We start from the raw sequence: 57,671 nt of genomic DNA on the forward strand, positions 1-57,671 counted from the left end.
CCTCTGGCCAGGCGACATTTCAGGGCAAACAGCAGAACTATGTCATGCTGACTGGCCTCTCCATTAATTTCCATCTCCATTACCTCGATGCGCTGAAAAAAAATCTGATTGCGATTGCCGTCGTGATAAGCCTGCTGATTGTTCTGATCATTCGCATTGCTGTCCGTCAGGGGCACCTGCCCCTTCGTAATGTCAGCAATGCCATTAAAAACATCACCTCCGAGAATCTTGATGCGCGGCTGGAACCGACACGCGTTCCCATTGAGCTGGAGCAGCTGGTTATCTCGTTCAATCATATGATTGGAAAGATTGAGGATGTTTTTACCCGCCAGGCCAATTTCTCTGCCGATATCGCGCACGAGATCAGAACACCCATCACCAATCTGGTGACGCAGACTGAAATCGCTCTGAGTCAGGATCGAACGCAGAAGGAACTTGAGGATGTCCTCTATTCCAGCCTTGAAGAGTATAACCGGATGACCAAAATGGTCAGCGACATGCTGTTCCTGGCACAGGCGGACAATAATCAGCTGATACCTGACAGGGTTCGGTTTGACCTCAGAGCAGAAGTCATGAAAGTCTTCGAGTTTTTCGAAGCCTGGGCCGAAGAACGCAATATTATGCTCAAATTTAACGGGATGCCCTGCCTGGTTGAGGGAGATCCACAAATGTTCAGAAGAGCGATCAATAATCTGTTATCCAACGCCCTGCGTTATACCCCAGAGGGACAGGCAATCACCGTCTCAATAAGAGAGCAGGAGAGCTTTTTTGACCTTGTGATTGAAAATCCGGGGAAACCAATCCCTGAAGAGCATTTATCAAGGTTGTTTGACCGTTTTTATCGGGTGGATCCGTCCAGACAACGAAAAGGAGAAGGCAGCGGCATCGGCCTTGCGATTGTGAAGTCAATCGTGGAAGCACATCACGGAAGAGTGCAGGTGGAATCGGACGTACACTCAACGCGTTTTATCTTATCCGTGCCCAGACTGGAGAAAATGATTCCGGACACCCAGTGCTGGGAATAAAGATTTAAATGACAAAGATGTCATTAGCCTGTCATGCAGCAAACAGAAGCCATTCGATATAATTAGTGCAACTTATCAGGAAGGCTGGATTGCTTTATCAATATCCGGCGTCAGTGGACGCCAGGAAATGAATATCCAGTCCCCTCCCGGAGAAATAAACACTTCCGAACCTGTTTCAGTTATGGAACTGAAAACACCGGTTGTACTCCCCCGGACATCACTAATTAAGAAATGGAGAGTTATCATGAAAAATATCGTATTAGCATCCTTGCTGGGCTTTGGCTTAATTTCTTCGGCCTGGGCCACTGAAACCGTGAATATCCATGAGCGGGTCAACAATGCACAGGCACCTGCTCACCAGATGCAGTCTGCTGCGGCTCCTGTCGGGATCCAGGGGACTGCACCTCGTATGGCCGGTATGGACCAGCATGAACAGGCCATTATTGCTCATGAAACCATGACGAACGGGTCGGCGGATGCGCACCAGAAAATGGTGGAAAGTCATCAGAGGATGATGGGAAGTCAGACCGTTTCCCCTACCGGGCCGTCGAAGTCATTAGCGGCAATGAATGAGCATGAAAGAGCTGCAGTTGCCCATGAATTTATGAATAACGGTCAGTCTGGCCCACATCAGGCCATGGCCGAAGCGCATCGTCGCATGCTCAGTGCAGGCTGACGGCGAGGGAAGTATCTGTGCTGTCCTTATTTCCTTGATAGATTTTTCCGTAACCGGATATATGGCAACATCTTTGCCCCCTACAGGGGGCATTTTTATCAGATTCTGCTACAGTTAACGGGCATCAACGCTAAAAGGATATTTTTTATGAAAGCCAGAAACACTTTATTTGCAGTATTAATGTTATCCCTGCCAGCGATTTCAGCAGAACATTCAGAAATGAAAATGACTGATATGTCTACCTCGGCTTCGTCACAGGAATATATGGCTGGCATGAAAGACATGCATGACAAAATGATGGCTGCCGTAAATGAGTCCGATCCCGACAAGGCTTTTGCGAAAGGCATGGTAGCGCACCATGAAGGGGCAATAGCAATGGCTGAGACCGAGCTCAAATACGGAAAAGATCCGAAAATGAGAAAGCTCGCGCAGGACATCATTAAAGCTCAAAAAGGTGAAATTGAGCAGATGAATAAATGGCTTGATAGTCAAAAGTAAACATTGTAGAAATGTCACGACAAGCGTGATTTTACATCGTTCCTGGGCGCGGGAGTCGGTTAATCTTTATATAATTCAAACCCGATTAATTGCGGGTTTTTACTACTCTGTACTCCGGTCCTTTGTTGAGGACCGGAATATATGCACCTGAGATGCTTATTTAATACATTATCTCGTCATGGATACAATGTCGCTCAGGATCTCAACCAGCTCGCTTCTCTCCTGCGTTCCGTCATGATAGGTTGATCTTGAGATGATTCTTTCTGATGTCATCTGAGGCCAGAATTTATCTAGTACATTATCGGGTTTCATTCCCACAGCCCGGCCGATTATTTTTTTAGCGTCACAGGTGTCCGTAAACGTGACGGCTACACCAGTAATTTCCTCGATAAGATCCGGGCACAGATAGTTTTCTATCTCACGTTTGCGCGTAGCGAAAAATACCTTACCGGCCTCCTCTACTTCTTTTTTACGCTTCTGGATGGACAGAACCTGTGCAGGGTCTCCCCCAATATCGGAGTCCAGAAATACGCACCAGGGAAGCCCCAGATCTTTGGCCAGATTCAATGTAACCCAGTGTTTGACGCTACCACACCCTCCTATGAGGACTGGCACTATTTTCACGTCCTCCAGAGAGGCTGGCAGCGCACCTGACTGTTTTAATGAACTGGCCGCATGCCTCAGGAAAGTAACATCCGACTTTCCCTCTACCAGAACAATCCCCTGCGCCCTTTCCATACCGGTCTCTGGCAGCACCCCCAGGCTTTCAGTGGCTTCCTTCAGCACTGCGTCATCCGGCATTTTTACTACGGGTTCACCCGCCTCATTTCGGGTAACATAACGTACGCCTTCGACAGGGATTAATCCGGCCAGCGCCGGGACATGGGTGGTGACGATAATCTGACGGTGCGGCTGGCCTGCCAGTGCCAGTAACGCTTTCATCAGCATCATCTGATAGTTCGGATGCTGTGACGTTTCAGGCTCCTCTATGGCATAAATCACATTTCTGGGCGTCCCCGCGACATTCTTTTCAGCCTCAGCCCGAAAAAAATTCAACAGGATAAGCCTCCTTATCCCGCTGCCGCGCTTATTGATGGGGATGCCATTTTCCCCGTCCAGGGTGAAATTGAAGGTCCACTTGGGTTTCTCCTTAAATCGTGGAGTCAGTTCACTGGCGAGTTCGGGGGCCATTTCACGTAATTTATCCAGCGTTCTCTGTGCGACATCCAGGACGCTGTCCTGAATCTCATTTTCCAGCGCTGTAATTTTGTCCTGCAGCGCAGCCTGAGCGTCTTTTACGGCCTGCTGTAAGGGGTTTTTAGCTTCGGAATCCCCGTCGCTGCTTTCCCTGTCGGCTTTGAAAATCGCATACGTGGGCAGCAAATCGAGGATCTTACCCCATAATGATTTTGTGTCGGTTCCGAACTCTTTATCGACATCCAGCATAATTTCCGAACAGGTATAGGGGGCTGCGGCTTCCCTGATGGCCTGACGCCATAACGATGCAGTGCGTTTATCCGCCACATTTTTTTCAACTTCTTTTCCCACCGCCTTGAGCTCAGAAATTTTCATGCCCAGTAAATTTCTCAGGGGCTCCTCATCCGGGTGGATGCAGCGGATGCAGGTCTGCTCCGGTTTTCCTGAGGTCGTTGCTTTAAACGTTTTGACGATTTCAAAATTGCCGTCCTCATTCAGCAGATGTTCTGAGGCGAGCGTGGTCTGCACCCTGTCGTCGATCATGATAAAATCGGGCAGGTCATCAAATTCACAGGCTATTTCAAAACGGCCGTCCCCTTCTCTTAGGCTGAAACAGTTCATGTCATTCTTGTCAGCCTTCATTCCTTCTGTTTCAAAAAAAATAGCCAGCGCTTCCAGAAGCGTTGATTTCCCAAAGTCATTACGACCGACAATACCCGTCATGCTTTCATCAATAATGATTTCAGTAGAGTTTCTGTAGCCTCTGAAGTTTTTCAGTTTTAATTTTCTGAGCCGCATATGAAGTCCTGTGTGTAAGAAAGCGTTTTGCTGCAACCTGAATACAAAATATATTTTCAAATGCCTGCCAACAAGCAGGGATAACCGTTATTCAGAATATCTTAACGACATTTCGGGATTATGATCTGGTCGCGCTTTCAGAACTTTACTGCCCCTCAAAACACCGGAAACTAACTTGTGGTTGGTTACATGGCAAAGTTAAAACTCCAGAATCACGGGTAATGATTTCAATGCTTATTGTATTTTTTGGAATTGACTCATGAGCTTTATAATTTAAATGATAATAATAACCATTCTTTTATGCGTAATATTTGCTACTGACACTGATGAATTTAAAAGAAGATAGATTTTCATTTACGGATTATTTCCTAAATTCATCGATAATGTGATCGACATAAAATTTTCACTGAAGAATGAAGAGATAATTTAAGGCCGAGCGAAATAGCTCAAAATGGTGTATTTAACATAACAGAAGAAATGAAAGGCTCTATCGCAACCTGATACTTCAGGCCGCTAAGGGGTTAATCTTGTTGAAGAAAAATTAGACCGGGAAGCGCCAGGCGTCACCATTTCTCCCGCCTGGCTGGAAGTGAAGAATAATTGTGCATAGCTCCGTATTCGGGCTTTGCATCTGACAATGGTTCCCTGGATGAAAGTACGATCTCCACTCCAAGGACGCTGAACACCCTAAACAAACGCTCAAAACCCGCACTTGCAGGGTTGGCCTCTAGTCGGGCATAAGTTTGCTGTGTTATACCCAAACGTTTAGAAACATCTTTTTGCGTCAGTCCATTGGCTTTGCGAAAGCCGATTAAAACAGGACGTAACTGATTCAAAGTCTTCAAAGCGTATTGAGTGTTCATAAGTGACCTTCCGTATCGACGGGTTAACAAGCATAACGCAGGGATTTACAGCATATAGGCTGTAATGCTCATTAACAGACTATAGGCTGTAATACGAATCTTGCCAAGATGCGGCATCTTTCAAATACAAGGCCGTATTGGGTAAGCAGTACACCGTTATATAGCACCCCTTGCCCCTTTGCTGGAGAGGGACCCACGTGATCGCAGGTCTTTTAGACGTTGTTGCTAACCGGCATCATACACAGGTGGTAACCCCCAGGGAAACTCTATGAGTGATAATTTATTCCTGCCCCAGTCAAAATATAAAACCTTATCTAACTAGCTTTCTTAGTATTTTATAAATGAAGTGAAATTAGCTAAGAAGTTTTACATTGTAAAGTGAGCAAAAATATTTACCATTCAACTGGCAAAATTTACAATCTGCAGCCCTTAGCCTGAGAAAATGCACATTAACAGAATAATCATCAAGTCCGATAGAGGCATAACTTACGTCCTCAAAAATATCAGAAATAAATGAGTTGAAATTACAAAAATTAACTTCACCTAACATCTTGAACACCGCAGAAATATATCTATCATGCATTATCTTGACTTCGATAACCTTAGATAAACTTGAATGCGACTTACATTTGAAGAGATCAAAGAGAAAGTAAATCAGCATATTTTTATTGTCCGAAATCCATTTTAAAATTTTATTACGTGCACATGGTAATATATACACTGGATTTTTGAAAGGGTTTGAAACGTCAACCACAAGGGAACAATAACCATGAGGATTTATTCCACTTATAATTAAGTCACTAAGTCCTTTCACTGCATTCAAATAGTTATCAAAACAAACCTCATATAAACTGGTACTATGAACTGCACATTTAGATTCAAACAACCATCTATGACGCAGATAACCAATGCCTTTAGAGTGTATATCTTCAACAATACATTTGTGACAGTAACGAATGTTTGAGATGTTTACCAATGGATATGAATTAGTTATGTGAAAATTTTTCCGACAGGCATCTTCAACAGCGTTAAAATACCCGTAAACACCAGAAGATAACGACACTATATTGGAAGTTAGTATATAACCATTTCTAGTGGCAAGAATGTCATATATATCCTGCAAGCTATGCAATTTGTACATATCAATCAGTTCGAAACGAGGAAAGGCATCGTACCTTAGTGCGCCATGCTTTGATATTATGTTCCTGCAATTGGATAAGTTATACATTATCTGTGAACGCAGAAGAAAACTGTGCCACAATTCATTTTCGTAAACCATATAACTCCCTCTTATTTAATTAGTTCCATTTTTCTGAGAAGTATCATTGTCATTGGTAGTTTATCTCTGTATTTCAAAAGCCAGCCATGCCCTCCCAGTAAAGCATCTAGACTTGTAAGTGACATCGAGTACTGCCCCTGAGATAAAACATCATTTATTAATGATGATGAGATAATATCTCTCTCGCTCCAGTCTACTCTTTTATTTTTATAGCATCGTATTGTTTTAGGAAGACAGGAATTAAGCCAGTCACATTCATGTTTATTTAGCCAATAGAAACTTGCATAACAACTTTCTTTGACTAACTTTCGTGTTATAGAAACGGATTGATTATGTATAAATCTTAATATTTTCTGCTTATGACGCCGTCTTAAAGAATCTTTTTTACATTTTTTACGCCATGAGCATAAACCGTAACAAGATGAAATTACAGAGGATACAGCTCCTTCCGATAATGAGTTTTTCTCAGCTATGGATGCCAGACTAAACCCCCTTACAGCCATAGACTTGATAAGCAATTCAGTGAATATATTAATTTTTGTGTTTCGCTTAAACGCCCTCAGGTATTTTTTATAAATAAGTGTTTTAATGTAACATCTGCTGCGACTAAATTCCTTCCCAAGGTTGCTAACACTAGTATTATTTTCAACTATATGAAAACTGTATTTCTTATGACTTTTAAAGATTTCTTTCTTTTTATTAGTACGACTTCCTGCATACGTTGGCCAGCAAGTATTTAACAAACAATAACAAAGCAAAAGATGCTTTGTGGGATGCTGACAACATTTGTCTTTGAGTATAGGCTCCCAGTAATGATAATCAGTTAGGGATGTTGGTATAAGTCCCGATGAACCCTCCCCAAATAACTGGCACTTAGCATAAACATGTGCGTAGAATACATTTTTCTTTAAATTTCCATCCAATGATAATAAATTCAACTTTTTAAGTACATCCATGTAATTGGGGTGTGTAATATCTTTTCTTCTGATTATATTTAGGGACTCATAACAAAACTTAGCAAAATCGAAGTCTATCTCATTGCTAAGTTGTTCTGTATACGAAACAGGAGGCATCAGTCCAATACGTATGTGCGGTGAAGAAGGGACATGGATGCTTTCAAGCGCTACCGGATGCCGATGGCAGGTTGTAACCCCATGAAGCTGATGCGCCAGATGCCAATAAGTAACACCATAATGAAAAGTATCTTCACGAGCGCAAACCGGGCAAAACTTCAATAGTGTGCGCTGCCCTAGTGAAAAATTACTAAGGCGGCACAATCGATTAAGCCTGGCAGGGGTCGTGTTGAAATCCATAATTTCATTACGACTGATTGGTAGTGCCCAGGCAAAAAGAGGGAGTAAAGTCTGTTCATGCCAGAGCTGATCTGCACTTTCGGATGTATGAAGAGAAATAGCCTTTAATCCTGAATTGAGAATTGGATGGACGTTCATATCAGGTTTGTTGAAAATGATCGTTAACAGAGAAGATGGGGACATACCGTACACGGTAGTTGTCCGACAAAACCGGCTGAACAAGGATTCATCAGGCAAAACAGGCAACATTCTCATTTCCCACACCTCTCTTTGACCGTTACGAACTGTTACCTCATTACAATTTATTAAGTGGATCTATATTTATAAGCCCGCAACGCTGAAGAGCATCGTAGGTATTTTTCTTTTCAGCTGTTCTGTTGATAACAAGATCGTGGTCAAGAGACAGTATTTTCTCGTCGAAATTGCGCAAAACCTCGTCTATTTTTCCTACGAATTCCTTGTGCTGTGGCCTGTCTATATCCCCAGGGATCAAAGACTTTAGGGACTTCTCTGCCATGATTTTAGCCGAAGCATCACCCTCATTAGATGCAGAGAGCCATTTAGCTTCCTCATCTTCAGTCGCGGCCCCCGGGAGTGGAGTATCCTTATATTCCTCCGTATGACTCACGAGTACCGGTACAGAGGCCGACAAGACTGCGCCAGTGATGATTTCATTGCCGCTACCGATAACCTTTAATTGTGCCCCCCGATAAATCATCTGAGCCAATCCAATATTGCCTTTAGATAAAATGAATAATTTTTCGTTTAACTCATCATTTAATGGAGTTTCAACATTTGTCCATTGTAATGGCCATAAATAATGAATAAACGATTGCCAGTCTTGTGAATCGTATCTAACATTCTTAATTTTCATGTAACCACCAGACTCTGCCCGCCTGGCAATTCTCATTTTCTTTGTCAGCGTCTCGTCAAAAGGATGATTTCCACAAAAAACCATAGATACCCCCATGGAATCTACAATTTCATGTAAAAAATCAATCAACTTACTCTCACCCCCGGTTCTTGAAAATTTAAGCCTCTGCATTTCATCAATAACAAGGATACCCAAAAATGATGATTTAATTCTTTGTGCAATCTGGCGAGCCAGAGCACCATTTCTAATCTCAGGTGTAGTTCGTTCAATACCAATTGCATCATCTAATTTTTGTAAAATCTCTTCACAAAGGTCTCTCACACTTGAATTGTATGGACAATTAATCTTTACCCATACAATTTGCTTACTGAAGCCGGGAAAAACTCCTTTATAGCTGCTGTGTTCTATAATCTGAGGGAAATGATCCATGACTTGCTCAATCATGGTAGTTTTTCCAGAACCACTCATTCCAACTATCGTAATAGTTTCAGCCTGGGATTTAAAATATCCACTTTCTGGCTCAATATCAGGACGCTCATTTCCATAGTAATGAAGATATTGAATTGTTCCGCTTTTTAAAGGATTACGAGCTGCATAGCTTTCCCTAAGTGCCCGTAAGATCATCTTATAAGCCTGGATAAGATTGGTTTGAGGGCAACGGAATTTCTTTATACGTTCGACATACTGCTCTCTAACATTCGCCGGGGCAGTCCAGCGGATTTTTTCGTCAATTTCGGGGAAATAACTCATTTCCAGAAGTACTTCATCTTCCGTAAGCGCTTCAGGAAGTGCTTCAATTAAGGGATTGCCACGATACTCAGGTAACTCCTGTTCTTTATATATCGCTGAAACGCGCCGTATAAGGTTCATTATTCTGCGTCCTCAGTCTTCTTCTTACCTTTTAACCATCTTTGTTTCTCCTCCCGGCCAGGCAAAAGCAGAACATTACTGGATGAAGGAAGTAGGGGTTCAGATCTTCCATTAGCAACATGAGTTCGCCCTAATGAATCAAGTTCATTTTTCCTGTTCTTTTTAATATCTTTACCATGTACCCGGCGAGATTCGTATATTTCATTTAATCTTTCGTTACCTTTCCTGTTAAATTCATCTTTATTATTGATATTGCTGAGCGAATCCAGAGTAAATAAATTAATTTCTTTTTGAGTATCTACCCAATCAGCCATTACATCTGTATCAAGATGAGCTTTCCCTTTAAATACATCTCTTTTCTTAAGTAGGTAATGTTTTTTGAAAATGCTATTTTTGTCAAATCTTACATATATATAATCTACGCAATTGTCATCTATTCTTGCTTCACAAGTGGTTCTTCCAAATACTCTGACACCTGATGCAATTTCAGGATCACATTCATAAAAAAGATTATTGTACTGAATCCCACCGGCGGTAATGTTAGCGTTCACAGGGATTAACAATCGTGCGATCACTTCGTCGGCCCCAACGGCTCTTGCGCTGAATCTCCCGTGCTTTAAGCTTATCATCCAACTATTTTTTGGTGATATTACGAGATCATTTTCAATCAGTAAGGGATTGATATAAGCCAGTTCCTCATACGTTCTCTGATTATGTGCAAGTATCTCCCGAATCAGTAAAGACGTGACCTCCTGAATCGTTAAACAAGCCCTGGATTGCGGTGTTGGCTCTCCTTTAACAATCTTTCCCCTTCGTGTTGTTCCAATAAGCCTATGAATAACCTCATCATTCAGAATGCCGAAACAGCGTTCAACAATGCTTTTTCTGTCGCCTCTACCGACTGGCGCAAACTCAAGTTTTGTCAGGGGGGTCATCTCTTCCTGAGGTTTAAGACCAATCATCTCCCCGTTGTCACACATCAATGTTAATGGAATGTGAGAACAAGGCCAATCATCATCAGTAATAGAGATTCCAAATAATCTACAATATTCTTTTTTTGGCATAAAGCAATTTGCTAACGCTTGTCGGGCGGCTCGCCATGAAGCATGGTATAAAGAAACATGAAGGCCAACAATCATTCTTGTTGCACGATCCACCACTGTATAAATAGTAGGACGCCCAATGACTTTTCGTCTGTTTAAACTCGAAATAAGATGTACATCAGCGACAGTTGAGTCTATTTCGAAAACATCACCCGGCAAAACAGTTGTATTAGCCACACTACCTAAAAGCGCCCGCATTTTGAGGTCTATTTCTTTTTTCGTGTTCTTCTTATTTATCGAGAAATCTTTAGTGAAGAGTTTTTTATTCCAGTATGAAAATTGTTTTAAAGAAGGAACATATGGAGCTCTATTTTCTAGGTTTGCTGTTTTAATTTCATCCCTAAAATACAAATCAATATGTCTCTCTAATGTTTTCTTTATCGTATCTCCGTTAACTTTATAATGATACGTAATGAGAGATTTTCTAATATTATTTATATCTCTTTCATTAAGAATGAAAACACGTGATCGTTCATTAGGTAATGCTCTGTTTTTTTTGGAATTCCCAAGTTTAATTTCATGTTTGATTCTACTTTTCCCAGCGGCGCCACAGTTCGAGAATGCGGGTAGCAATGCATAAATATCCTGCCCATGTCGCCAATACAACGCCAGAAGCGTTCTGATAGTATATTGTGATATTTTTTTATTTCTGGAGTAATCCATTAAAAGGTGCGACTTTTTATGTAATGCATAGTCGAACAGAAACATTCTGTCATCTACAAGATCTTTAATGATATTGTAATTTTCATCTCGCCTTCCTCTGTCTTTATCTGTTATTTCTTTCTCATCTACTAACATATATGAAGGATATATATAATCTTTACAAGTTATGCTATTTGATTCAATATAATATTTAAACATTGAAAATGAGAAAGGGATTGGCTTACCCGTTCTTTCTGATTTTATTTTAAACAAAATTAACAAATCGACCTTTCTGTCAAAATCCAAAACACGGTAAAGTCCCTCTGCAAGCAAATCAGTGCCTTGAGAGAGCCAGACTGAATTCCTAATAATATCCATTTGCGTTCAGTCCTATATAGTGGTCATTGGAAATTATCTTTATCAGACCGGTTTCGAGTATTGGATATGATAAATCAACATTTATCATTTTTAATCCAATCATTGCCTGCAATAACATCATCGCTTCTTGTGCATCTACCCCAAAGATTGATGAAATCATTGCACGTAGTCCTACTATGGGATAAACATCTGGTTTAAGCTTCCATAGGATTTTATCAAGAGGATATTTATCATAAAATTCAGAACCATCTCTTAATACAGAAGTAGCCCAGCAAATGTTTTTACCGACGACGTTATTGAGTTCCGAGCCAACATAAATTTGAAACTCAACATCAATCAACTGCCAAAACATCCTCTCTATTTCAAGTTTTTGGGCTTCGCGTTCAGGTATGCTCTCGTTATGTTTTACTGCTATAGCTTTGTATCGAAGTCCGCCTTCAGGAGTTCTCAAGGTCAGTAAAAAATCGGTTGTCATAACATTCAGAACTTCGACAGGTACTCCTCTTACTCCCCTCACCATAGGATGTTGAAAATGTAGATGATTTGCTATTTGTTGGGTAAGCCGGAGAGGAAAGAGTGGGAATTGTTCCCGGATATCAATCACCGAGTCATTAAACTCAGCCAGATAGAAAAAGTTACTTTCGACAGAAGAAAGGAGATGATGGTTTCGAAACGTCTTAAGGCCAAAGACTATCGAACGGTTTCCACGGGATTTAACGTCCTTAGCTCTAAGCCAGGGCTGATAACTTTGGCCATAGCCCACTCCTATGCCGTCACCTAGCGCATTTTCATAATCCAAATAGGATTTGAGACGCCTACCCCTAGCCATGATCGTACCCTAAAAACGACATTGATACGTACCTATATGTGCATTTTATAGTCTCCAACCCTATAACCACACATTCAGTAAGTATACAACATTAGCGTCGTTTTTTGAGAATGGTTACAACTTTAGTGCTTTGTGTACAACTTTATTGTCCTCGGACAATACCAAATCCTGTGCGCATGCCCAGGCACTCGACCACGCCCACTGGAAGTTATAGCCTCCCAACCAGCCGGTGACGTCCATCACTTCGCCGATAAAGTAGAGCCCTGGCACTTTGCGGGCTTCCATCGTGCGCGATGACAGCTCGTTAGTATCGACACCACCCAACGTGACTTCAGCGGTACGATACCCTTCCGTACCGTTCGGCTGCACCCGCCACTCGGTCAGCGTTTCAACCAGCGTCTGTTGATCGCGCACGTTAAGCTGCTTCAGAGACACGTCAGGAATTTGCCCTAACTGCTGCAAGCATTCCACCAGACGCTTTGGCAACTGCATTGCTAAGGTGTTCTTTAAGCTCTGGTTAGGATGTGCGCTACGTTGTTCGTCGAGGAAGCTTGCGAGGTCAACATCCGGCAACAAATTAATGCTGACAAATTCGCCTGGCTGCCAAAAACTGGAAATCTGCAAAACAGCTGGGCCCGAAAGTCCTCGGTGTGTAAAGAGCAGATTTTCACGAAATACGGTGCCGTCTTCGGCGGTGATAACGGAGGAGACCGACACGCCAGAGAGCACCTGAAGCTGCTCCAGCAGTGGCTTATGCAACGTAAAGGGCACCAGTCCCGCGCGCGTTGGCAACACCTTCAGACCAAACTGTTCGGCAATTTTATAACCAAACGGCGTTGCCCCCAGACCCGGCATGGAAAGCCCACCTGAAGCGATAACCAGTTTTTTCGTGCCGACCGTCATGCCATTCAGTTCGAGGGTGAAACCTTCATCATCCTGCACCACGCTCAGGACTTCGCTCCGTAACCGCATAGTTACGTTACCTTTTTCACACTCGTCTACCAGCATATCGACAATTTGCTGAGCGGAATCATCGCAGAACAGCTGACCCAGCGTTTTTTCATGCCAGGCAATACCGTGTTTGCCCACCAGGTCGATAAAATCCCACTGCGTGTAACGCGCAAGTGCCGATTTGCAAAAATGGGGGTTTTGGCTCAAATAGGCGGCCGGTTCGACATAAAGATTGGTAAAGTTGCAGCGTCCCCCGCCAGACATGAGAATCTTGCGCCCTGGCTTTTTACCATTATCAATCAGCAGTACTCGACTACCTGCTTGTCCTGCCTGCGCGGCACAAAACATACCCGCTGCGCCAGCGCCTATAATAACGGTATCAAACCTTTCCACGTTGCGATCCTCTCTAAAAAGCGGGTGTGAATTGTAAAGATTCCTCAGTGGTCGCACCAGCACCAAACTACCGATAAAGTGTATTTAACTGAAATATATAGGATAATTCTTTAGTGGTGTAAAACAAAGCAGGAGACAAATCAAAAAAACTCTATATTTCACTTTGCCCGCGCCGCCAAAGTCACTGATAATGCGCCGCGTTCATGTCCTCAAAATGGCGTAACGTCCTATGCTACATTTGTTTGCTGGCCTGGATTTACATACCGGGCTTTTACTATTGCTTGCTCTGGCTTTTGTGCTGTTCTACGAAGCAATTAACGGCTTCCATGACACAGCCAATGCTGTCGCAACCGTGATCTATACCCGTGCAATGCGTTCGCAATTGGCGGTGGTCATGGCTGCGTTGTTCAACTTCTTTGGTGTTTTGCTGGGTGGTCTCAGCGTGGCATATGCCATCGTGCATATGCTACCAACGGATCTGCTGCTTAATATGGGATCGTCACATGGCCTTGCCATGGTGTTCTCCATGCTGCTGGCGGCAATTATCTGGAACCTGGGTACCTGGTACTTTGGTTTACCTGCATCCAGCTCCCACACGCTGATTGGCGCCATTATCGGTATTGGTTTAACCAATGCACTGATGACCGGCACCTCGGTGGTGGACGCACTTAACATTCCGAAAGTTATCGGTATTTTTGCTTCGCTTATCATCTCGCCAATTGTTGGTCTGGTGGTTGCAGGCGGTCTTATTTTCATTCTGCGTCGTTACTGGAGCGGTACAAAAAAACGTGCCCGTATCCACCTGACGCCAGCAGAACGTGAAAAGAAAGATGGCAAGAAAAAGCCGCCGTTCTGGACCCGTATTGCACTGATCCTCTCCGCTATCGGCGTAGCGTTCTCTCATGGCGCTAACGACGGGCAGAAAGGCATTGGTCTGGTGATGCTGGTGCTGATTGGCGTAGCGCCTGCAGGCTTCGTGGTGAATATGAATGCTTCCGGTTACGAGATTACCCGTACCCGTGATGCAATCAATAACGTCGAAGTCTTCTTCCAGCAGCGCCCTGACCTGCTTAAACAGGCCACAGGCGTAGACCAGCTGATTCCGTCCCCGACGGACGCGGCCCCCGCGACGACGACAGAGTTCCATTGCCACCCGGCGAATACAATCAACGCGCTGGAACGTGCGAAAGGTATGCTGGCGAACCTGGAAACCTATGACAAGTTAAGCGTCGAACAGCGTGGTCAGCTGCGCCGTATTATGCTGTGCATCTCTGATACCACCGATAAAGTGGTTAAGCTGCCTGGCGTAAGCGCTGACGATCAGCGTCTGCTGAAAAAACTGAAAGCTGACATGCTGAGCACCATTGAGTACGCGCCTATCTGGATCATTATGGCCGTCGCACTGGCGCTGGGTATTGGTACGATGATTGGCTGGCGTCGCGTTGCCACCACCATCGGCGAGAAAATCGGTAAGAAAGGCATGACTTATGCCCAGGGGATGTCGGCGCAGATGACCGCCGCAGTCTCTATCGGCCTCGCCAGCTACACCGGTATGCCCGTTTCCACCACCCACGTTCTCTCTTCTTCCGTTGCGGGGACGATGGTTGTTGATGGCGGCGGATTGCAGCGTAAAACGGTAACCAGCATTCTGATGGCCTGGGTCTTCACCCTGCCGGCTGCGATTATTCTTTCCGGGGTGCTGTACTGGCTGTCCCTGAAGCTTATCTAAGCGAATGCACGGTAAAAAAGCGGGTCAGGAAGCTGACCCGCTTTTTTTGTATCTGTTGTTGGAATCAGTGCCAGATAATCAGCGCAACCATGCTGATTAGCACCAGGCCACATAGCGCGCTGGTGAGAATGAACTGACCGCGAACCCGCTCACAACGGCGAATAAATTCATCATCATGATGATCGCGGTAACGCTGAGCGTAGATATACCACACCAGACGCATCTGCTTGTTCGGTTGCCCATGCGAGGTAAAAAAGCCCCCTCCATCTACATACTGGTAAAGTAATGGATCGCAACCACGAAGTACCACTAACAGTGCGCGTAGCGAAGAAAAATAGCGCGCCATATTAACAATGCAAACGACACATAAAGCCCAGAATAATGCAATGGTGCTTATCATACCTCCTCCCCGGCGACCCGCCCACGGAACTCCTTTCCGGGACTACCGCTCCCCGATACCCTGCCAAACCATTCAATGAAGAGTGCAGCCGAAACCGTTCGTGTTAGTATCACGCATCCGAACGCCTCTTTAGATAGTGTAGGAGATTAGTTAATTTTTTTGCCATAAGGTTAATCGCTATCAATGCAATTAACTTAAAAATTTGTTTAACTATTTGGCAAGCAAGGCGGATTGACGGATTATCCTGGTCGCTATAATGTAAGGATAGTCCTTATATGGTACGTTTTTACGACTGGGCTAGCCCCGCGCACAAGGTTCGCAGGACGCGGATGACGCGGCGGCATATAACGCCAGCAGGCTAGTCATCGACAACTTATGGAAGGAGTAACACTATGGCTTATAAACACATTCTTATCGCGGTTGATCTTTCTCCGGAAAGCAAAGTTCTGGTTGAAAAAGCGGTTTCTATGGCGCGACCTTACAATGCTAAAGTCTCCCTTATCCACGTTGACGTAAACTATTCTGACCTGTACACCGGGCTTATCGACGTGAATCTGGGCGACATGCAGAAACGCATTTCTGAAGAAACCCACCACGCGTTAACCGAGCTGTCCACCAATGCAGGCTACCCTATCACCGAAACCCTGAGCGGTAGCGGCGACCTGGGTCAGGTTCTGGTTGATGCCATCAAAAAATACGACATGGATCTGGTCGTCTGTGGTCACCACCAGGATTTCTGGAGCAAACTGATGTCCTCCGCGCGCCAACTGATCAACACCGTCCACGTCGACATGTTGATTGTTCCGCTGCGTGACGACGAAGAAGCATAAAATGCTTGCCGCCGGAAGTTAACCCGGCCCACTGCAAGTCGTTAAGCCTGTAAACGCCCGCCTTTGCGGGCGTTTTTGTTTTTATCATTCGGTCACAATTAGTACATCCATCCAGCTAATAAATCATAATTAGTGTGATCAACTAATTGGATCGAAAACCATCTCTATAATACTCTACCCTTGCGGCCAATAACCGCAGTCTATAACAAAATAAGACTTTTTCGGCGCGTTTAAGCATACGCGTTCATACTTTTCGGGATGGCTTTGAAAGGCGATGGAATATGAATAAAACTGCACCTACGGGCTTGCTGCAGCAACCTCGTCCGTTCTTCATGATCTTCTTTGTGGAATTATGGGAACGATTTGGCTATTACGGCGTACAGGGCATCCTGGCGGTATTTTTTGTTAAGCAGCTCGGATTTTCACAAGAACAGGCATTTGTCACCTTTGGTGCCTTTGCCGCACTAGTTTACGGCCTGATCTCGATCGGCGGCTACGTCGGCGACCACCTGTTAGGCACCAAGCGCACGCTGGTACTCGGTGCCATTGTGCTGGCAATCGGCTACTTCATGACCGGGATGTCGCTGCTTAAGCCGGATCTAATCTTTATTGCTTTGGGTACCATTGCCGTTGGTAACGGGCTATTTAAAGCCAACCCGGCAAGCCTGCTGTCAAAATGCTATCCCCCGAAAGACGCCCGTCTGGACGGTGCTTTCACCCTGTTTTATATGTCGATTAACATCGGTTCGTTGCTGTCACTGTCGCTGGCGCCGGTGATTGCCGATAAGTTTGGCTACGCTGTGACTTACAACCTGTGCGGAGCCGGACTAATCGTCGCGCTGCTGGTCTACTTTGCCTGCCGCGGAATGGTGAAAAATATCGGCTCTGAGCCAGACCATAAGCCACTGAACTTCCGTAACCTGCTGTACGTGCTGGCCGGTACGGTAGTGATGGTATTTATCTGCGCCTGGCTGATGCACAACGTGCAGATTGCCAACCTGGTGCTGATCGTCCTGTCGATTGTCGTGACCCTCATCTTCTTCCGTCAGGCATTCAAACTGGATAAAACCGGGCGCAACAAGATGTTCGTGGCCTTTATCCTGATGCTGGAAGCGGTGGTGTTCTACGTGCTGTACGCGCAGATGCCGACATCGCTGAACTTCTTTGCGATCAATAACGTACACCATGAAATTCTTGGTTTCGCCATCAACCCGGTGAGCTTCCAGGCGCTGAACCCGTTCTGGGTGGTACTGGCGAGTCCGGTACTGGCCGCAATCTATACCCGTCTGGGCAACAAAGGCAAAGACCTGACCATGCCGATGAAATTTACGCTCGGTATGTTCCTGTGCTCATTGGGCTTCCTGACGGCCGCCGCTGCCGGGATGTGGTTTGCCGATGCACAAGGGCTGACGTCGCCGTGGTTTATCGTGCTGGTGTATCTGTTCCAGAGCCTGGGTGAACTGCTGATTAGCGCCCTGGGACTGGCTATGGTCGCTGCTCTCGTGCCACAACATCTGATGGGCTTCATTCTTGGGATGTGGTTCCTGACGCAGGCCGCGGCCTTCCTGATGGGGGGTTATGTCGCTACGTTCACCGCCGTACCAGAGAACATCACCGACCCGCTGCAAACGCTGCCTATCTATACCAACGTCTTCAGCAAGATTGGCCTTGTCACCCTGGCCGTAACGGTCGTGATGGCGATTATGGTGCCATGGCTGAACCGCATGATTAATACGCCGAGCACCGAGCAATAACCTTCAGTGCCGGATGGCGGCTATTGCCCCTGTCCGGCCTACATTCAACATGCCCGGTCGCCTTGCGCTATCGGGTATTTTCACTCACTACCCTTTACGCGCGTCTATCCACTCCTGCACTTCCACCACAAAAGTGTCCGGCGCTTTGCGGTACATTTTGCGCGCCAAGTCCAGAATCGTATGCTGGCCGAGCGCTTCTTCCATTCGCTGCTGGGCCATGTCCATTACCGAACGCACGCCACAAATGCCTTCACAGGCCCACTCCGGTGGATGTTCCTCAAATATCGCCAGCCGCTGGCGAATTTCACGACACTCAAAGATGCGCTTATCGCCATCAATAGCATTCACCACATCCAGCACCGTGATGTGTTCAGCGGGTTTAGCTAACTGGAAACCGCCACCTTTGCCTTCAATGCTGCGCACCAGACCCGCTTTGGACAGACGGGTGAAAATTTTTGCCAGATAGTCATACGGTACGCTTTGCAGTTCGGCTATTTCCCGCACGCTCATATCCCGCGCGTCGCCCTTACTGTCGACCATACACATCAGGCTATGAATGCCGTACTCAACTCCCGAACTGTAGAATGCCATTCTCTTATCTCAGCCAAAATGAATCTGAGTTTATTGTAGCTTTTTCATCTCATTCATTCCAGACAGCAAAGTAATCCCTTTTCACAAAAGAACTTTAAATACATACTTATCAAACAGATAATCAAAAAACACTACCCTTTGTGGCAAAAAGGATCTCGATCGCATTGCAATTCTTAACTACGACAAATAAAATCCGAGTAAATAATTCGTAGTCACCAGTGAGAAAACCCCAATGCGTAAACAAATTCTGATCGTGGGCGCCGGCTTTGCCGGTATGTGGGCAGCATTAAGCGCCGCACGACTAGCGGATAAACATCAGCAGGCAATTGATATTACAGTAATTGCGCCACAGCCGGAGCTGCGTGTCCGCCCACGCTTTTATGAAAGCGCCGTTCATACGCTGGTCGCACCACTGCAACCGTTGTTTGACGTTACCGGCGTCAACTTCCTGCAAGGTCACGTCGAGCAAATCCTCCCGGACTCTAAAGAGGTGAGCTGGAAAGATGCCAACGGTGACACTCATCTGCGTCGCTATGACCGCCTGGTGCTCGCCAGCGGAAGTCATGTAAACCGCGACGCCGTCGCCGGTGCCGCCGAGCACGCGTTTGACCTCGACCAACTCGAAAGCGCCGCCGTACTGGAGCAGCACATTAAAGATCTGGCATTACAACCGGAAAGTGAGGCTCGCAATACCGTGGTGGTCTGTGGTGGTGGTTTCACCGGGATAGAGATGGCGCTGGAATTACCGGGTCGTTTGCGCGAAATATTGGGTGCTGATGCTAAGACCAGAGTTGTCGTAGTTGAACGCGGTGCTCAGCCAGGCGGACGCTGGAGCCAGGAATTACGTGACGTGATTATCGAAGCCTCTGCTGAACTGGGCGTCGAGTGGCTGGTCAATGCGGAAGTAGAGTGCGTAGATGCCTCCGGCGTCACGCTGAAAGATGGGCAGGTGATTGCCTCTCAGACGGTTATCTGGACCGTCGGCGTACAGGCTAATAACCTGACAGCACAGATTAACGCCCCGCGCGATCGCCAGGGCCGTCTGCATGTGAATACCAATCTGCAGGTTGTGGGTCACGATGATATCTACGCCACTGGCGATGTGGCCTATGCCGCCACCGACGACAAAGGCAACCATGCGTTAATGACCTGTCAGCACGCGATTTTGTTGGGTAAATTTGCCGGTAATAACGCTGCGGCGGACCTGTTAAACGTAACACCACTGCCATATCGTCAGGAAAACTACGTCACCTGCCTGGATCTTGGTGCCTGGGGTGCAGTGTATAGCGAAGGATGGGATCAGCAGGTGAAACTGACGCGCACAGAAGCGAAGAAGCTGAAGGTGTCGATTGTCAGCGAGCTGATTTACCCACCGAAAGCAGACCGAGCAGTAGCATTTGAGATTGCCGACCCGCTGGCACCGTTTGTTTAATGGATAATGCCAGATGCGGCTAACGCCTTATCCGGCCTACAAAGACACGCTGTCGTAGGCCTGATAAGCGCGGCGCATCAGGCAGCACAGCGCACCAAGCCGGGATGTGACCTACAAAGACACGCTGTCGTAGGCCTGATAAGCGCAGCGCATCAGGCAATTCAGCGCACCAAGCCAGGATGTGGCCTACAAAGACACGCTGTCGTAGGCCTGATAAGCGCAGCGCATCAGGCAGCACAGTGCACAGACCTACAAACTATGCTGTCCCAGCGTAGATATCAAACCGATGCCCTTTCGTCACAACCGCGTTCGGCGTGGCGACATCCGCCAGCGGCGGCGCGTAGTCTGGGCGCTTCACCACCACACGTTTGGTGGCCAACTGACGCGCAGGCTCCAGCAGCCCATCCGCATCTAAATCCGGCCCCACCAATGACTGAAACACCCGCATTTCTTTTTTCACCAGCGCGCTTTTCTGCTTATGTGGAAACATCGGATCGAGGTACACCACCTGCGGGCGCGGCGTGATATCGGTTAACGCCGTCAGACTCGACGCATGGATCAGCTGTAAACGTTCCTGCAGCCACGGACCGATTTCCGGGTCGGCATAGCCGCGCGCCAGGCCATCATCAAGCAGTGCCGCAACCACCGGATTACGTTCCAGCATTCGTACGCGGCAGCCTACCGAGGCCAGTACAAACGCATCGCGCCCCAGCCCAGCTGTCGCATCGACCACATCCGGCAGGTAATCGCCTTTAATGCCAACCGCCTTCGCCACCGCTTCACCGCGTCCACCGCCAAATTTGCGCCGATGGGCCATCGCACCGCCCACGAAATCCACGAAGATACCGCCGAGTTTGGGTTCATCACGTTTGCGCAGTTCCAGATGTTCCGGCGTCATCACCAGCGCCATCAGGTTATCTTCATCGTGTTCCAGTCCCCAGCGGGCGGCAAGAACAGATAAGGCGCCGTCTCCGGCGCCTGTTTCATCTACTAAGCAGATTTTCACGTGAATAATCAGCCTTTGATCCCGTAATGCTCCAGCATTGCATCCAGCTGCGGCTCGCGGCCACGGAAGCGCTTGAACAGTTCCATCGGCTCTTCAGAACCGCCACGGGTAAGGATATTATCGAGGAACGATTGTCCGGTCTGACGGTTGAAAATCCCTTCATCTTCGAAGCGAGAGAAGGCATCTGCCGCCAGTACGTCTGCCCACAGATAGCTGTAGTAACCCGCTGCGTAGCCACCAGCAAAAATATGGCTGAAGGCATGCGGGAAGCGGCCCCACGTTGGGCCCGGCACCACGGCGACCTGTTTTTTAATTTCCGCCAGCGTCTCGAGGATTTTAGCCCCTTGCTGCGGGTTAAACTCCGCGTGCAGACGGAAATCAAACAGACCGAACTCCAGTTGACGCAGAATAAACAGCGCTGCCTGGTAGTTTTTCGCCGCCAGCATTTTATCCAGCAGTTCCTTCGGCAGCGGTTCACCGGTCTCAAAGTGACCAGAGATAAACGCCAACGCTTCCGGCTCCCAACACCAGTTTTCCATAAACTGGCTCGGCAGTTCGACCGCATCCCATGGCACGCCGTTGATACCGGAAACGCCCGCGGTTTCGACACGGGTCAGCATATGGTGCAGACCGTGGCCGAACTCGTGGAACAGGGTGATCACTTCATCGTGGGTAAACAGCGCAGGTTTACCGTTCACCGGACGGTTAAAGTTACAGGTCAGGTAAGCGACCGGCTTTTGCAATGTGCCGTCTGTCTTACGCATCTGGCCGACACAGTCGTCCATCCACGCCCCACCGCGTTTGTGTTCACGGGCATACAGATCAAGATAGAAGCTGCCGCGCAGCTCGTTGTTTTCGTCGTACAGCTCGAAGAAACGAACTTCCGGATGCCAGACGTCAACATCGGTGCGCTCTTTGGCGGAGATGCCATAAATACGTTTAACCACTTCAAACAGACCGTTAACGGCTTTGTTTTCCGGGAAGTAAGGACGCAGCTGCTCGTCGCTGATGCTGTAGAGGTGCTGTTTTTGTTTCTCGCTGTAGTAAGCGATATCCCACGGCTGCAGCTCATCAACACCAAATTCCGCTTTCGCGAAGGCGTGCAGCTGAGCCAGTTCTTTCTCACCCTGCGGACGGGCACGTTTCGCCAGGTCGGTCAGGAAGTCGAGTACCTGCTGCGGGTTCTCCGCCATTTTGGTAGCCAGAGATTTAAAGGCGTAGCTCTCAAAGCCCAGCAGTTGTGCCAGTTCGTGGCGCAGCGCGAGGATCTCTTCCATTATCGGACTGTTGTCCCATTTGCCCGCGTTTGGCCCCTGGTCAGATGCGCGCGTGGAGTATGCACGATACATCTCTTCACGCAGCCCCTGGTTATCACAGTAGGTCATCACCGGCAGGTAGCTTGGGATATCCAGGGTTAACAGATAGCCTTCCTGCTCTTTGGCTTCAGCCTGCGCTTTTGCGGCGGCCAGCGCGCTTTCCGGCATCCCGGCAAGTTCCGCTTCGTCGGTCACCAGCTTGGTCCAGCCCATCGTAGCATCGAGGACGTTATTGCTGTACAGGTTGCCGAGCTCAGACAGGCGGGTGGCAATCTCACCATAGCGCTGCTGTTTTTCCTTCGGCAGACCAATACCAGAAAGCTCAAAATCGCGCAGCGCGTTATCAACCGCTTTTTTCTGTGCGGTATTCAGGGTGGCGTAATGATCGCCATCACGCAGGTCGCGGTACGCTTTGTACAGGCCTTCATGTTGTCCAACCCAGGTGCTGTATTCAGACAGCAGCGGCAGCGTTTGTTCGTAGGCTTCACGCAGTTCCGGGCTGTTTTTCACCGAGTTCAGGTGGCTAATCGGAGAGAAAATACGCCCCAACACATCGTCAACTTCCGCCAACGGCTGGCAGAGGTTTTCCCAGGTGTACGGCGCGCCCTGCGCAACCACTCGCTCAACATTTTCACGGCAATCGTTCAGCGCCTGAGTGACGGCAGGCACAACGTGCTCAGGCTGAATTTTAGAAAACGGCGGCAGTTCGAAGGGAGTCAGCAATGGATTGGTCATTAGCGCGGTCCTGTTGAAAAGAGTGAATGAAGCGCGTATCCGGCGCTGTGCATATTAATTTGTACAATGGGGTTAAGTGTAGAGGATTTCAATGCTAACCGTGACGGAAAGACGCCCGGTGGCGCTGCGCTTACCGGGCCTACGGGTAATCTGTGCCGATCTGCTGTAAACTGTGGCAAATCGTCATTTCAGCGGAATTTCATTACCCATGCTCAGTTATCGCCACAGTTATCACGCAGGCAACCACGCCGACGTCCTTAAACATACCGTTCAGAGCCTGATCATCGAGTCGCTCAAAGAGAAAGAAAAACCGTTTCTCTATCTGGACACCCATGCTGGCGCTGGCCGTTATCAGCTGAGCAGTGAGCATGCCGAACGTACCGGTGAATATCTGGAAGGGATCGCCCGCATCTGGCAGCAGGACGATTTGCCTGCAGAACTGGAACCCTACATTGGCGTGGTGCAACACTTCAACCGTAGCGGTCAGTTGCGCTACTACCCGGGCTCTCCGTTAATTGCTCGCCAGCTGCTGCGCGAACAGGACAGCCTGCAATTAACTGAACTGCACCCGAGCGACTTCCCTCTGCTGCGCAGCGAATTCCAGAAAGATGAGCGCACTCGCGTGGCCAAAGCCGATGGTTATCAGCAGCTGAAAGCAAAATTACCGCCGGTTTCCCGTCGAGGGTTGATCCTTATCGATCCACCCTACGAAATCAAAAGCGACTACCAGGCAGTAGTGACCGGTATTAACGAAGGCTACAAACGTTTCGCGACCGGCACCTATGCGTTGTGGTATCCAGTGGTTCTGCGCCAACAAATCAAGCGCATGATCCACGATCTCGAAGACACCGGCATCCGCAAAATTCTGCAAATTGAGTTGGCGGTGCGCCCGGACAGCGATCAGCGCGGCATGACGGCATCCGGCATGATTGTGATTAACCCACCGTGGAAGCTGGAGCAGCAGATGAACAACGTCCTGCCGTGGTTGCACAGCAAACTGGTTCCGACAGGAACCGGGCATACTTCCGTAAGCTGGATAGTGCCGGAGTAATCGCAGCCATCGGTGGAACCTTTTAATATCAGGTATACAATCGCGAATATTTTGGCGGATGGCGTAACGCTTCTCCGCCCTACAATGAACATAAAGGAGCGGTCATGACCAAGCACTATGATTACATCGCTATTGGCGGCGGCAGCGGCGGTATTGCCTCCATTAACCGTGCAGCAATGTACGGTCAAAAATGCGCACTGATTGAAGCCAAAGAGTTAGGCGGCACCTGCGTTAACGTTGGCTGCGTACCGAAGAAAGTGATGTGGCATGCCGCACAGGTCCGCGAAGCGATCCACATGTACGGTCCGGATTACGGTTTCGACACCACTATCAATAAGTTCGACTGGGATAAACTGATCGCCACGCGTACCGCTTATATCGATCGTATTCATACCTCGTACGACAACGTGCTGGGCAAAAATAATGTCGATGTGATCAAAGGCTTTGCGCGCTTTGTGGATGCCAAAACCATTGAAGTAAACGGTGAAACCATTACTGCCGATCATATTTTGATTGCCACCGGTGGTCGCCCGAGCCATCCGAACATTCCTGGCGTGGAATATGGTATTGATTCTAATGGTTTCTTTGAGCTGCCAGCGTTACCAGAACGCGTGGCTGTTGTTGGTGCAGGCTACATTGCCGTTGAGCTGGCTGGTGTGATTAACGGCCTGGGTGCCCAAACGCACCTGTTCGTACGCAAACACGCGCCGCTGCGTAGCTTTGATCCGATGATCGTCGAGACGTTGGTTGAGGTGATGAACGCCGAAGGCCCGACTCTGCATACTCACGCGATTCCAAAAGCGGTTGTTAAAAACGCTGACGGCAGCCTGACCCTGCAACTGGAAGATGGTCGTAGCGAAACGGTAGACTGCCTGATTTGGGCGATTGGTCGTGAGCCAGAAACGGACAACTTCAATCTGGCTGTTACCGGCGTGAAAACCAATGAAAAAGGCTACATCGTCGTTGATAAATTCCAGAACACCAGCGTGCCGGGTATTTATGCCGTCGGCGACAACACCGGTGCCGTTGAACTGACGCCGGTTGCCGTTGCCGCGGGCCGTCGCCTGTCCGAGCGTCTGTTTAACAACAAACCGGACGAACATCTGGACTACAGCAACATCCCGACCGTGGTCTTCAGCCACCCGCCAATTGGCACCGTGGGCCTGACCGAGCAGCAGGCTCGCGAACAGCACGGCGATGACCAGGTGAAAGTGTATAAATCATCATTTACCGCGATGTATACCGCTGTCACCTCACATCGTCAGCCGTGCCGCATGAAGCTGGTTTGCGTCGGTCCGGAAGAGAAAATTGTCGGTATTCACGGTATTGGTTTTGGAATGGATGAAATGCTGCAAGGCTTCGCGGTCGCGCTGAAAATGGGCGCAACCAAGAAAGACTTTGATAACACCGTTGCGATTCACCCAACGGCGGCAGAAGAATTCGTTACCATGCGTTAAGCAATAAATAAACCGGATGGTGCTTTGCCATCCGGTTTTCTCTTATTTACCCTGCATATATGGCGTATACACGCCGTTTAAGCTTTCGAGGAACGCCACGATATCGTCGATATCTTCCTGCGGCAGTTCTTTACCCACCTGATAACGCAGCATCAGTTTTACCGCACCATCGAGCGTAGGCACATCACCGCGATGGAAATAAGGCGCGGTCAGCGCAACGTTACGCAAGCCCGGGACTTTTTGACGCAGCTTGTCACGTAATTCATTAGTGACGTTCATGCGGCCAATATCTGCGGCAGTGACCTCACCGAAATTAAAGTCCTTTTTCAAACCCAATGGCTCAAATGAGCGCCCGCCTAAAATAATACCGCCATGACAGGTCGCACACTTATTATCTTTAAACAATTGATAGCCATGTTTCTGCTGAGCAGTTAACGCCGCTTCATCGCCGCGTAGCCATTTATCAAACGGCGAATTTGGCGTAATTAGCGTTTTCTCAAACTCAGCAATCGCATCGGTAATATTATCCCCGCTGAATCCCTGCGGATAAACCGCGATAAACTCTTGCTTCAATTGCGGATCTTTATCCAGTTTCTGGATAATTTCATCCCAGGATTTAGACGCCATTTCGATAGGGTTCAACGGCGGGCCGCCTGCCTGCGCCTGCAATGTTGGCGCACGACCATCCCAGAATTGTTCAACGTTGAAGACCGAGTTAAACACCGTCGGCGCATTAATCGGGCCAACGGCGCCGCCTACGCCGATCGACGTTTTCCGGCCATCCACGCCGCCTGCATTCAGGGCGTGGCAATGCGCGCAAGAAATCGTGCTGTCACCTGAAATACGCGGGTCGTGGTAAAGCGTAAAGCCAAGCGCTACTTTGCGGGCATCGGTTGGGATGCTTTCCGGTATCGGTTGTACCGGTTCATTACGATGCTGCGCGGCGGTATCGTTACTGGCGTAATACTGCTCACGCTGTTTCGCAATCCAGCCCAGGATCTCGGCTCGCTCCGTATCGCTGACCTTCCCGGCCCAGTGCAGCGCGGTATATCGCGTTGGCGGCATGGTGTCGTACTGCATCACCCACTCAATTTTATTCAGGTCGCTTTGCGAAACGGGTTTATCTGCGACCAGCGCCGCACGAACGGCTTCGAGATTGAATGATTTGTATCCCAGTTGAATATCATAATTCATCAACTGCTTAGCGACAGGAAAAGAAGAATAGAAAGGTAATTCAGCTGAAGGCGTGTGACAATAATCGCATCCTTTTTCGCGTAAAAATCCTAATACCTTATTATTTTCTTCCAGCGTAGAGGCCTGAACATCAGCCTGTTTGCTACGTTGATTATCGTGATACCACACATAACCGGATAATCCAAAATAACAAATCACGATGCCAGCTATGGCAATCGCGGTAAGACGGGTAATGATTTTCATTATTTTACCCTCACCGTTGTGAGTTATTGTAACCCAGAAAATTAGAATAATTAATGCACTGTCTTTGTCAGACCTGACCATCATAGGAAATGAGGGAATTACTATTTTGATAAGTATCAAGCAATTACATGGGGGAGAACTATCAATAGAATAGCCTGCGCCTATTATAGAGATAAGGCGTTACCTGTCTCTGTTCACACCTCGTTGCAATCGAATGCTCTGAAAATGGAATATATTCAGATTATGCAGAACTTTGAATTATCCATTATTTTCATTGGGATAGTCTGATTCTTTAAATTTTGCTCAGCATTAAAACGTGATCAACCGCACGCTTTACTCACCCGACACCGAAGCGAATGTCTACGCTTAACTGACGACCGGGCAATAGCCTTAATCTTTCAACGTCCATCGGAGGTCTTTCTCATTATGCTCAACCAGAAACTACCCCACGCCCCTTCTGAAGAAATGACGATCGACATCGATCTGCTTTATGAAATGGATCCGTGCGAGTTAAAGCTGGATGAAATGATTGAGGCGGAGCCTGAGCCGGAGATGATTGAAGGGCTCCCCGCTTCAGATGCGTTAACCCCTGCCGATCGTTATCTCGAACTGTTCGAACACGTCCAGTCATCCAAACTGTTTGCGGATAGTAAAACCTTCCCAGATTGTGCGCCCAAAATGGACCCGCTCGACATTTTAATTCGTTATCGCAAGGTTAAACGCCATCGGGACTTCGATCTGCGACGCTTCGTCGAGAACCATTTCTGGCTCCCGGAAACGCCCTCCAGCGAATACGTTTCTGACCCGGAAAGTTCGCTGAAAGAGCATATCGATCAACTGTGGCCGGTGCTGACGCGCGAGCCGCAGGATCACATTCCCTGGTCCTCGCTACTGGCGTTACCGCAGTCATACATTGTGCCAGGCGGGCGTTTTAGCGAAACCTACTACTGGGATTCCTACTTTACCATGCTGGGTCTGGCAGAGAGCGGCCGCGAAGATCTGCTGAAATGTATGGCAGATAACTTTGCCTGGATGATTGAAAACTATGGTCACATCCCGAACGGCAACCGCACTTACTATCTGAGTCGCTCACAGCCGCCGGTATTTGCGCTGATGGTGGAACTGTTTGAAGAGGATGGCGTACGCGGCGCGCGTCGTTACCTTGATCATCTAAAAATGGAGTACGCGTTCTGGATGGATGGCGCCGATTCCCTGGTACTCAACCAGGCCTACCGCCACGTGATCAGAATGTCTGACGGCTCTCTACTTAACCGCTATTGGGACGATCGTGATACGCCACGCGATGAATCATGGCTTGAAGACATCGAGACCGCCAAGCATTCGGGTCGCCCACCCAATGAAGTGTATCGGGATTTACGCGCGGGCGCGGCTTCTGGCTGGGATTATTCATCGCGCTGGCTACGCGACGCAGGCCGCCTTGCCAGCATACGCACCACGCAGTTCATCCCAATTGACCTGAACGCATTCCTCTACAAGCTGGAAAGCACTATTGCCAATATTTCCGCGCTAAAAGGTGACAAAGAAACGGAAGCACTGTTTCGCCAGAAAGCCAGCGATCGTCGTGATGCGGTAAACCGCTATCTCTGGGACGATGAAAACGGCTGCTATCGCGATTACGACTGGCGGCGCGAACAAATGGCCCTGTTCTCTGCCGCCAGTATTGTGCCGCTGTATGTCGGTATGGCAACACATGAACAAGCCGATCGGCTTGCTAACGCGGTTCGCAGTCGCCTGCTAACGCCCGGTGGCATTTTAGCCACGGAGCATGAAACCGGGGAACAATGGGATAAACCCAACGGCTGGGCGCCGCTGCAGTGGATGGCGATCCAGGGCTTCAAACTGTACGGTGACGACCATCTCGGGGATGAAATTGCCCGTAACTGGTTGAAAACGGTGAATCTCTTTTATCAGGAACACCACAAGCTTATCGAAAAATACCACATAGCCGACGCCGCGCCGCGCGAAGGCGGCGGCGGGGAATATCCGTTGCAGGACGGCTTTGGCTGGACCAATGGCGTGGTGCGCAGACTCATCGGTTTGTATGGCGAACCCTAGTGGCTGACGGTCTGAGTCATCAGGCTGTCAGTTAATTGCATCATACAGCTCGGCGTGAATTTTCTGCCATTTCTTGTTCTCAGGGCTTGGCTGGGCGCGAACACGCAGCTCGGCCTGCTCAAGATCATATTGCTGACGCGCAACGACCGCAGGCACGGAACAAAAACTTTGCAGATAACTTTTATGCAGCGAAGTGAGCGATGCCCCATTCGACATCGCATGGCTGAGCGTAGTCATAAACTGTCGGCATGGTTTGCTTTCATCCATCTGCGAAGGGTAACGCAGCAGCAGTCTCAACACCTCAGTATTGCCCGCCGAAAACGCCTGCTCCGTCCACGCCAGCTTCCAGTCCATCCCGCCCTGCAGAAAAAGTGACGTCACGCGGGTGTCATTGCGATCGATAGCCGCCCGCATGTTAAAGGCATCCCAGGTGATGCCCATTCGGGTCACCGCCTCCCGTGCGCTAGGGGCATCACGCCGTGGCTCCTCTTGTACGATTTCAACGGACTGTCCGGAAGACGCCTGTGGCGCCGGCGAAGTGAATAACCAGAACGCACCCAGCGAAATCGCCAGCACCATCACGCCGACCGCTACCCACAACATACCGGAAATCAGCTGTTCACGTTCTTCCGCCGTGCGCTTGGCCCGCTTTTCCGGCGGATCAATACTGTCTGCGATTTCATGCTTATCGCCTCCCGCTTGCTCGTCTTTTTGCTTTGCTGTTTCCCAAAACTGGCGGACCATGGCCTCATCAGATTCCAGATACGACGCAGGATTAATGCGCGTACGCCGTTCCTCAAATGCCCGTTGCACAGGATGAGTTATCTGTCGGTACTGGTAGTCCAGCAATATCAGTTGTACCGACGTCAGCGGCTGCTGCGCGATAACGCAGTTACGAGCCAGGCGGCAATCATCCAAAAACATGCGTAGCGTGATGCGCGGCTCAACAAATGACATGAGCACTGAAGTATCGTTAAAAATCTGCGTAAAGTGGCGAACGAATAATTTCTTATCGACGACCATCAGTGCCAGCTCGCTAAACATCATACCGTCCAGCGCATCTCGTCCTTCGCCCAACTTTAGCCAGCGACGCAGACGTTCACCACCAAAGTGCTGTTTCAGAAAGCTGTTGAGAGGATGTTGATCCGGCCATACCCGTGCAATCAGAGATTTGAGGGTTAATTCTATTGCGCGAAGTTGACGCTGCGCCCGCATCTGAGCATCCGGCTCCACAGGTGCAATTTCGGTTTGATACTTCAGGATGGGCTGTTGCTGGCGTAATTGTTCCAGAGAAGCCACAAAGCGCAGCGCTGAAATCAGCTGGTTTTCACTGACGTCCTGGCCATTTTCATATTGGGGTACACTCTGTTGAAGATGACGTAGCCGCAGAGTGAACTGGCTCAATTGCGCATCATTCATCTGCAACCGTCTGGCGACAGCCCCCCAGCCGCCCAGATTCAGTCGTGCCTGATCCAGCTGTTCGAGAAACCACCGCGGGTCTTTGCCTTCTGCGGCATGTACGCCTAGAAGCAGTAATATTTCTACCGACGCCTGGCGGATAATCCCCAGACAATGTTCAAAGGGTGTACATGTCGCTTGTAACGCGCTATTGGTCATCATCTTCCCTAAAAGGACCCAAAACGTGCGGCCTCACAATGGTATGTAATTATCTTTTTTAAACGCAACGTTGTGCCGATGTAGACTAGAACACATTCATATAGCAAATAAATAAGTTTTACAGTGACTTCCGCACAATCATTGAAAATTATTCTGGAGATAAGCCTGTGCCTGTACTGCAAACATCACGTCTGCTCTGCCGCCCACTGACAGAAAATGACTGGACGTTCTTCTTAACGCTACAGCAGAACCCAGATGTGATGCGTTTTGTCGCTGACGCACGTACTGAAGAGGAAGTACGGACAGCCTTCGACTCCCGCCTGCCTGAATGGTTTCCCGGCAGCCCGCACTGGCTATGTCTGCTCTTGTGCGATAAGACATCGGGAGCACCGCTTGGCGTGACCGGATACATTCAGGAGAACAATGAATGTGCCGAGGTTGGCTTTCTGCTCGCCCCAGAGGCGCAGGGTAAAGGTTATGGCGCTGAATCTCTGCATGCCGTGTGTGAATACGCCTTTGCCAGCGGTGGTCTGCGGCGACTGACCGCCTGTGTCACCGCAGGAAACGAAGCCTCACGGTGTCTGTTGGAAAAGGTCGGGTTCATTCATGAAGGCACGCTACGCGCAAGCTACTGGCTACATCAAACCTGGCACGATGACTGGATTTTTGGTCTGTTAAAACAGGAATATCAGCCGCCCAAGGCATAGGTCGTTTTGCGGTAAATACTGGCTGTCAGGCAACTAGCGTAACGGCGTGGTTTTTTTAGAATAGGTCTCTTTGCACAGAGATGATTATGCCGCTGCGTTCGACACATTTCACGCCCGCCTGTATCGCATTTATTAAGCAATGGCAGGGCCTGTCGCGGGAAAAGTATCAGGACAAAAAAGGCATCTGGGTCATTGGTTACGGGCACGAAATCTCCGCCAATGAATCCTTTGATACCCCAATTACGGTGATGCAGGCAGAAACATTGCTGCTCGCAGATATGAGTATCTGCGAGGCATTCATCCATAAGGAAATGACGCAAATAAAAGACAGGTTTCAGCTGGAAGCATTAATTACGTGGATATTCAGCGTGGGAATTACCCAATTTTGCGCTAAAAATATCTGGCCGGTGTCTATTTCACAGCCAGAAATATTCTGACTGTGAAATATGTTCCTAGTAAATGGTGTTGTTTAACATCATTGCCGCCTGCGTACGGTTTTTTACCTCCAGGCGCTGATACAACGACTCAAGATGGGCTTTTACCGTTCCGGTACTGATATTTAACAGTCGACCAATTTGTTTATTAGATTCTCCGGCGGCCAGCATGGTCAAAATCTCCCGCTGGCGCGCGCTGAGCAATCTGATATTTTGCCCACCGCTTTCGGTAGCGGTTATGCAGTCTCTGGGGATAAACATCATACCCATCGCGACGCTATTGAGGGCCAGCGTAAAGGTTTCCGCGTCAGAATCGCGCGGAACAATGGCCAGCACGTTCAGTTTAGTGACCTCTTGCAACCATTTTTTACGGCAGTCCGTTGCGGTCACCAGCACCTTCACCATCGCAAAGCGCTCTGCTATCTGTTGCAGCAAGCTACAGCAGAACTCAGCATCAAGGTCGCCATCCAATATAACTAATGCCTCGGGTTTATCTTCCAGCGTCAGCCAAAGTTCATCTGCCTGACTGACACCCTGAACATCCACTCCTGGAATACGTTGCTGCAAACTTACATTCATTCCATGAATAAATATTGACTGCCTGTCAAACATTACTACCTGCATTATTTATCTCCATCCGAATAGGATATTAGCCTTAACATGCGGAAGGGTATTACCCATAGGGTAAAATAAGAAGTCACCATTTGGCGGGGGCCATTTTACCGATAGACAGAGAAGAAAGAAGCAGAAGTTATGAATAGTTACAGCTCAACCCGAAGGATCATACAAAGGAACAAAAACAGGTTCGAAAACTAGGGAAAGTCTTAATATTCGATGCTCATGATAAGACAATGAATATTAATTAATATGATTTTATATTTTTAGCTAAAAATAAGATATCAACGACAATGGATAAATCTGTTACAAAATACAATCTAGCATTAAGTGCTTATTCAACGCATGCCGTGACCTGTTGAATAAGCACCTTATGGGTTTACAGGAACATTCCGCCGGATACCTCGATACGCTGTGCCGTCATCCAGGCCAGTTCATCGCTGAGCAGCGCAGCAATGGCGTCGCCAATATCATCAGGTAAACCAACGCGTCCCAGCGCCGTTTGCGATGCAATGTACGCATTCAATTGCGCATTATCCCGCACATTTCCGCCGCTAAAATCCGTTTCTATTGCGCCTGGCGCAATAATATTCGCCGTTATGCCGCGCTCTCCCAGCTCTTTTGCCTGATAACGGGTTAGCACTTCCATCGCACCTTTCATGGCTGCGTATGCGCTGTAACCCGGTAGCGCAAAGCGGGCAAGCCCGGTAGAGACATTGAGGATGCGACCACCTTTATTTATCAGCGGTAGCAGGCTCTGCGTCAGGAAAAAGGGCCCCTTAAAATGGATGTTCAAAAGTTGGTCAAATTGCGCTTCAGTAAATACCGGATACGGTGCGTTGATGCCGATTCCGGCATTGTTCAATAAATAATCAAACGCGTTACTTTGCCACTGCGTTTGTAACGTTCCCTGCACCTGTTGAACAAACTGAGGGAATGTAGAAATATCGCCGACATTTAACGGTAATGCCGCCGCTTTACCGCCAGATTGGCGTATTTCACCCACAACCTGCTGCGCTTCTTTTTCATTGCTGTTCCACGTCAGGATAATACCGATTCCTTTACTCGCCAGCTTCAGCGCCGCGTTTTTACCGAGTCCGCGGCCGCCGCCAGTCACCAATGCGATACGTTGCGTCATAAGAAACCTCATTTCAGGTGTTGTGAAGATTGAGACAAAGCTTATTAGGTGATAGAAGAACAATAAATACTGCTAACTGCGCATTACTGTTTCATTTAGAACAACAATAGGGCATGAGAATGGATAAAATTCACGCAATGCAGTTGTTCATCCGCGTCGCAGAACTGGAGAGCTTTTCGCGCGCCGCAGACACCCTCGGACTTCCTAAAGGTAGCGTATCGCGCCAGATCCAGGCTCTGGAAAATCATCTGGGCACGCAGTTGTTGCACCGCACCACCCGCCGCGTTCAGCTCACGCAAGACGGCATGATCTATTACGAACGCGCGAAAGATCTGTTGAGTAATCTGGATGAGCTGGATGGGCTGTTCCATCACGATCCGTCCAGCATCAGCGGCAAGCTGCGCGTTGATATGCCGGTCGGTGTAGCAAGAAACCTGGTGATGCCCCGCTTACCGAGCTTTTTGCATCAGTATCCGGGCCTGGAACTCGAACTCAGCAGCAGCGACCGCCTGGTGGATTTGATCCGCGAAGGTTTCGACTGTGTGGTACGCGTGGGCGCGCTGAAAGATTCAGGGCTGATTGCGCGTCCGCTGGGGAAACTCACGCAGATTAACTGCGCCAGCCCGCAATACCTCGCCCGCTTTGGTTATCCGGAAAATCTGGAGGATCTTGCCTCGCATGCGGTGGTGCACTACTCGGTCAATTTAGGAACGCGTGCGCAAGGTTTCGAAGTGGCGACAGAAAATGGCACGCAATGGGTTAAAACCGGCGGCATGCTAACGGTAAACAGTACCGAAACCTATCACGCGGCATGCCTTGCCGGTCTGGGCATTATTCAGGTGCCGCGCGTTGGCGTGCGTGATGCCCTGCGCGCCGGTACGCTGGTCGAAGTGTTGCCGCAATATCGCGCCGAGCCAATGCCAGTCTCTTTGCTTTATCCGCATCGGCGCAACCTCTCCCGCCGGGTACATCTGTTTATGGAATGGCTGACTGGTGTGATGAAAGACTATGTGGATTAGTCCATTTTTCAGGATGTGCCCCTGAGCAGGCTATAATGTCATGAGTGAACAAAATAAGGACAACCGATCGGATGACGCAGGAACAAGACGCAAAACACCCTACGCCAGAACATAAACCAGCCTCCGCCGAGCCGGAGAAAAACGCTAAAGCGAACCAGGCGCTGAAAACGGCTCTGACCTTCGCCGATAAAATTCAACGTCAGCCCATCATCGCCCATCTTATTCGTGCCGCAGAGCGGTTTAACGATCGTATGGGAAATCAGTTTGGTGCCGCCATTACCTACTTCTCGTTTCTGTCGATGATCCCAATCCTGATGGTGTCGTTTGCCGCCGCGGGTTTTATTCTCGCTTCGCACCCTACGCTGTTGCAGGATATCTTCAGCAAGATTTTGCTGAACGTCAGCGATCCGACGCTCGCTTCTACGCTGAAAAACACCATCAATACCGCAGTTCAGCAACGTACCACTGTAGGTCTGGTAGGGCTTGGCATCGCGCTCTATTCCGGCATTAACTGGATGGGGAACCTGCGCGAAGCGATTCGTGCCCAGTCGCGGGATGTTTGGGAACGTACGCCGCAGGATCAGGAAAAAATTTGGGTCAAATATCTGCGTGATTTTGTTTCCTTGATTGGCTTACTGGTTGCGCTGATTGTTACTCTGTCCATTACCTCTATCGCCGGTTCCGCCCAGCAGATGATTATCTCTGCGCTGTATCTCGACGGTATCGAATGGCTGAAGCCCGCCTGGCGGCTGATCGGCCTGACCATCTCTATTTTCGCCAACTACCTGCTGTTCTTCTGGATTTTCTGGCGGCTACCGCGTCACCGACCGCGTAAGAAAGCGCTCATACGCGGTACCTTTATCGCGGCACTAGGATTTGAAGTCATCAAAATGATCATGACGTATACGCTGCCATCACTGGTGCAGTCGCCGTCAGGCGCGGCATTTGGTTCCGTGCTTGGACTGATGGCGTTCTTCTACTTCTTCGCTCGTCTGACCCTGTTTTGCGCAGCCTGGATTGCCACAGCGGAATACAAAGACGACCCGCGTATGCCGGGGAAAACCCACCGCTAATTCATCATTTATGGCGGATGGCGCTACGCTGATCCGGCCTACGGGAGAGTTTTGTAGGCCGGATCAGCGTAGCCATCCGACAATTATAATGCCGCCTGCTCTCACTGATTTAGTGAATAAATCCAACCCGTAACTTTTATTTAACCAGAAACTGGTTTTATCATCCAAGTTTTAAATTGTGTGAAGCATTTCATGGAAGTGAAATCTCAAGCCTAAAAATTATCCCCTTTTTGCTCTATTTTTGACCGATCTCAAAGTTTGTTACAGATTGAAATGTCTCTTTTGCTGTGCGTAATATGACCTTTCGTTCGGCCAAAAATAAGAAAATATTATGCAAGCAACAGCCACAACACTCGACAACGAACAGGAACACACCCCGGTCAACTCGCGCAATAAAGTTGTCGTCGCCTCGCTCATTGGCACCGCCATTGAGTTCTTCGACTTCTATATTTACGCCACCGCCGCGGTGATCGTGTTTCCCCATATATTCTTCCCGCAGGGGGATCCGACCGCGGCTACGCTACAGTCCCTCGCCACTTTTGCTATCGCCTTTGTGGCCCGACCTATCGGTTCCGCGGTGTTCGGACATTTCGGCGATCGCGTCGGCCGTAAAGTCACGCTGGTTGCTTCACTACTCACAATGGGGATCTCGACAGTCGTCATTGGCCTGCTGCCGGGCTATGAAACTATCGGCATTTTCGCCCCGCTGCTGCTGGCTCTGGCGCGTTTTGGTCAGGGTTTAGGTCTGGGCGGTGAATGGGGCGGTGCAGCGTTGCTGGCGACGGAAAACGCGCCACCGCGCAAACGCGCGCTGTACGGATCATTTCCGCAGCTGGGCGCGCCTATCGGTTTCTTCTTCGCCAACGGTACCTTTCTGCTGCTCTCCTGGCTGCTGACCGACGAACAGTTCATGAGCTGGGGCTGGCGCGTACCGTTCATCTTCTCCGCTGTGCTGGTGATTATCGGTCTGTACGTCCGCGTTTCGTTGCATGAATCCCCGGTCTTCGCCAAAGTAGCCGCGGCGAAAAAACAGGTGAAAATCCCGCTGGGTACTCTACTGACAAAACATGTTCGCGTGACGATCCTCGGCACGTTCATCATGCTGGCGACCTATACGCTGTTCTATATCATGACCGTCTATTCGATGACGTTCAGTACCGCCGCAGCGCCTGTAGGGCTTGGCCTGCCGCGTAATGAAGTGTTGTGGATGCTGATGATGGCGGTCATTGGTTTTGGCGTCATGGTACCGGTGGCGGGCCTGCTGGCCGATGCGTTTGGTCGCCGCAAGAGCATGCTTATCATCACCACGCTGATCATTCTGTTTGCGCTGTTTGCCTTTAAACCGCTGCTCGGCTCTGGCAATCCGGTGCTGGTGTTCGCCTTCCTGTTGCTGGGCTTAAGCCTGATGGGTCTGACATTTGGCCCGATGGGCGCACTGCTGCCGGAGCTGTTCCCGACCGAAGTGCGCTATACGGGGGCGTCGTTCTCGTACAACGTTTCGTCAATTCTCGGCGCATCGGTTGCCCCATACATCGCCGCATGGTTGCAGGCGAATTATGGTCTGGCGGCTGTCGGTACGTATCTGGCATCGATGGCGGCGTTAACGCTGATTGCACTGCTGTTGACCCACGAAACCCGCCATCAGTCGTTGTAATTCTTTTGCCGGATGCGGTGTAACCACCTTATCCGGCCTGGGTTGAGCATGAAATCCAGGCTGGATAAACATCCGGCCAGACATCACTTCTTCATCTGTGACAGGATCGTCCGGCACTGATTCGCGTCACCCTCTGACGGCGAAATCAGCGCCAACAAGGCCGCCGCAGGAGTGACTAACGTGGCTAATGCGGCAGCAACCGCACCGCGCGCAATCAGCGGTCCGGCCTTCACGCCAGCCTGCGGATTCTTAAAGGTGCCGCGAACATACAGCGGCGAACGCAGAGTAATAATACGAATCCCTTTGCTCTCCGGATCGATGGTTAAATCCAGTTGCTCCGACGCAAAGCTCGCCGTACCAGTGACATTAATGACTGCGTTTTCCGTGTCGAAAGCAAAAATCTGCGGACGCGCCACGCCGTTAACAATATCCAGATTCGCCGCCGCGCAGTTCACCCGCACTTCGTCATCACCAAATATCTGCCCGACAAGATAGTTCCCCAGATTCAAGCCCACAATTTCCATCAGATTCCGGCTGATCAAGCCGTCATTCATCAGCAGTTTCAGGTTGCCATTGCTGTTACCCAGCAGCGCCGCTACCGAGTTTCCACTTCCGCTAAACCGGGCGTCCCCGTTCATTTCACCGAGCGTTTTCTGCATCAGTTCCACATCGGGCATCAGCGCTTTTAGCTTCAGCCGCCGCGCCTGAATATCCGCCTGCCCCCGCATCGGCTTTTTATCTCCTTCCAGATGGATGCTGGAGACAATGCTGCCTCCCGCAAGACCAAATTTCAGCGGTTGCAGGCGCAGGTCGGCATTTTTCAGGATGATATGAGTGGAGAGATCGCTGATCGGCAGGCTACTGCCATGCTCAATACGCCGTCCTTTGAAACGCACGTCAGCGTCCATCACGTTCCATTTATCGGTTTCAAAACGGTCATACGGCAAGACCTTGTCCACAGGCTGAACGCTCTTCTCACCTTTGCGCTGTTCAGATTGTTTTGCCCGTTCCGCCCCTTTGCCTGAATCCACCCCGATCAGCGGCCCCAAATCGGCCAGCCTCAGCTGGCGTGATTCCACATCGCCCTTCAGCATGGGTCGCGGCTTACCGGTGGTATAGGCCAGCGTTCCGTGAATATCGCTGTCGCCAATGCGGCCATTGAAATCGCGATAATCAAAAACAGAGGATTTTTCCGGGTCAATTTTCGCCACCAGACGTCCGTCGGTTTCAAACGGCGGCGTATCCGGGAGCAGTACGCCGGTCAAATCGTACAAATCCCCTAGCGAATCTCCCGAGAATTTAAGCCGCAGATCCGCCCCGCCCATATTCATCGGATCGTTTATCGTGCCGATAAACGCTACGCGCGTATTGCCCGAACGGAAATCAGCCTGAATCGGGAAAGGCGTATCTTCGCCACGCAGCGCCAGCATCCCGCCTATTTTTCCGCTACCACTCAGCGGTTCGCCGTTATATCGCCCTTGCGCTTTCAGCCCAAACACGTAGTCCTCGACGCGGGCGTTGCTCTCTTTACCTTTTGCGCCGGTCACTTCGCTAAAGGGCAACGGTTTACCCAGCGGATCGACCAGGATCTCAATCTCCGACTTCGTCACCTTATCGTTAATGGCGATACGTCCCTGGTCGAACAGAATGTTATCCAGCCGGAAAGACCATGCGGATGGCGGCGCATCAGGATCGCGGTTTTCGTCCCCAGCTAAGTTAAAGGTCCAGTTATTGTTTTTCTCCGACAGGCGGATCAGCCGCGCATCGGGTTTGACCAGCTTGACCCACGGGAGCCAGACGGTTTTTGTCAGCAGTGCCAGCGGGGCGAGCGTAGCTTCAACGCGCGGGAGATGCACCATGGTGACGTCGGGAATGTCCGGCGGGTTGCCGAGGATGATATCTTCAGCATGAACGTGCGGCCACGGAACCCAGCTACGCCAGCCAGTTTCCTGCTTCTGGCGTTCCCAAACCACGCCCAGGTCACCCCGTATAGCAAAGGGCCGGTTGAGTTCTGTAGAGACTTTCTGGTTGATGGTCGGTTTGAGCCGGTTCCAGTCAAATGTCGCAATCACAATAATGAGTACGACGATCAACAACAAGAAAACCCCTATTACTGAAGTGGTTATTTTACCTGTTCTCGTCATGTCTAACCTCCTTACTTCCTTCCTTGCCTGTCCTAAAGATAGTCCAGCAGGATGAAAAGGAGGTGCGCTACGCCCTCATCAAAGTGACAGAATTACGTCTTCGAGGGTATCCAGGGGCACTGGACGAGAGAGAAAATAGCCTTGGGCCGCGAAAGCCGGTGAGTTTTGCACATCACGCCACTCTTCCAGCGTTTCAACGCCTTCGACAATGACACCGCGGCAATAGCGGTTCATGAGCTGTAATAGTAGTGTGAAGAGATTACGTCCCTCCGGCGTCTTGCGCAGCATGACGAACAGATCCCGCGCCACTTTGATATAGTCATAACTCACTTCACTAAGCGCCGAGAAGTTCGCCATTCCGGTACCAAAGTCATCCAGCCAGAGCGGACCGAACTCGCACATTGAGGCGAACGACGCCCCCTTCGGCAAGCGGATATGTTCCACCAGCTCAAAACGCAGCCACGGCAGGCCTTCAATGATTTTCAGGATTTCGGGATCCTGACGCATCGCAATGAGCGTTGGTCCGTCGACGTTCACAGAAGCCAGCAGGTTGTTGGCTCTGAAAAAGCCCCCTTTCAGCTCAAGCTGCAGAAGTTGCTCTTTCACTACATCAACACGATGCCGTACAGCCACTTCAGCAAAATAGCGGTCTGGTGCAATACGTTGGGAAGGGTTATCAGGATGGCTCACGACGGTCAGCAGTTCAACGGCCATCAGCCGTCCGTTGGTCTGGTAAATTGGCTGGTAGGTGTAAGCACGCTCGCACTGCAGCCAATAGCGTCTTTCCAGCAAGCTTTCAATACTCGCATCGGGCGTAATGAGCTGCTGGGTAACCTGCTTTATCATCTGAGATGTCCTGTAAATAAGAGTGTGACTGACCGGACTCGTCAAAGGTTATCGGCGCTCAGAGGAAGAACTTTACGTTCAGCTGTGCGCAAAAATAAAAACTAAGCGGCAAAAACAACGCAGAACACGTGCTGGCTCAAAAAAATAATGGAACGATGTTTTAATATAGTTGACCACTTAACACCCACAGCGCACACTAACGCTAATTTTTTTCAGAGCAGGTTACGACTATGTCCAGAAAGATTGCCGTGATTGGCGAATGCATGATTGAGCTGTCACAGAAAGGCGCTGACGTTCAGCGCGGATTCGGTGGCGACACGTTGAATACATCCGTTTATATCGCCCGTCAGGTCGATGCGGCGGCACTTTCCGTACACTATGTGACTGCACTGGGTACCGACAGTTTTAGCCAACAAATGCTGGAGTCCTGGCAGGGTGAAAACGTGGACACCTCATTAACCCAGCGCATGGAAAACCGCCTGCCGGGTCTCTACTACATTGAGACCGACAGCACTGGCGAGCGCACCTTCTATTACTGGCGTAATGAAGCCGCCGCAAAATTCTGGCTGGAGAGCGAGCAGTCTGCCGCGATTTGCGAAGAGCTGGCGACATTTGACTACTTGTATCTGAGCGGAATCAGCCTGGCGATTTTAAGCCCGGCAAGTCGTGACAAGCTGCTGTCATTGCTGCGTGAATGCCGTGCCAACGGTGGAAAAGTCATTTTTGACAATAACTACCGTCCACGCCTGTGGAGCAGTAAAGAAGAGACCCAGCAGGTGTATCAGCAAATGCTGGAATGCACCAATATCGCATTCCTGACGCTGGACGATGAAGACGCACTGTGGGGTGAAAAACCCGTTGCCGAGGTAATTGCCCGTACTCACGCGGCTGGCGTACAGGAAGTGGTTGTGAAGCGTGGCGCAGACTCTTGCCTGGTTTCCATTGCAGGCGAAGAACTGATCGACATTCCGGCCGTTAAATTGCCGAAAGAGAAAGTGATCGATACCACTGCGGCCGGAGACTCCTTCAGCGCCGGGTATCTGGCGGTCCGTCTGACCGGTGGCGATGCCGCCGAAGCCGCAAAACGAGGCCACCTGACGGCAAGCACCGTCATTCAGCATCGTGGGGCGATTATCCCCCGCGACGCCATGCCGCAATAATTTATTGTTCCTGTAGGCCGGATAAGGCGTTAACGCCGCATCCGGCACTGGGTAAGCCGGGAGCGCTTCGCTTGCCCGGCCTACAGGTTACGATACCCTTTACTGTACAGGCGGGATATCCGTCACTTCAGGGTGTGATTCATCCGTTTCAACAGACGTTGCCGCTGCGGTAACGGGCGCCATAATGCTATCCCACGTCGCCTGCAGATCCTTCATATTGAATTCAGGTTCGCCCTTCGGCTGCAGCAGAATTAACGCCATATCTTGCGATAGCTGCTGACGCAGGTCCTGATTCAGCATCTCAACGCTCAGGCTGTTGAGGAAGCTCTGGCGTAAACGCTGGTACTGTTCAGGCGCAATATCCACCACCTGATTTTGCAGCGAGCGCAAACGCTGGCTGATCAAAATATCGGTATCGGTACGACCATAGGTGGCAAACAGCTTCTGCAGTTCCAGATTCTTTTGCGCTACCAGCGCATTGAACTCTTCTTCCGGCAGTCCTTTATCACGCACTTTCGCCAGCTCACGCGCAACCGTACCCAGATTGGCGTTCAGCTTATCGTTCGGCGACTCAACGTTAATCGCGCACTGCGCGCGCAGGAACAGCACCCGGCAGTCAAATCCGAGGCCAATGTCTTTGGCATTGTTTTTGGTTAGCTCTTGCTGAATGTGCCAGAACAGCGCCTCACGCGCTAAATCAGCGCGCCAGTAACGTAATAACGCGGCAGATTCACGGATCGGTTGCCACGGCGTATCCCACATAATAGACAGGCGATCCTGGCGTACCGCATCGGTCATAATGCTCACGGCTTCTGCTCGCAGCGGAGAGAGCGTGGGTACCGGTGCAGGCGTTTCGCGTTTTCCTTTTAACTCGCCAAAGGTTTTATTGATTTGCTCAGCTACGCTGCGTGCATCAACGTTACCGACGATGATCAGCGTCATCGCGTCCGGGGTATACCATTTCTGGTAGAAAGACTGAATTTTCGACGCATCTACAGGCGTTTTCAACGGATCGGCGGGATCGTGCCCCAGCAGGGTCGATCCCTTCAGACGGTAACGCCACCACCCTTCTTTGGTATCTGACGGCCAGGTTGCAACCATATCTTCGCTATTCAGCGCATGATTGACCGTTTCAGAGGTAATGCTCAGTATACCGGAGATATTCGCCAGATAAGAAAGTGACTCTTTCAGTAGATCGTTACGGCTGTTAGGCAGACTGAGGTTATACAACGTGGAATCATAGGAAACGATAACCGGCGGCATGGGACGTTTGGGATCGAACCCCTGCTGCCACAGTGAACGGGCTTGCGAGGCATCGAGGCCACCGCTTTGCGTCAGCGCGATACGCGGGATCGCATGGCTGAAACCACTCTGTTGCGCACTTTCGGTGAGTGAACCGGTATTAACCAGCAGGCGAACCTCAATACGGTCGCTCGGGCGCTGGGGAGTGGCTAACACTTGCCACTGTAAACCATTTGCCAGCGTGCCCTGTTGCCATGCTGGATCAGGCTGGAGCGCATCTGCCTGCACATAGCCGGCAGTGGCCATCATCAGCAAGCCGCCCGCTAAAAGTCGAATTTTTGTGCCCTGCATGTGAACCCCTGATCAACTATCCTGGAAATAAAAAGACAGCCCTCGAAAGGACTCTCTGAATATGACGTTAAAAACACTTCGTGTTAGACCGCGAGAACATAAAAATGTCACGGAAGAAGTGAAAAAATCCCGAGCCGCCGAATCGACGGTTTCAGGCACAGGGGGTAATTATGCGCAAACGCCCGCAGTCCTGGAAGGGACTACGGGCATAAGTGACGAGATTAAGAGGATAAATCGTGCGTTTTGCCATCCGGCGCACGATTATTCAACGTGTCATCCAGCTTTGTGGTATCCAATTCTTTCACCCATTTAGCCACAACAACAGTTGCAACACCGTTACCAATCAGGTTGGTCAGCGCACGGGCTTCAGACATGAAGCGGTCAATACCAAGAATCAGCGCCAGACCAGCAACCGGCAAGTGACCCACCGCAGAGATAGTCGCGGCCAGAACAATAAAGCCACTCCCGGTCACACCCGCTGCACCTTTTGAGGAGAGCAGAAGCACCACCAGCAGGGTTATCTGATGGAAGATATCCATGTGGCTGTTGGTTGCCTGAGCGATAAACACCGCCGCCATTGTCAGATAGATTGATGTCCCATCAAGGTTAAACGAGTAGCCCGTGGGTATAACCAATCCGACAACCGACTTCCGACAGCCCAGTTTTTCCATCTTATCGAGCATACGCGGCAGCGCGGACTCGGAAGAAGAAGTCCCCAGAACGATCAACAGTTCTTCACGGATATAGCGGATGAATTTAAAGATACTGAAGCCAGTTGCGCGGGCAATTGAACCCAGCACCAGCACCACAAACAGAATACAGGTGATGTAGAAGCAGATGATTAGCTGACCCAGTTGCACCAGCGTTCCGACGCCATATTTACCGATGGTAAAGGCCATAGCACCGAAAGCACCGATCGGCGCCAGGCGCATGATCATATTAATGATGCCGAAAATAACCTGCGAGAAACTTTCAATCACGTTGAAAATCATCTGGCCCTTGCTGCCCAGACGATGCAGCGCAAAACCAAACATTACCGCAAACAGCAATACCTGCAGGATGTTACCGCTGGCAAACGCGCCAATGACGCTCGCCGGGATAATATCCATCAGGAAACCTACGATCCCCTGGTCTTTTGCCTGTTCGGCGTACATTGCAACCGCTTTGGCATCCAGTGTCGCCGGATCGACGTTCATCCCGGCACCGGGTTGCACCACGTTGACGATGATGAGGCCGATGATCAGCGCAATGGTACTAACAATTTCAAAATAGAGCAGTGCAACCGCGCCAGTGCGGCCTACGGCTTTCATACTTTCCATGCCTGCAATGCCGGTAACGACAGTACAGAAGATGACAGGTGCGATGACCATCTTGATGAGCTTAACGAAAGCATCACCAAGCGGCTTCATTTGGGCGCCTAATTCAGGGTAGAAATGGCCAAGGAGAATACCTATGGCAATCGCTGTCAGGACCTGAAAGTAAAGGCTTTTGAATATAGAGGTTTTCATAGGGTGTCCTTAAAGTAAAAACCACAGGTCTTGTAAGGTTTTGTTTAACCTGCGGCCTTAAGGTAACACCCACACAACTTGACAGAAATGTACCTGGATCATAATTGATACAGAAATGTTAAAAATTTTGAGCTGGCTCGCACAAGCGAGACCTTTTTTAACTTTTGTAATCAGCGCTTTCCGGCGCCAGATAACGTTCTTCGAAGATATTTGCCGGAACCGGTCGGGCAAACAGGAACCCTTGTGCCACTTCCACCCCGGCTTGTGATAGCCATTCACGCTGCGCTTCGGTTTCGACACCTTCGGCGATCATCTGCAAATTAAGGCTGTGGGCCAACTGAATGATGGCGGAGATCATGCTGCAATCCTCAGGTACCCCATCGACAAACATCTTATCGATTTTGAGGACATCCACCGGTAGCGACTTCATGTGCTGCAGCTGTCGCAGGCCCGCATACCCCATGCCAAAGTCATCCAGTGCGATACGTACTCCCGCATTACGCAATGGGCGCAAAATGGCCACCGCAGCGTGGGGATCATCGATATGTCGGCTTTCAGTCACTTCCAGGATCAACGTACCAGGCTTGATGCGATAGCGGTTTAACAACTCCAGCAGGTCCGAGACCATACTCGGGTGCATCAGCTGTAGCGCGGACAAATTCACCGACAGCGGCAGCATCAGACCCCGTTCCTGCCACGCTGACAGCTGGCGGCACGTCTCTTCCAGCACCCAGTAACCAACCGTCACCATCAGGCCGCAGGACTCAATCCTGTCGATTAACCCTTCGGGCAGCTCCCAGCTTCCGTCCGGCTGCTGCATCCGCAATAATGCTTCTGCGCTCAACACCTTACCGCTGGACATTTCCACCTGCGGCTGCATCCAAAGCGCGAACTGCTGGTTATCCAGCGCGCTGAGAATATCGTTCTCTTCCGTCAAACGCTGCTGCGCCTCTTCCATCTGTAACGGATCAAAGAACTGAATTTGATTTTTACCCTTATGGCGCGAGGTTAACACGGCCGAGAGAGCGCGGCGGTAAAGCTGTTCTGCGGTCAAATCACCATAGAACATTGCTACCCCAATGTTGCAGGTAGGACGCAGTTGAATACCCTGAATAGGTAATCGCTCGTTAACGATAGTGAGTACTTGCTGACCTAAAGTAATAGCGTGCCAGGGTTCTTTTACACCATGGGCGATGATGGCGAAGTCATAGCCACTCACCTGGGAAAGCACCATCCTGGGGGCTAATACCGACTTGAGTTTTTCGACCAGCGTAAGCAGCAGGATTTCCCGCTGAGTTTCGGTTAACACCCCCGCGGTGTCACGTAGGGTTTCGCAGGTGACAATCATCAGCGCCGTCGTCTGCTGGCGGGTAACAACCTGCTCCAGCAGCCCCATTAAAAACGACTTATTGGGCAGTTCGGAAACCGGGAAACGCATTGCAAAGTCGCTTTGCTCTTCGCTATGTCGCTGAATCAACTGCTGATTAAGATTGTAGCTACGCACCAGCATACCAATCTCATCATCCTGATGTAGACGCGGCAATGCCAGTTGATAGCCAATCAGATCCTGCTGTTGAATGTCGTTCAGCTCACGGGCAATTTTACGTAAGGGGTGCACAATCAAGCGGTTAATGCACCAGGAGATGGCGACGGTCAATATTAACGACAAAAGTAAGTAAATGGTCACTAACGTCGAGAGCGTACTCATCACGAATTTGTACATGCGGTACGAATCCGCCTGCAGTACCAGATACGCCAGCGGTTGCGGATTAGCTGAACGCTCAAGGGAATAGATCGGCAGCGAAATTTGTACCGGAAGCTCAAACAGGCGAGTCACCGTAACAGGAACGGGGCGTTCAGGGATAAAGCTCATCCGCAACGCCTGAAACTGATTGGGCAGCACCACATCGGCGCGACTTACCACGCCCGCTGGCCGAATACTTTTTAAAATGGCTTCCGCTTCGGGAATATCCCCTTTCAGGATAGTGTCCGACAGAGGCTCACGGACGGAGCGAGCGATACTTTCCAGTTGCGTAGCCGTGTTATAGCGGTTTTGCTGGACCAGATGGAACAACAAAACGGTGCAAAAAATAAAAACGAACACCATAACAACGGCCGCAACCATTGCCATCTGCTTAATTGTTAACGAGCGACTGACACGCAAACTGACTCTCCACGGATAGACGAAACTGCCGTCAGAGTATACCCGATCGTAGCGGTATTAAGAGAGGCGGTATCTGAAAACTTCCCAGCGTGCATTATCGCGACAGGATAGGCACCTGGCGACGAGATTTATCTGCATTTAAGCCGAAAAAGGCAGCAAGGTCGCCCCCTGCGGCCTGGTTCGGGCGCATGTTGCCATCACGGCAGGCAGACGCCTACAAAGCGCATTACTTCCTGTTACGCAGCCAGCTCACAATCAGGCTGGCAATGGTGCCAGCGATGATTGGAGCCGCTAAATCGTGCCAGAAGGCCACGCCTAACTGTGCGAGCGTCATATAGCCGCCTGTGTTGCAATGGCAACTGTTCACGGCTATCCTTGAGTTGTTCAGGTTCAAGTCAGCCCCCGTTTTGTTGCCAGGTTTATACCGAACAACGTGCGGGGGTTTTCTCTTTCCAGCAACCGATGCCGCCGGGGATCAAGCCCCCGCAACATTGCGCCTCACCGAGAATTCCCGGCTTGCCGCTGATTCTACGGCAGCCCACTTGCCATATCACTGCGCAATATTGCGCTCTGCGTAGCACCTCGCAATTCACCCATTTTCTCACCAGCACGCTGGAAAGATTCTTTCCAGTTGGCAACATTCCTGCCGACCATTAGTTCAGACAAAAACATAACGCATTGATATCTATCAGTTCATTTTCTGGCACAGCGATTGCTATTTGACTGTGAGCTGTTCTGTTCCGAATTAAAGGAGATATCATGTCTGACTGTCGTACTTACGGATTCAACACCCAGATCGTTCACGCGGGGCAACAACCCGACCCTTCAACTGGCGCGCTTAGTACGCCTATTTTCCAGACCTCAACGTTTGTTTTTGACAGCGCCGAACAAGGTGCCGCCCGCTTTGCGCTCGAAGAGTCCGGGTACATTTACACCCGCTTGGGTAACCCCACCACCGATGCGCTGGAGAAAAAGCTGGCTGTACTGGAAAGAGGTGAAGCCGGGTTGGCAACCGCGTCCGGTATTTCCGCTATCACCACAACGCTGTTGACGCTTTGCCAGCAGGGTGACCATATCGTTTCCGCCAGCGCGATTTACGGCTGCACCCACGCGTTTTTGTCGCACAGCATGCCGAAGTTTGGGATTAACGTCAGCTTTGTCGACGCGGCAAAGCCTGAAGAAATCCGCGCCGCCATGCGACCAGAAACCAAAGTTGTGTATATCGAAACGCCCGCCAACCCAACGCTGTCGCTGGTCGACATTGAAACGGTGGCCGGTATCGCCCATCAACAGGGCGCATTGCTGGTGGTGGATAACACCTTTATGTCACCGTACTGTCAGCAGCCTTTGCAACTGGGCGCGGATATTGTGGTTCACAGCGTCACCAAATATATCAACGGTCACGGGGATGTGATTGGGGGAATCATTGTTGGTAAGCAGGAGTTTATCGACCAGGCGCGGTTTGTAGGCCTGAAAGATATCACCGGTGGCTGCATGAGTCCGTTCAATGCGTGGTTAACACTGCGCGGCGTTAAAACGCTGGGCATTCGTATGGAACGTCACTGTGAAAATGCACTGAAAATCGCCCGCTTCCTCGAAGGGCATCCATCCATTACTCGGGTGTATTATCCTGGCCTGACTTCGCATCCGCAGTATGAGCTGGGCCAGCGGCAAATGAGCCTGCCAGGTGGAATTATCAGCTTCGAAATCGCCGGCGGCCTCGAGGCTGGTAGGCGGATGATCAATTCTGTAGAATTGTGCCTCCTCGCGGTCAGTCTCGGTGATACCGAAACCCTCATTCAGCACCCAGCGTCTATGACACATTCGCCCGTTGCACCTGAGGAACGGCTTAAAGCAGGTATTACCGACGGGCTTATCCGTCTTTCTGTGGGTCTTGAAGATCCAGAAGATATTATTAACGACCTTGAACACGCCATCAGAAAGGCAACATTCTGACCAATATGGCCTGAACCGACGCCGTTCGGTTCAGGTTGTTGAGAATCAAGGCACAACAGTCTGGCAATACGCGCGATCCTCTTTCGGGGAGAACGTGTATTTTGGGCAGGGGGTTCTATGCAGGACAACACATTACAATTAAGCAACAATACAGCAACCGCCGTACCATTCTCAAAAAAAATACCGTTTACGAAATACGATTTTGGCTGGGTATTACTGTGCATCGGCATGGCCATTGGTGCCGGAACGGTACTGATGCCGGTACAAATTGGCTTAACAGGCATTTGGGTATTTATCGTTGCCTTTATTATTGCTTATCCGGCAACTTATATTGTGCAGGATATTTATTTAAAGACATTATCAGAAAGCGAAACTTGTAATGACTACACGGATATTATAAGTCATTACCTGGGAAAAAACTGGGGCGTATTTCTTGGCGTCATCTATTTCCTGATGATTATTCACGGCATATTTATTTATTCCTTATCCGTGGTTTTTGACAGCGCCTCATATATCAAAACCTTCGGCTTGACCGAGGCCGATCTTTCGCAGTCGATAATCTATAAAGTGGCCATTTTTGCCGTGCTGGTCGCCATTGCTTCCGGGGGAGAAAAGCTGCTGTTCAAAATCTCCGGCCCGATGGTGGTGGTCAAAGTAGGTATCATCATCGTATTTGGTTTTGCGATGGTTCCGCACTGGAACTTCGCTAATATCAGCGCCTTCCCTGAAGCATCTGTTTTCTTTCGTGATGTACTGCTAACCATCCCGTTCTGCTTCTTCTCAGCGGTGTTTATTCAGGTGTTGAACCCAATGAACATCGCCTACCGCAAACGGGTGACGGATCGGGTGCTGGCTACGCGTATGGCAATCCGTACGCATCGCATCAGTTACATTACTCTGATTGCTGTCATTCTGTTTTTCTCCTTCTCTTTTACCTTTTCTATTAGCCATGAAGAGGCCGTTTCGGCTTTCGAACAAAATATTTCCGCACTGGCACTGGCGGCTCAGGTCATTCCTGGGCAGATTATTCATATCACCTCAACAGTATTAAATATCTTCGCCGTATTAACCGCGTTCTTTGGTATTTATCTGGGATTCCACGAGGCGATCAAAGGTATTATTCTCAACGTTCTGAGCCGCGTCATTGACGTTGAGAAAATTAATCCGTTAGTACTCACGCTGGGTATTTGCACCTTTATTGTTATCACTCTGGTCATTTGGGTGTCATTTCGCGTATCGGTACTGGTATTCTTCCAGCTAGGTAGTCCGCTTTACGGGATTGTGTCGTGTATTATTCCGTTCTTCCTGATCTATAAAGTAACGCAACTGGAAAAACTACGCGGGCTGAAAACCTGGTTGATCCTGCTGTACGGAATTCTGCTGTGCCTGTCGCCCTTATTGAAGCTGATTGAATAACCCACGTATATCGCGCCGTCAGACGCTGGCGGCGCTTAACCCACACTCTCCAGCTGATAGCCGCGAATTTTATTCAGCACCGTGGTGTGCGACACGCCCAGCGCTTTGGCAATATGCCGTGACGACACATTATCTTCCACCATCTGTTCAATGAGCTGGCGTTCAGCACACAGAACCTGCTCTTTAAAAGGACGTTCTGTCGCGCCCCGCTCAACGGCAGGCAAATTCACCATCCCTAATTCTTCCCGCGTAATAACATCGGATTCAGCCATCAGCATCAGGCGAATAATGGTATTTTCCAGTTCGCGCACGTTTCCCGGCCAGGTGTGATGGTGCAGGGCATCAAAACAGGCTTTATCCAGAATGATCCGCCGCTGGAATTCCTTCGCGTATTTCTGCACAAAGTGGCGAATCAGCAGGCTGATATCCTGTGGGCGCTCGCGCAAAGGTGGGATGGTCAGTGAAAGCACGTTGATGCGGTAATAGAGATCAGCGCGCAGCAGACGTTGTTCCACCATCTCTTCCAGATTGGCATTGGTTGCCACAATAATGCGCACATTGACCGGAATAATATGTGCCCCGCCAACGCGCCGAATCCCGCCATCCTGAAGCACGCGCAGGAGTTTAGCCTGTAAGCTCAGCGACATTTCGCCAAACTCATCGAGAAAAAGGGTGCCTTTATCGGCCATTTCAAACAGCCCTTTTTTGCCTTTACAATCCGCGCCGCTGAAAGCCCCTTTCTCATAGCCAAAGAATTCACTCTCCATTAGCGACTCAGGTAGCGCAGAGCAGTTGACCGGAATAAACGGATAAAAACGTCGCTGCCCGGAATTATGGATTGCCCGGGCCAGCAGCTCTTTACCAGTCCCCGTATCGCCACGGATCAGAACGGTATATTTGCTGTCGGCAATTTTTATCGCCTTTTCGATAAGCGCGTGCATGCTCTGGCTGCTGCAAATAATGTCAGAGAAATAACGCGGGCGTTCCGGCTCCGGCGTTGACAGCTCGCTTATCTCCTCACAGAGATAAGCAACATTAATAATATCGGCGCGCTGGCTTAAACAGGATTGCACACAGGAAATATCCTGTAGCTGGCGGCACCAGGATTTAATCAGGATCCGCCCAGGCGTCACTTTCATGGAGATGATATTGATATCACAGCAGGAAAATTCCTTCAGGACATCCTCAACCATCGACAGACGATCAATTGTTTTAATATCCCAGCGTATCGTGACCACATTTGCTCCTGGTAGTTAGCAACTGCGAAATAGATATTTCTGTGACTAGAGGAAATCTGACTACATTCTAGACGCTGTGGAATAATGTTCTGCCAAAGGACTCACATTGTGGACGTAAAGAGAAAATATAAAAAAACCGGAGCACAAGGCTCCGGTTATCGGGTCATAACCCAGGTTTATTGCTGTGGGTTTTCATCCTGGTCAACGGCAAAACAAGCTACCAGCTGACCGCCGTAATCTTTCAACTGCGGTTGAAGCTGGGTACACGGACCAAAGCGACGACGGCAGCGGGCGTTGAACGCACAGCCCGGCGGCGGATTCAGCGGGCTTGGCAGTTCACCGGTCAGCTTGATACGCTCACGGCGATCGTCCGGGTTCAGGCGCGGTGTTGCGGAGAGCAGCGCTTGCGTGTACGGATGACGCGGATTATTGAAGATTTGGTCCTTCGTCCCTTTCTCCACACAGCGGCCTAAATACATCACCATCACTTCATCGGCAATGTGCTCGACCACCGACAGGTCGTGCGAGATAAAGACGTATGACAGCCCCAGTTCCTGCTGCAAATCCATCATCAGATTCAGCACCTGCGCACGCACCGAAACGTCCAGCGCTGAGACCGGTTCATCGGCAATCACCACGTCCGGGTCAAGCATCAGACCACGAGCGATGGCAATACGCTGACGCTGACCGCCGGAGAACATATGCGGATAGCGGTCGTAGTGCTCGGTTTTCAGCCCCACTTTCGCCATCATCGCCAATGCTTTTTCACGACGCTCCTCTTTGCTGAGCGTGGAGTTGATCAGCAGCGGCTCTTCCAGAATCTGTCCCACTTTTTTACGCGGGTTCAGGGAACCGTACGGGTTCTGGAATACAATCTGGATTTTCTGCCGACGCAGCTTTTGCGCCTGCGGGTCGTGCTTAAGCAGATCCTGTCCCTGGTAATACAGCTCACCGCCGGTCGGGACTTCAATCATCGTCAGCAGGCGGCCAAGGGTGGATTTCCCACAGCCCGACTCGCCTACCACCGCCAGCGTTTTACCACGCTCTAAGGTAAAGGAGACGCCGTCCAGCGCTTTCACCAGGCGCTCCGGGGCGAACATACCCTTTTTCACCGGGTAGTGTTTTTTCAGATCAATAGCCTGCAACAGCGGCTGTGGCAAAGCGGCCTTTTGCGTACTCATAGCCCAGGCCTCCCGGCATCATCAAGTGGGTAGTGGCATTTCGACTGACGACCGCCTTCCAGCAGGTTCAGTTCAGGTTCTTCAGCGCGGCATTTGTCGGTCGCATAGGGACAGCGCGGGTTCAGCAAACAACCGCTCGGGCGGTCATATTTACCGGGAACCACGCCCGGCAGTGAGGCCAGACGCGCTTTGTCCTGAGCAAACTCCGGCAGCGCGCGCAGCAGCGCCTGGGTGTAAGGATGACGCGGCGCGCGGAAGATATCCTGCGCGGCCCCGGTTTCCACTACCTGACCGGCGTACATCACGATGATTTTGTGTGCCGCTTCAGCCACCAGCGCCAGATCGTGGGTGATTAAGACCAGCGCCATGTTCTCTTTTTGCTGCAATTCCAGCAGTAGCTCGATAATCTGCGCCTGAATAGTCACATCCAGCGCCGTTGTCGGTTCGTCGGCAATCAGCAGTTTCGGACGACAGGCAATCGCCATCGCGATCATCACGCGCTGGCTCATTCCACCGGACAACTGGTGCGGATAGACATCCAGACGCGAGGCCGGATCGGGGATCCCCACCAGCGTCAGCAGGTCAATTGCCCGCTGAATACGCGTTTTTTTGTTGCCGCCCTGGTGCACCTTGATGGCTTCCATAATCTGGTAGCCGACGGTATAGCAGGGATTAAGGCTGGTCATCGGGTCCTGGAAGATCATCGCCACTTCCGCGCCCACTAACTGGCGACGCTCTTTCTCAGAAATGCGCTTCAGGTCGCGACCATTAAACTCCAGATTTTCGGCCATAACGCGGCCTGGGTAGTCAATCAGTCCCATAATCGCCAGCGAACTGACGGACTTACCAGAGCCGGACTCTCCTACAATGCCAACCACTTCACCCTGATTCACACTGTAGCTAATGCGGTCTACGGCGCGGAATTCGGAACCTACGTCGCCGAAATGCACCGATAATTTATCTACATTTAATAACGCCATCTCGAACCTCTTACTGCTTCAGTTTGGGATCGAGCGCGTCACGCAGACCGTCACCCATCAGGTTAAATGCCAGCACCGTCAACAGGATCGCCAGCCCCGGGAAGGTCACGACCCACCAGGCGCTTTGGGCAAACTGCAGAACGTCAGAGAGCATGGTGCCCCATTCCGGCGTAGGCGGCTGTGCGCCCATCCCCAGGAAGCCGAGGGCAGCCATATCGAGAATGGCGTTAGAGAAGCCAAGCGACGCCTGAACAATCAGCGGCGCAAGACAGTTAGGAAGAATGTTGACGAACATCTGGCGCATCGCGCCGGCTCCCGCCACGCGAGATGCAGTGACGTAGTCGCGGTTAACTTCCACCAGCACAGCGGCGCGCGTCAAACGGACATAGTGCGGCAATGCCACGAACGTCAGCGCCAGCGCGGCGTTGCCAATCGAGGGGCCAAATACCGCCACCAGCACCAGCGCCAGCAACAGGCTCGGCAATGCCAGCATGATATCGACCACACGCATGATGACGTTATCGACAATCCCGCCAAAGTAACCGGCGATCAGCCCAAGAACCACGCCCATCAGCAGGGAGAGAACTACCACCAGACAGCCGACCAACAGTGACAGACGCGCACCGTACATCAGGCGGGACAGCACGTCGCGGCCTACATCATCAGTACCAAACAGATGCGCCATGGTACCGCCTTCCTGCCACGCGGGAGGAGCCAGCAGCGTATCGCGGAACTGGTCTGCCGGGTTGTAGGGTGCGAGGACGTTGGCAAAGACCGCAATCAGGATCATCACCACAACGTACACCAGCCCAACAACCGCACCTTTGTTGCGTTTAAAATAGTGCCAGAACTCCTGCAACGGAGTCATCGGCACCGGTGCAGCAATAACTTTATTTTCAGTAACCTGTGACATGATGGCCCCTTACTTCTTATGCCGAATACGCGGGTTCACCACGCCGTACAGCAGGTCTACCAGCAGGTTGACGAGGATAATCATCGTCGCGACCAGCAGCACCCCGCCCTGCACCACCGGATAATCGCGGCGTTGCAGCGCATCGATCAGCCAGCGCCCCAGTCCCGGCCACGAGAAGATGGTCTCGGTCAGGATCGCCCCGGCCAGCAACGTACCAACCTGCAGGCCGATAACGGTCACCACGGGCAGCATCGCGTTACGCAGAGCGTGAATAATGATGACGCGCATACGGGTCAGGCCTTTGGCGCGCGCGGTACGGATGTAATCTTCACCCAGCACTTCCAGCATCGATGAACGGGTCATACGCACAATGACCGCCAGAGGAATGGTACCCAGCACCATCGCAGGCAGGATCATATGCGCCAACGCATCAATAAAGTTGCCCTCTTCACCCCAGATGGCGGTGTCGATAAGCATAAAGCCGGTTAGCGGATTGGAATCATCAAGGAACACCATGTCGCTCACCCGCCCAGAAACTGGCGTCAGGTTCCACTGCACGGAAACCAGCATGATCAGCATCATGCCCCACCAGAAAATCGGCATGGAGTAACCGGTCAGCGCCAGGCCAACGGCGGTATGATCGAAAATAGAGCCGCGCTTAACGGCAGCAAGTACACCCACTGGGATACCCACTGCGACGGCGAAAATCATCGCGCAGACGCCGAGTTCCAGCGTTGCTTTGAAGCGAGGTACGAACTCTTCCCACACCGGTAAGCGGCTTTTCAGTGAGATACCTAAATCACCATGCATAACCCCCCAGATATAGTGGAGGTACTGCTGCCACATCGGCTTATCCAGACCGAGTTCAGCCAACAGTTGAGCATGACGCTCAGGGGAGATCCCACGTTCACCCGCCATGATCATAACCGGATCGCCGGGGATCATATGGACGAAGGCAAAGGTGAGAAGAGTGATACCGATAAACGTGGGGATGACGAGTCCCAAACGTCGGAGAATGAACTGCAACATAACCCGGATTCTCTCTAATGACGCACGGCCTGGAACCGTGAGTCTGTATTGCTCACAAATCTTATCCCACGCAAACTGCATCGCGGGTAAAGCATTACGCCGGAGGGCGCTGCGCTTATCCGGCCTACACATCACCGGGGCGCAGCGCTTCCTTAATTGCTTTTAATTATTCGACAGAGACGTTTTCGAAGTGGTGTTTGCCTAATGGATCAACCACATAGCCTTTCACTTCCTTACGCACTGGTTCGTACACGGTGGAGTGAGCAACAATCAGAGCCGGAGCCTGGTCGTGCATAACAACCTGAGCTTGCTTGTACAGTTCAATACGTTTGTTGTGATCGTCGGTCGCACGCGCTGGCTGGATCAGGTCTTCAAACGGCTTGTAGCACCAGCGAGAGTAGTTGGAACCGTCTTTCGCTGCCGCACAGCTGAACAAGGTGGCGAAGAAGTTGTCCGGATCCCCGTTGTCGCCGGTCCAGCCCATCATCACCGCCTGATGTTCACCCGCTTTGGCGCGTTTCAGATACTCGCCCCACTCGTAGGTCACAATCTTGGCCTGAACGCCAATTTTCGCCCAGTCAGCCTGAACCATTTCTGCCATACGACGTGCGTTCGGGTTATATGGACGCTGTACCGGCATAGCCCACAGCTCAACGGTAAAGCCTTTGTCCTGACCAGCTTCCTTCAGCAGCGCTTTGGCCTTCTCAGGATCGTAGGTGTAGTCTTTAACGTCGTCGTTATAGCCCCACATAGTCGGCGGGATCAGGTTTTTCGCGGCAACGCCAGCGCCCTGATAAACCGCTTTGATGATCGCTTCTTTGTTTACCGCGTAGGTCAGCGCCTGACGAACTTTCACGTCATCAAACGGTTTCTTCTCGGTGTTGAAAGAGAGGTAGCCAACATTCAGACCCGCCTGCTCCATCAGGTTGATGTTTTTATCCTGCTTCATGCGCGCGATGTCTGCCGGGTTCGGGTACGGCATCACCTGGCACTCGTTCTTCTGCAGTTTGGCGTAACGCACGGAAGCGTCAGGCGTAATGGAGAAGACCAGACGGTCGATCTGCGGCTTGGTGCCCCAGTAACCTTCGAATGCTTTATACAGAATACGGGAGTCTTTCTGGTACTGCTGCAGCTGGAACGGACCGGTACCAATTGGGTTCAGATCCACTTTCTCCGGAGAACCGGCTTTCAGCATGTTGTCAGCATATTCTTTGGAAAGAATAGAAGCGAAGTCCATCGCCAGGTCAGCCAGGAACGGCGCTTCCGGGCGAGTCAGCACGAACTGAACGGTTTTATCGTCCACTTTTTTCACTTCGGAGATCAGATCCGGCAGACCCATCCCTTCGAAGTATTCATAGCTGCCGCCAGAGACTTTATGGTACGGGTTCTGGGCATTTTTTTGACGATCGAAAGAGAACACCACGTCATCGGCGTTAAAATCGCGCGTCGGTTTAAATTCTTTGTTGTCCTGCCACTTCACGCCCTGACGCAGGTGGAAGGTGTAGGTTTTGCCGTCTTCGCTGATTTCCCACTTCTCAGCAAGGCCCGGGATCACTTCAGTCGTACCGGTTTTGAACTCGACCAGGCGGTTATAGATCGGTACGGAGCTGGCATCATAGGTGGTGCCAGAGGTGAAAAGCTGCGGGTTAAAGCCTTCAGGAGATCCTTCTGAACAATAAACCAGAGTTTTAGCCTGTACGCTTGCTGCGACGGTCATAGCCACCAGGCTCAGACCAAGCTTCAGCATCCCTGACTTCTTCAAGGAAATACTCATTCTTCTGCT

Annotated in this window: 47 protein-coding genes (2 of these 47 only partly in view); 18 read left to right on the forward strand and 29 right to left on the reverse strand. The window is 50.2% G+C overall.

What is annotated here, in order from left to right; genetic code table 11:
• The 3 genes from silS to copM form a co-directional block, all read left to right on the forward strand.
• A protein-coding gene (gene silS, locus OGX94_RS04430) for a copper/silver sensor histidine kinase SilS (protein ID WP_000555733.1) crosses the window boundary here: on the forward strand, window positions 1-1,025 show its 3' portion. 457 nt of this gene lie to the left of the window's left edge; only the last 1,025 of its 1,482 coding nucleotides appear in the window; the start codon falls outside the window, past its left edge; its stop codon occupies window positions 1,023-1,025.
• Window positions 1,026-1,269: 244 nt separating this feature from the next.
• Window positions 1,270-1,701: a silver-binding protein SilE gene (silE, locus tag OGX94_RS04435; protein WP_000790485.1), complete on the forward strand. Its 432-nt coding sequence runs from the start codon at window positions 1,270-1,272 to the stop codon at window positions 1,699-1,701.
• A 147-nt stretch (window positions 1,702-1,848) separates the two neighbouring features.
• Window positions 1,849-2,199 (forward strand): CopM family metallochaperone, encoded by a 351-nt coding sequence (gene copM, locus OGX94_RS04440; RefSeq protein ID WP_000647571.1) that lies wholly within the window; start codon window positions 1,849-1,851, stop codon window positions 2,197-2,199.
• A gap of 168 nt (window positions 2,200-2,367) precedes the next feature.
• On the opposite strand, the gene OGX94_RS04445 is transcribed toward copM, so the two are convergent.
• The 8 genes from OGX94_RS04445 to OGX94_RS04480 all read right to left on the reverse strand — a co-directional run bounded on the left by OGX94_RS04445 (window position 2,368) and on the right by OGX94_RS04480 (window position 13,689).
• Window positions 2,368-4,194, reverse strand: a complete 1,827-nt coding sequence (locus tag OGX94_RS04445; protein WP_001239419.1) for an AAA family ATPase — start codon at window positions 4,192-4,194, stop codon at window positions 2,368-2,370.
• A gap of 563 nt (window positions 4,195-4,757) precedes the next feature.
• Entirely contained in the window at window positions 4,758-5,057 is a 300-nt protein-coding gene (locus tag OGX94_RS04450; RefSeq protein WP_169018174.1) for a helix-turn-helix transcriptional regulator, read from the reverse strand.
• A 352-nt stretch (window positions 5,058-5,409) separates the two neighbouring features.
• On the reverse strand, window positions 5,410-6,336 hold the full coding sequence (locus tag OGX94_RS04455) for a hypothetical protein (RefSeq protein WP_286568787.1): 927 nt from the start codon (window positions 6,334-6,336) through the stop codon (window positions 5,410-5,412).
• Between the two features lie 11 nt (window positions 6,337-6,347).
• Window positions 6,348-7,904, reverse strand: coding sequence for a TnsD family Tn7-like transposition protein (locus tag OGX94_RS04460; protein ID WP_001324699.1), 1,557 nt, complete (start codon window positions 7,902-7,904; stop codon window positions 6,348-6,350).
• A gap of 40 nt (window positions 7,905-7,944) precedes the next feature.
• Window positions 7,945-9,393, reverse strand: coding sequence for an ATP-binding protein (locus tag OGX94_RS04465; protein WP_001049180.1), 1,449 nt, complete (start codon window positions 9,391-9,393; stop codon window positions 7,945-7,947).
• Window positions 9,393-11,516 (reverse strand): TnsB C-terminal domain-containing protein, encoded by a 2,124-nt coding sequence (locus tag OGX94_RS04470; protein WP_000351433.1) that lies wholly within the window; start codon window positions 11,514-11,516, stop codon window positions 9,393-9,395. The genes OGX94_RS04465 and OGX94_RS04470 overlap by 1 nt, the downstream gene beginning before the upstream one ends.
• On the reverse strand, window positions 11,503-12,345 hold the full coding sequence (locus OGX94_RS04475; protein ID WP_286568789.1) for a TnsA endonuclease N-terminal domain-containing protein: 843 nt from the start codon (window positions 12,343-12,345) through the stop codon (window positions 11,503-11,505). Before OGX94_RS04475 ends, OGX94_RS04470 begins: the two co-directional genes overlap by 14 nt.
• A gap of 114 nt (window positions 12,346-12,459) precedes the next feature.
• Window positions 12,460-13,689, reverse strand: a complete 1,230-nt coding sequence (locus OGX94_RS04480; protein ID WP_193134821.1) for a BaiN/RdsA family NAD(P)/FAD-dependent oxidoreductase — start codon at window positions 13,687-13,689, stop codon at window positions 12,460-12,462.
• A gap of 229 nt (window positions 13,690-13,918) precedes the next feature.
• Here OGX94_RS04480 and pitA point away from each other — a divergent pair, with 229 nt between their 5' ends.
• Window positions 13,919-15,418: an inorganic phosphate transporter PitA gene (gene pitA / locus OGX94_RS04485; protein WP_003827471.1), complete on the forward strand. Its 1,500-nt coding sequence runs from the start codon at window positions 13,919-13,921 to the stop codon at window positions 15,416-15,418.
• A gap of 64 nt (window positions 15,419-15,482) precedes the next feature.
• On the opposite strand, the gene uspB is transcribed toward pitA, so the two are convergent.
• A complete protein-coding gene (gene uspB / locus OGX94_RS04490) occupies window positions 15,483-15,818 on the reverse strand; it encodes a universal stress protein UspB (protein ID WP_003023371.1) in 336 nt (111 codons plus the stop codon).
• Between the two features lie 392 nt (window positions 15,819-16,210).
• Here uspB and uspA point away from each other — a divergent pair, with 392 nt between their 5' ends.
• The gene (gene uspA, locus OGX94_RS04495; RefSeq protein WP_003023368.1) at window positions 16,211-16,648 is read left to right on the forward strand and encodes a universal stress protein UspA; all 438 of its coding nucleotides are present in this window, start codon (window positions 16,211-16,213) and stop codon (window positions 16,646-16,648) included.
• A gap of 281 nt (window positions 16,649-16,929) precedes the next feature.
• Window positions 16,930-18,402, forward strand: coding sequence for a dipeptide/tripeptide permease DtpB (dtpB, locus tag OGX94_RS04500; RefSeq protein WP_149335496.1), 1,473 nt, complete (start codon window positions 16,930-16,932; stop codon window positions 18,400-18,402).
• A gap of 87 nt (window positions 18,403-18,489) precedes the next feature.
• Here the strand turns inward: dtpB and OGX94_RS04505 are convergent, their stop codons facing one another.
• Window positions 18,490-18,993 carry an RrF2 family transcriptional regulator gene (locus tag OGX94_RS04505; RefSeq protein WP_126956437.1) on the reverse strand — a complete coding sequence of 168 codons (504 nt, stop codon included), beginning with the start codon at window positions 18,991-18,993 and terminating at the stop codon, window positions 18,490-18,492.
• Window positions 18,994-19,225: 232 nt separating this feature from the next.
• Here OGX94_RS04505 and OGX94_RS04510 point away from each other — a divergent pair, with 232 nt between their 5' ends.
• Window positions 19,226-20,425 carry an NAD(P)/FAD-dependent oxidoreductase gene (locus tag OGX94_RS04510; RefSeq protein ID WP_257662199.1) on the forward strand — a complete coding sequence of 400 codons (1,200 nt, stop codon included), beginning with the start codon at window positions 19,226-19,228 and terminating at the stop codon, window positions 20,423-20,425.
• Window positions 20,426-20,681: 256 nt separating this feature from the next.
• Here the strand turns inward: OGX94_RS04510 and rsmJ are convergent, their stop codons facing one another.
• Together rsmJ and prlC are read right to left on the reverse strand one after the other, a co-directional pair.
• Complete coding sequence (gene rsmJ, locus OGX94_RS04515; RefSeq protein WP_003827462.1) at window positions 20,682-21,431, reverse strand: 16S rRNA (guanine(1516)-N(2))-methyltransferase RsmJ; 750 nt, start codon at window positions 21,429-21,431, stop codon at window positions 20,682-20,684.
• An 8-nt stretch (window positions 21,432-21,439) separates the two neighbouring features.
• Window positions 21,440-23,482 carry an oligopeptidase A gene (gene prlC / locus OGX94_RS04520; protein WP_257662198.1) on the reverse strand — a complete coding sequence of 681 codons (2,043 nt, stop codon included), beginning with the start codon at window positions 23,480-23,482 and terminating at the stop codon, window positions 21,440-21,442.
• A 208-nt stretch (window positions 23,483-23,690) separates the two neighbouring features.
• Between prlC and OGX94_RS04525 the strand changes: the two genes are divergently transcribed.
• Window positions 23,691-24,533, forward strand: a complete 843-nt coding sequence (locus OGX94_RS04525) for a 23S rRNA (adenine(2030)-N(6))-methyltransferase RlmJ (RefSeq protein WP_257662197.1) — start codon at window positions 23,691-23,693, stop codon at window positions 24,531-24,533.
• 104 nt (window positions 24,534-24,637) lie between these two features.
• Window positions 24,638-25,990 carry a glutathione-disulfide reductase gene (gene gorA, locus OGX94_RS04530; RefSeq protein ID WP_257662196.1) on the forward strand — a complete coding sequence of 451 codons (1,353 nt, stop codon included), beginning with the start codon at window positions 24,638-24,640 and terminating at the stop codon, window positions 25,988-25,990.
• Window positions 25,991-26,032: 42 nt separating this feature from the next.
• On the opposite strand, the gene OGX94_RS04535 is transcribed toward gorA, so the two are convergent.
• Window positions 26,033-27,427 carry a cytochrome-c peroxidase gene (locus OGX94_RS04535; RefSeq protein ID WP_008786400.1) on the reverse strand — a complete coding sequence of 465 codons (1,395 nt, stop codon included), beginning with the start codon at window positions 27,425-27,427 and terminating at the stop codon, window positions 26,033-26,035.
• 426 nt (window positions 27,428-27,853) lie between these two features.
• Here OGX94_RS04535 and OGX94_RS04540 point away from each other — a divergent pair, with 426 nt between their 5' ends.
• Window positions 27,854-29,503 carry an alpha,alpha-trehalase gene (locus OGX94_RS04540; protein WP_257662195.1) on the forward strand — a complete coding sequence of 550 codons (1,650 nt, stop codon included), beginning with the start codon at window positions 27,854-27,856 and terminating at the stop codon, window positions 29,501-29,503.
• Between the two features lie 27 nt (window positions 29,504-29,530).
• On the opposite strand, the gene OGX94_RS04545 is transcribed toward OGX94_RS04540, so the two are convergent.
• On the reverse strand, window positions 29,531-31,120 hold the full coding sequence (locus OGX94_RS04545; RefSeq protein ID WP_063941877.1) for an STY4199 family HEPN domain-containing protein: 1,590 nt from the start codon (window positions 31,118-31,120) through the stop codon (window positions 29,531-29,533).
• Between the two features lie 167 nt (window positions 31,121-31,287).
• Here OGX94_RS04545 and OGX94_RS04550 point away from each other — a divergent pair, with 167 nt between their 5' ends.
• Complete coding sequence (locus OGX94_RS04550; RefSeq protein ID WP_063941878.1) at window positions 31,288-31,827, forward strand: GNAT family N-acetyltransferase; 540 nt, start codon at window positions 31,288-31,290, stop codon at window positions 31,825-31,827.
• 86 nt (window positions 31,828-31,913) lie between these two features.
• Window positions 31,914-32,264, forward strand: coding sequence for a glycoside hydrolase family protein (locus tag OGX94_RS04555; protein WP_286568796.1), 351 nt, complete (start codon window positions 31,914-31,916; stop codon window positions 32,262-32,264).
• Between the two features lie 15 nt (window positions 32,265-32,279).
• On the opposite strand, the gene OGX94_RS04560 is transcribed toward OGX94_RS04555, so the two are convergent.
• Both OGX94_RS04560 and OGX94_RS04565 read right to left on the reverse strand, forming a co-directional pair.
• The gene (locus tag OGX94_RS04560; RefSeq protein ID WP_003827446.1) at window positions 32,280-32,885 is read right to left on the reverse strand and encodes a helix-turn-helix transcriptional regulator; all 606 of its coding nucleotides are present in this window, start codon (window positions 32,883-32,885) and stop codon (window positions 32,280-32,282) included.
• Between the two features lie 370 nt (window positions 32,886-33,255).
• Window positions 33,256-34,014: an SDR family NAD(P)-dependent oxidoreductase gene (locus OGX94_RS04565; RefSeq protein ID WP_286568798.1), complete on the reverse strand. Its 759-nt coding sequence runs from the start codon at window positions 34,012-34,014 to the stop codon at window positions 33,256-33,258.
• 119 nt (window positions 34,015-34,133) lie between these two features.
• Here OGX94_RS04565 and OGX94_RS04570 point away from each other — a divergent pair, with 119 nt between their 5' ends.
• The 3 genes from OGX94_RS04570 (at window position 34,134) to OGX94_RS04580 (ending at window position 37,760) form a co-directional block, all read left to right on the forward strand.
• Window positions 34,134-35,033 carry a LysR family transcriptional regulator gene (locus OGX94_RS04570; protein WP_003827442.1) on the forward strand — a complete coding sequence of 300 codons (900 nt, stop codon included), beginning with the start codon at window positions 34,134-34,136 and terminating at the stop codon, window positions 35,031-35,033.
• A 71-nt stretch (window positions 35,034-35,104) separates the two neighbouring features.
• Window positions 35,105-36,106: an inner membrane protein YhjD gene (gene yhjD / locus OGX94_RS04575; protein WP_063941879.1), complete on the forward strand. Its 1,002-nt coding sequence runs from the start codon at window positions 35,105-35,107 to the stop codon at window positions 36,104-36,106.
• 331 nt (window positions 36,107-36,437) lie between these two features.
• Complete coding sequence (locus OGX94_RS04580; protein WP_003023312.1) at window positions 36,438-37,760, forward strand: MFS transporter; 1,323 nt, start codon at window positions 36,438-36,440, stop codon at window positions 37,758-37,760.
• An 83-nt stretch (window positions 37,761-37,843) separates the two neighbouring features.
• Here OGX94_RS04580 and OGX94_RS04585 read toward each other — a convergent pair whose 3' ends face one another.
• Window positions 37,844-39,904 (reverse strand): AsmA family protein, encoded by a 2,061-nt coding sequence (locus tag OGX94_RS04585; RefSeq protein ID WP_003827437.1) that lies wholly within the window; start codon window positions 39,902-39,904, stop codon window positions 37,844-37,846.
• 78 nt (window positions 39,905-39,982) lie between these two features.
• The gene (gene pdeH / locus OGX94_RS04590) at window positions 39,983-40,750 is read right to left on the reverse strand and encodes a cyclic-guanylate-specific phosphodiesterase (RefSeq protein ID WP_003827436.1); all 768 of its coding nucleotides are present in this window, start codon (window positions 40,748-40,750) and stop codon (window positions 39,983-39,985) included.
• A gap of 230 nt (window positions 40,751-40,980) precedes the next feature.
• Between pdeH and kdgK the strand changes: the two genes are divergently transcribed.
• On the forward strand, window positions 40,981-41,910 hold the full coding sequence (gene kdgK, locus OGX94_RS04595; RefSeq protein ID WP_003827433.1) for a 2-dehydro-3-deoxygluconokinase: 930 nt from the start codon (window positions 40,981-40,983) through the stop codon (window positions 41,908-41,910).
• A 99-nt stretch (window positions 41,911-42,009) separates the two neighbouring features.
• On the opposite strand, the gene OGX94_RS04600 is transcribed toward kdgK, so the two are convergent.
• The 4 genes from OGX94_RS04600 to OGX94_RS04615 all read right to left on the reverse strand — a co-directional run bounded on the left by OGX94_RS04600 (window position 42,010) and on the right by OGX94_RS04615 (window position 47,509).
• A complete protein-coding gene (locus OGX94_RS04600; RefSeq protein WP_286568801.1) occupies window positions 42,010-43,503 on the reverse strand; it encodes a M16 family metallopeptidase in 1,494 nt (497 codons plus the stop codon).
• Window positions 43,504-43,724: 221 nt separating this feature from the next.
• Window positions 43,725-45,011, reverse strand: a complete 1,287-nt coding sequence (gene dctA / locus OGX94_RS04605) for a C4-dicarboxylate transporter DctC (RefSeq protein WP_286568803.1) — start codon at window positions 45,009-45,011, stop codon at window positions 43,725-43,727.
• Between the two features lie 157 nt (window positions 45,012-45,168).
• Complete coding sequence (hmsP, locus tag OGX94_RS04610) at window positions 45,169-47,175, reverse strand: biofilm formation regulator HmsP (RefSeq protein ID WP_020996063.1); 2,007 nt, start codon at window positions 47,173-47,175, stop codon at window positions 45,169-45,171.
• Between the two features lie 226 nt (window positions 47,176-47,401).
• Window positions 47,402-47,509: a type I toxin-antitoxin system toxin Ldr family protein gene (locus OGX94_RS04615; RefSeq protein WP_003827426.1), complete on the reverse strand. Its 108-nt coding sequence runs from the start codon at window positions 47,507-47,509 to the stop codon at window positions 47,402-47,404.
• Between the two features lie 425 nt (window positions 47,510-47,934).
• On the opposite strand from OGX94_RS04615, the gene megL reads away from it, so the two are divergent.
• Window positions 47,935-49,131 (forward strand): methionine gamma-lyase, encoded by a 1,197-nt coding sequence (gene megL, locus OGX94_RS04620; protein WP_008786414.1) that lies wholly within the window; start codon window positions 47,935-47,937, stop codon window positions 49,129-49,131.
• A gap of 117 nt (window positions 49,132-49,248) precedes the next feature.
• Complete coding sequence (locus OGX94_RS04625) at window positions 49,249-50,547, forward strand: aromatic amino acid transport family protein (protein WP_003827423.1); 1,299 nt, start codon at window positions 49,249-49,251, stop codon at window positions 50,545-50,547.
• A gap of 35 nt (window positions 50,548-50,582) precedes the next feature.
• On the opposite strand, the gene OGX94_RS04630 is transcribed toward OGX94_RS04625, so the two are convergent.
• From OGX94_RS04630 to OGX94_RS04660, 7 genes are all read right to left on the reverse strand, one after another.
• Window positions 50,583-51,785 carry a sigma-54 interaction domain-containing protein gene (locus OGX94_RS04630; RefSeq protein ID WP_003827420.1) on the reverse strand — a complete coding sequence of 401 codons (1,203 nt, stop codon included), beginning with the start codon at window positions 51,783-51,785 and terminating at the stop codon, window positions 50,583-50,585.
• A 176-nt stretch (window positions 51,786-51,961) separates the two neighbouring features.
• Window positions 51,962-52,966, reverse strand: a complete 1,005-nt coding sequence (gene dppF, locus OGX94_RS04635) for a dipeptide ABC transporter ATP-binding subunit DppF (RefSeq protein WP_003827418.1) — start codon at window positions 52,964-52,966, stop codon at window positions 51,962-51,964.
• A complete protein-coding gene (gene dppD, locus OGX94_RS04640) occupies window positions 52,963-53,946 on the reverse strand; it encodes a dipeptide ABC transporter ATP-binding protein (protein WP_003024317.1) in 984 nt (327 codons plus the stop codon). The genes dppF and dppD overlap by 4 nt, the downstream gene beginning before the upstream one ends.
• A gap of 10 nt (window positions 53,947-53,956) precedes the next feature.
• The gene (dppC, locus tag OGX94_RS04645; RefSeq protein WP_003024315.1) at window positions 53,957-54,859 is read right to left on the reverse strand and encodes a dipeptide ABC transporter permease DppC; all 903 of its coding nucleotides are present in this window, start codon (window positions 54,857-54,859) and stop codon (window positions 53,957-53,959) included.
• A gap of 9 nt (window positions 54,860-54,868) precedes the next feature.
• A complete protein-coding gene (dppB, locus tag OGX94_RS04650) occupies window positions 54,869-55,888 on the reverse strand; it encodes a dipeptide ABC transporter permease DppB (protein WP_003827415.1) in 1,020 nt (339 codons plus the stop codon).
• A 166-nt stretch (window positions 55,889-56,054) separates the two neighbouring features.
• On the reverse strand, window positions 56,055-57,662 hold the full coding sequence (dppA, locus tag OGX94_RS04655) for a dipeptide ABC transporter periplasmic-binding protein DppA (protein ID WP_003827414.1): 1,608 nt from the start codon (window positions 57,660-57,662) through the stop codon (window positions 56,055-56,057).
• Window positions 57,577-57,671: the final stretch of a hypothetical protein gene (locus OGX94_RS04660; RefSeq protein WP_162604169.1), read on the reverse strand. The gene runs 142 nt beyond the window's last position; 95 of the gene's 237 nt are visible here — the last part of the coding sequence; its start codon lies beyond the right edge, outside the window; its stop codon occupies window positions 57,577-57,579. The genes dppA and OGX94_RS04660 overlap by 86 nt, the downstream gene beginning before the upstream one ends.

The sequence above is a fragment of the Citrobacter sp. Cpo037 genome (assembly GCF_030332945.1).
GTDB lineage: Bacteria > Pseudomonadota > Gammaproteobacteria > Enterobacterales > Enterobacteriaceae > Citrobacter > Citrobacter portucalensis.

What these genes read in the sequence shown, in the direction of transcription:
- dppB (WP_003827415.1), bottom strand. Translation starts at nt 55,888, where the DNA reads ATGTTGCAGTTCATTCTCCGACGTTTGGGACTCGTCATCCCCACGTTT.
- uspA (WP_003023368.1), top strand. Translation starts at nt 16,211, where the DNA reads ATGGCTTATAAACACATTCTTATCGCGGTTGATCTTTCTCCGGAAAGC.
- kdgK (WP_003827433.1), top strand. Translation starts at nt 40,981, where the DNA reads ATGTCCAGAAAGATTGCCGTGATTGGCGAATGCATGATTGAGCTGTCA.
- OGX94_RS04460 (WP_001324699.1), bottom strand. Translation starts at nt 7,904, where the DNA reads ATGAGAATGTTGCCTGTTTTGCCTGATGAATCCTTGTTCAGCCGGTTT.
- OGX94_RS04535 (WP_008786400.1), bottom strand. Translation starts at nt 27,427, where the DNA reads ATGAAAATCATTACCCGTCTTACCGCGATTGCCATAGCTGGCATCGTG.
- OGX94_RS04510 (WP_257662199.1), top strand. Translation starts at nt 19,226, where the DNA reads ATGCGTAAACAAATTCTGATCGTGGGCGCCGGCTTTGCCGGTATGTGG.
- dppA (WP_003827414.1), bottom strand. Translation starts at nt 57,662, where the DNA reads ATGAGTATTTCCTTGAAGAAGTCAGGGATGCTGAAGCTTGGTCTGAGC.
- gorA (WP_257662196.1), top strand. Translation starts at nt 24,638, where the DNA reads ATGACCAAGCACTATGATTACATCGCTATTGGCGGCGGCAGCGGCGGT.
- pitA (WP_003827471.1), top strand. Translation starts at nt 13,919, where the DNA reads ATGCTACATTTGTTTGCTGGCCTGGATTTACATACCGGGCTTTTACTA.
- OGX94_RS04555 (WP_286568796.1), top strand. Translation starts at nt 31,914, where the DNA reads ATGCCGCTGCGTTCGACACATTTCACGCCCGCCTGTATCGCATTTATT.
- OGX94_RS04455 (WP_286568787.1), bottom strand. Translation starts at nt 6,336, where the DNA reads ATGGTTTACGAAAATGAATTGTGGCACAGTTTTCTTCTGCGTTCACAG.
- OGX94_RS04540 (WP_257662195.1), top strand. Translation starts at nt 27,854, where the DNA reads ATGCTCAACCAGAAACTACCCCACGCCCCTTCTGAAGAAATGACGATC.
- copM (WP_000647571.1), top strand. Translation starts at nt 1,849, where the DNA reads ATGAAAGCCAGAAACACTTTATTTGCAGTATTAATGTTATCCCTGCCA.
- OGX94_RS04560 (WP_003827446.1), bottom strand. Translation starts at nt 32,885, where the DNA reads ATGCAGGTAGTAATGTTTGACAGGCAGTCAATATTTATTCATGGAATG.
- silE (WP_000790485.1), top strand. Translation starts at nt 1,270, where the DNA reads ATGAAAAATATCGTATTAGCATCCTTGCTGGGCTTTGGCTTAATTTCT.
- dppF (WP_003827418.1), bottom strand. Translation starts at nt 52,966, where the DNA reads ATGAGTACGCAAAAGGCCGCTTTGCCACAGCCGCTGTTGCAGGCTATT.
- OGX94_RS04580 (WP_003023312.1), top strand. Translation starts at nt 36,438, where the DNA reads ATGCAAGCAACAGCCACAACACTCGACAACGAACAGGAACACACCCCG.
- OGX94_RS04525 (WP_257662197.1), top strand. Translation starts at nt 23,691, where the DNA reads ATGCTCAGTTATCGCCACAGTTATCACGCAGGCAACCACGCCGACGTC.
- OGX94_RS04615 (WP_003827426.1), bottom strand. Translation starts at nt 47,509, where the DNA reads ATGACGCTCGCACAGTTAGGCGTGGCCTTCTGGCACGATTTAGCGGCT.
- dctA (WP_286568803.1), bottom strand. Translation starts at nt 45,011, where the DNA reads ATGAAAACCTCTATATTCAAAAGCCTTTACTTTCAGGTCCTGACAGCG.
- dppC (WP_003024315.1), bottom strand. Translation starts at nt 54,859, where the DNA reads ATGTCACAGGTTACTGAAAATAAAGTTATTGCTGCACCGGTGCCGATG.
- OGX94_RS04585 (WP_003827437.1), bottom strand. Translation starts at nt 39,904, where the DNA reads ATGACGAGAACAGGTAAAATAACCACTTCAGTAATAGGGGTTTTCTTG.
- OGX94_RS04625 (WP_003827423.1), top strand. Translation starts at nt 49,249, where the DNA reads ATGCAGGACAACACATTACAATTAAGCAACAATACAGCAACCGCCGTA.
- uspB (WP_003023371.1), bottom strand. Translation starts at nt 15,818, where the DNA reads ATGATAAGCACCATTGCATTATTCTGGGCTTTATGTGTCGTTTGCATT.
- prlC (WP_257662198.1), bottom strand. Translation starts at nt 23,482, where the DNA reads ATGACCAATCCATTGCTGACTCCCTTCGAACTGCCGCCGTTTTCTAAA.
- OGX94_RS04465 (WP_001049180.1), bottom strand. Translation starts at nt 9,393, where the DNA reads ATGAACCTTATACGGCGCGTTTCAGCGATATATAAAGAACAGGAGTTA.
- OGX94_RS04475 (WP_286568789.1), bottom strand. Translation starts at nt 12,345, where the DNA reads ATGGCTAGGGGTAGGCGTCTCAAATCCTATTTGGATTATGAAAATGCG.
- OGX94_RS04505 (WP_126956437.1), bottom strand. Translation starts at nt 18,993, where the DNA reads ATGGCATTCTACAGTTCGGGAGTTGAGTACGGCATTCATAGCCTGATG.
- megL (WP_008786414.1), top strand. Translation starts at nt 47,935, where the DNA reads ATGTCTGACTGTCGTACTTACGGATTCAACACCCAGATCGTTCACGCG.
- pdeH (WP_003827436.1), bottom strand. Translation starts at nt 40,750, where the DNA reads ATGATAAAGCAGGTTACCCAGCAGCTCATTACGCCCGATGCGAGTATT.
- OGX94_RS04470 (WP_000351433.1), bottom strand. Translation starts at nt 11,516, where the DNA reads ATGGATATTATTAGGAATTCAGTCTGGCTCTCTCAAGGCACTGATTTG.
- OGX94_RS04565 (WP_286568798.1), bottom strand. Translation starts at nt 34,014, where the DNA reads ATGACGCAACGTATCGCATTGGTGACTGGCGGCGGCCGCGGACTCGGT.
- OGX94_RS04570 (WP_003827442.1), top strand. Translation starts at nt 34,134, where the DNA reads ATGGATAAAATTCACGCAATGCAGTTGTTCATCCGCGTCGCAGAACTG.
- dtpB (WP_149335496.1), top strand. Translation starts at nt 16,930, where the DNA reads ATGAATAAAACTGCACCTACGGGCTTGCTGCAGCAACCTCGTCCGTTC.
- yhjD (WP_063941879.1), top strand. Translation starts at nt 35,105, where the DNA reads ATGACGCAGGAACAAGACGCAAAACACCCTACGCCAGAACATAAACCA.
- OGX94_RS04600 (WP_286568801.1), bottom strand. Translation starts at nt 43,503, where the DNA reads ATGCAGGGCACAAAAATTCGACTTTTAGCGGGCGGCTTGCTGATGATG.
- dppD (WP_003024317.1), bottom strand. Translation starts at nt 53,946, where the DNA reads ATGGCGTTATTAAATGTAGATAAATTATCGGTGCATTTCGGCGACGTA.
- OGX94_RS04545 (WP_063941877.1), bottom strand. Translation starts at nt 31,120, where the DNA reads ATGACCAATAGCGCGTTACAAGCGACATGTACACCCTTTGAACATTGT.
- OGX94_RS04450 (WP_169018174.1), bottom strand. Translation starts at nt 5,057, where the DNA reads ATGAACACTCAATACGCTTTGAAGACTTTGAATCAGTTACGTCCTGTT.
- OGX94_RS04445 (WP_001239419.1), bottom strand. Translation starts at nt 4,194, where the DNA reads ATGCGGCTCAGAAAATTAAAACTGAAAAACTTCAGAGGCTACAGAAAC.